Consider the following 56,255-nt stretch of genomic DNA (forward strand, 5'->3'; position numbering starts at 1 on the left):
AATTCCTCACCGAAACCGTCTATCTGGCCGCACCGAACGCGGAACCGCTGACCGCGCATCGCAATTCGCCCTGGATCGCCGGAACCCCCGGCACGCTGTGCAACACCATGACCCAACGTGCCTGCCAGGCATCAGGTTTCACTCCCCACATCCGCCACCACGCCGACGATTTCGGCACCGTCCTGGCCTTGGTCGCCGCCGGGCAGGGTGTCGCCTTCGTCCCCGAACTCGGCGTCCAGACCATCCCGCCGACCGTCCACCTCACCCCGCTACCCACCCGCCGCCGCACCCACCTCGCCTACCGCCGAGGCCACCGCGACCACCCCGTAATCGCCGCCGCGCGCGCCGCTCTGCATTCCGCCGCCAGAAGTCTGAACACCATCGCAGCCATGCCACCCGGCCTGAACCATCCGGTCCGGAAGTGACCGGATGGCCAAGTCACACTGACCCGATTCGCTCGCCGATCACGCAGCGTCGATCAATTCCCGGAGCTCGCCGATGTCCCAAAGCCCTCGAACCCCCGGTAGCCCGCCGAGGTAGGTATGAATCCGCTCGGCCGTCCACCCGTGCGATTCCCGCAGCCCGTCGGCCAACATCTTCAGATATCGCGGTGCGGGACGGCGCAATTCGACGCTCGCCGGATCCCAAGACGCGGTACAGGTCAGCATCGGATATCCAGCACGCTCCCCGAGATATACGACGGTCTCGTACCGCCCCTCCCCCAATCGAACAGCCCCGTCACGCACCACGGCATCCAGATCGATCCGCATCGCCCCAGGTTCCCGATACATCTCCTGCGCAACAAGATCCTCGAACTGCTCGAGCGTGAACAAATACCCCCGAGCCGCAACCTCCCGCGGCCAATCCTGCATCCCCCGAACCGAATAGAACGCAATCCCACCCGTCCACACCGGACTCTCCCACGCGAAATACACCGCCCCCGGCACCATCAACCCCCGGGTATCCCGAGGTGCCGTCCGATCCCGAAACCCCGGATAAGTCCGCGCACCCCCCACCGGCCGCCCACCCTCCCGATAACAATCGAACCGCGCCGGTAACAAATTCGACCCATACGCCGCATACCAAACCAACGTCACGTCAGCTCCACATCCGTTCCGGTGCTCGCCCCGCCGAACATTCGATGAAAACGCAACTGCGCGTTCGCTTCCGACAAGCACCTCGGCTCATTGCGGCAAGCTGAGCCGGGGATGATCGAGCGGTGCACGCCACGCCGCTTCCCATGGAAACTGCTCGCGCGCTGCGCCTCCCGACCTAGGCTCATGCGGCTCGTCCTGCGAAAGGACCGTCACACCCCACTGCCAGAGATTGCGGATGGCTTCGCCGATAGGCGGAAAACTCATCAGAGCCCGATTCGCGAACGGCACGGCCACGACCGGAAGCCTCAGCCCGAGACCTTCGATCAGCAACCCGAGCGGCAAGGTATCGGATATTCCGGCAGCCCATTTCGCGAGCGAGTTGGAGGTGATCGGCGCGACGATGATGCCGTCGGCCAGCCGGCGAGCTGATCACACATATTTCCCACCCATCGGCCTGAGCCAAGTCCACCAGCGCGCCGTCAGCGCAGGGCATCGGCGCAGTCACAGCGATGCACCCAACCAGGACGCGAACCCGAGCAAACTGAGCTGAAAGATCACCGAGTCTCCCGAAGCACTGCCTAAGCAGGCGCAAGCTCGCTTTCTCGGTACAGTCCGGCTACCGGCTCGTCGGTGCCGTCGATGTCGAGCGCGACATGAATGCGACCACCGTCCACGCTGGTCACGGTACCCTCGACGATGCGGTGGCCGAACGGTACACGGACGCGATCGCCCGGCCGCAACGTGTGGCGCTGTTTCTTGCGCATCGTTCACCCACCTTCCTACAGCGTTTCCCATCCGGCATCGGCCGTGCTCTGCAAGTATGCCTCGACTGCTCTATCCAGGCCAGATGCAGCACCATCGAGAGATCGTCGCCACTTTCGGAACGTGGCCAGGTTGAGCGGCTGTTTCTGCTTGACCACGGCCAGCTTGGCATCATCACTGTGGGCTACCGCGTTGCGAACCTCGTTCAAGTCCGTCATGGTTTCGCGCCACTTCGCTCCTCGAGACGTATACGCCGCATGAATATCGGGCCAGAACGTCATGCCCAATATCGCGAAGTCGTTACCGAGAGTCCCTGGATGCGCATTCCCTTTGTCGAGATTTCTATTGCGCACCAGCGCGTTTCGGATGACAGACATCCGTGGATCGTTGCCCAGGTCCAGACTGCTGACCAGAACAAAGGCCGCGTCGTCATGGAGGTTCCGACAGAAACCCTGAAACTCGGCGGCGAGGCGGACGAACAACGCAAGGTTGAGATGTTCGGTTGCGTATTGGCGGCCGCGCCGCTCACCCGTGACATGCCCATGAATCGCTTCGAGGCTGTCGAGAGCCTCGCAGCGACGAGTTTTCCAGACCTCCAGGGCATTTGAGTTGGCACGAGGCACGCGAAGACTCTATGACCGTTCCTCAGGTCGGGTCTAATTTGTCCGCCGTTGCAACTCGAACAGTAATCAGACGGATCGACGTCTACTGCCGATTCACACAACAACGAGTCGAATTGCACCGGCAAATGGCCTATTGGACGAATGAATCCACAGGTCAGCCCCTATCAGCTCAGCCCGGCGTATGAGTGCAGACTGCTCACCACGATGTTGATAGTGAACATGTTGAACAGCATCGCGACGAAACCCGCGAGGTTGATCCAGGCGACTTTGGTTTCGCGCCAACCCGAAGTCGATATCGTCATTACGCCCGCACCGAACCATCTGAACGCGATCACACTCAACGCGATCATGTCCGTGGTCAACGTCGAAACCGTCTGCCCCCGACTCACTTTCGCCCGCTGGGCAATTCCGTCAGGCCACATCGGGTGACGACCTACTGGGTGCATCTCGTCCCGAACCGATTCATGACCGTACGCAAGCCCTCGGCCTGCTGCTCGCGACCGGCATACCACTGGCGGTATTCCTGGCCGCAGTGTTCTGGCCCGAACCGAAAAGCCCACCGCGACCACGACGAAGGCTCCGCAGATCACGATCGATCGGAGGACAGCGGTTTGGCTGGATGAACGAGGTCGTAATCGCCTGCCCTGCTTCGCCGCACCTCGCTGTAGCCGAACCGCTTGTACAGGCGCAGATTCGCATGGCTTTTCTCACCGGTGAACAACCGCATCTCGGTGATCGTGCTCGGGACGAGGGTTTCGGCAGCGGTCAGCAGCGCGGAACCGAAACTGTTCCATTGATGGTCGGGGGCCACCACGAGCCGTCCCAGATGGCCGACCGAGCCCTCGATCATCACCCGAACAGCGGCGACCAAACGAGCATGGTCGCGAATGCCGAAGGCGAGCACCGCAGGAGAACCCAGTTCGTCCAGGAGTTGCGGAAGCGTCTGCGTCAGCGGCGGAAGAGTCAAGTCCGCGTGAGCCTGCGCCTCGCTGACGTAGGCGGCTCGTTGCAGCGTGAGGATCTCGCCGCCGTCGGCCCGGCTCAGCGGCACGACATTCGGCTCGTCGAGCATGGGTCGACCTTATCGATCGACGCAACCGAATTCCGGTACTGCGCCAAGCCCCCGCGAGAGGTGCCTTCTCAGTTCAGCCCGGCATACGAGTGCAGACCGCTCACCACGATGTTGATGATGAACAGGTTGAACAACATCGCGACGAAACCCGCGAGGTTGATCCAGGCAGCTTTGGTTTCGCGCCAACCCGAGGTTGCTCGGGCGTGCAGGTAGGCGGCGTAGATGACCCAGGCGATGAAGGAGACGGTTTCCTTGGGGTCCCAGCCCCAGAAGCGGCCCCAGGCGGATTCGGCCCAGATGGCGCCGAGGATGATGCCGGTGCCGAAGATCGGGAAGCCGATGATGGTGGTGCGGTAGGCCAGGCGGTCCAGGGCGCGGGCGTCGGGGAGGCGGCGGGCGATCGCGCCGAGGATGTTGTCGGATTCCTCGCCCGCGGGCTGGACCAGACGCAGCAGGAACAGCAGGCTCGACACGCCCGCGACCAGGAAGACGCCGCTGCCGATGCTGACGACCGTCACGTGGATGGGCAACCAGTAGGACTTGAGCGCCGGAACCACCGGGGCCGCGTCGGCATACAGCACCGTGCCGGCCAGGAACATCAGGATCAGCACCGGAACCAGCAGGAACGCCCACATCCCGCGATAGCGTTCGTGCCGCAGCAGTACCACGCCCAACGTGACGGCCGCACCGGTCGCCATCGTCACGAACTCGTACATGTTGCCGAGCGGGAAACGATGAGTTGCGAAGCCGCGCAACACGATCGAGATGATGTGCAAGCCGAGCGCGACGTACAGCACGGCGAAGGCCATATTGCCGATCCGCTCCGAGGCGGGTTTGCCCGCGGGCTCGGTGATCCGGCCCGGCCCCTGCGGCGTCGCGGGCGAATTCGCGCCCACCGCAACGAGTTCGCGCTGCTCGGCCTTACGGGTGTAGGCCATGGCGTACTGCACCAGCAGCATCACGAAGACCAGGACGTACACCACGATCGCCGACTTGAACGCGAGATCGCTGTAGGAGGCGATGTTCTCGTCGATCGGCATTGCTACTCTCCCGTACTCTCGGTCGGCGACCCGCCCAGCAGGCGAACACGCAGGCGGTCGAACTCACCGCCCCACCCGGCCTGGTCGGTACGGGCCAGACCGCCCATTTCTACTACGGTACGTCGTTTGTCGTCCGGAGTCTCCGCCGGGTCCCGTTCATCGGCCGGATATGCGCGCAACCAGATCCGGCGGCGCTTGACCAACAGCGAAACCAGCAGCCCGGCCATCATCGTGACGGCGCAGACCAGCACCCACTGCTGCGCGGGATCGTGCGAGACCTGCAGATTCGCCCACTGCTTCGCCCCGTCGAACCGCACCTTCGTCCCGTCCGACAACGTCGCGGATTCACCCGGCTTCAGATTGACCCGCGTCTGCTTGACCAGACGACCCTGTTTGATCATCTCCGGATCCAGCGAGAACACCGACTGACTGCGACCGGTGTCCAGACCCGTCTCACCGCGATAGATGTCCACGGCCACCGCCGGATCGGTCAAGGCCGGATACGACGAGCTCAGCAAGGTTCCGTGCATGAAAGCCGTCGGCGCGAACAGCCCCTCGATGGCGATCTGATTCTTGCGGTTGTCAGCATCCGAGGGATACATCCCGCCGGGCGGATCGAACCGCATCACGCCGCTGGACAGGAACGTCGCATCGCCGGTGGGCTCCCACTGCACCGACTGCGTGCGGGTCTGCCCGTTCGGATAGGTGACGGTGAACGTCGGCGCGTAACCGTGGCCCTGCACATACACCCGGTCACCCTCGACCCGCAGCGGATGATTCACCTGCACGGACGTATCGCGCCAGGTGTTGTCGGCCAGATTCTGCGCGGTCTGATACGAGACGTCCGCGGTGAACATCTGCGCCTCACCGTTGGGCAGATAGTCGGCCCGGAAATCCTTGACGCGTACGCACAGCGGGGTCAGCCCGGTGCCGTCGATGAGATTGCCCGCGCGGAAGGAATCGAACGCCGAAATCGAACTCGTGCAGAATCCGGGACCGCCGTCGGCGAGGACGATGACATTGCCCTCGTAGCCGAACATCTTGCCGACCGCGATCGCCACCAGCAGACCGACCAGCGCCAGATGGAACACCAGATTGCCGAATTCGCGGAAATACCCCTTCTCCGCCGACAGCGTGACCTGCGCGGAGTCGTCGGCGGACCGCTCGATCACCCGCCAGCCGCGAAGCTGCTTACGCGCCGCGGCGATCACCTCGGCCGGCGCCTGCTCGACGTTCGTCGAATAGTGGTGCGGCAACCGGGACAGCCGGCGCGGCGCGGCGACCGGCGGCGTGCGCAGCGCCTTGTAGTGGTCGAACACCCGCGGCACGATGCAGCCGATCAGCGAGATGAACAGCAGCGCGTAGATCGCGGTGAACCAGAAGCTGGAGAACACGTCGAACAGCTGCACCCGGTCCATCAGATGTCCGAGGGTGGGCCGGTCGGCGATGTATTTGTCGACCTTCTGCGCATTGAGGGAGCGTTGCGGCAGCAGCGCGCCCGGAATCGCCGCCAGCGCCAGCAGGAACAGCAGCATCAGCGCGGTGCGCATACTGGTCAGCCCGCGCCAGGTGTTGCGGACGACCGCGAGAATCCTGCGCAGCGGAGACTGGCGAGGGGGGCGGGCTGGGGCCTCGGGGGCCGACATGGTTGCAGTCATAGTCAGATCGGGAGAGTCACTCGGGAGACGAACATATTGCGGACCCACCCCACGAACTGGTCCCACATACCGGTCACCAGCGCGATACCGACGGCGACCAGCAGAATTCCGCCGATCACCTGAATGGTGCGCGAATGGCGACGCAGCCAGCCGACCCCGCGCAACGCGCTGGCCGACCCGAAGGCCAGGATCACGAACGGCAGACCCAGGCCCAGGCAGTAGGCCACGATCAGCACCACCCCGCGCACGGCGGTGGTCCCCTCGGTGCCCGCGGATACCGCCATCACCCCGGACAGCGTCGGGCCCAGGCACGGCGTCCAGCCGAGCGCGAACACCGCGCCCAGCAGCGGTGCGCCGACCAGACCGGTCAACCGTCGCGGATGCATCCGGGTGTCCCGCTGCAGCGCCGGGACCAGGCCCAGGAACACCAGCCCCATCAGCACGGTGACGACACCGCCGAGACGTTGCAGCAGTTCACGATTCACGTTCAAGGTCTGGATGAGGCCGAACACCGTCGCCGAGGCCAGTACGAACACGACGGTGAATCCCGCGACGAACAGACCCGCCGCCCCCGCCACGCGCATCCGCCCGGCCTTGTCGAGGGTCACGGTCTCCGGACGCTTGCTCTCCCGCGCCTGGGCCACGGTCACCGGCGGGGCTTCCGCACCCACCAGCCCGGCCAGATAGGACAGATACCCCGGCACCAGCGGCACCACGCACGGCGAGGCGAACGACACCAGCCCCGCGAGCAGACACGCGCCCAGCGCCAGCAGCAACGGCCCGGACGCCGCGGTCTGCTGGAACGAATCCCCTACCGAGGCAAGCACACTCACCTGCATGTCGACCGGCCTCGGGCACCGTGTCCGGAACGCCGCGAATGCTCAGCGCAGCCCATTCGGCTCACTTCGTCCCCTCCGCGGCGAGACGATCGACCACCGGCTGCAGATCGGTGGCCAGCAGCGAACGCAGGAAGACCGCCGCCACCCGATGCTGTCGATCCAGCACCAGCGTGGTGGGGATGACGCTGGTCGGGAACTTTCCGCCCAGGGCCAGCAGGCTACGGAATTCCGGATCGTAGATCGACGGATACTGGATGTGGTTGGTGCTGACGAAATCCTGCGCCTTGTCCTGCTCCGGATCACGCACATTGATCCCCAGGAACGCGACTCCGCGCGCCTTCGACTGCTCGTACACCTTCTCCAGTTCGGGGGCCTCGGCCCGGCAGGGCCCGCACCACTGCCCCCAGACATTCAGCACCACAACCTGATTCGGGAAATCGTCCACCGAAATGGTCTTGTTCGTCAGCAGATCCGGCCCCGACATCTTCCCGATGGTCCCGCGCTTCGCGGCCGGATCGTAGAAGATATCGGTCTTGCCCCCGGGCGACACGAACTGGAACGTCCCGCCCTGCGCCACCGCATCACTGCCGGTCGAACACCCGGCGAGCACCGCCACCAGCGCCGCGCACGCGAGCAGAACCGGCAGCACGATCCGCAACGACCTGCGTCCACCCGACGCGCGACTAACGCCGCCGGGCCGAGCCTCGTCGTACCCACCGGATCTGTCGTGTGCCGAGCCGTTCACGCTCCGGTCACCCGCGGATCCGATTCCCCCGCAGGTTCGGAGTAGACGATGTCGATCAACGTATCCCCTTGGTAGACAAGGGATGTCAGCGAGGCGAGGGAGCACTGGCGGTTGCGCGGGTCGTGCCACAGGCGCTTGCCCTCGAGGAAGCGCCGCAGCGTCCACACCGGAAGCTGATGGGAGACCACGACCGCCTCGTGACCGGCGGCCTCCACGCGAGCCTTGTTCACCGCGGCCAGCATGCGGTGCGCGATCTGCAGGTACGGCTCACCCCAGGACGGGGTGAACGGGTCGCGCAGCTTCCACCAGTGCCGGGGCTTGCGCAGTGCGCCGTCACCGACCGAGACGCGCAGCCCCTCGAAGGTGTTGCCCGCCTCGATCAGGTTGTCGTCGGTACGCACGATCAATTCGTGCAGTCCGGCGATCGCACCGGCGGTCTCCTGCGCGCGTTGCAGCGGGGAGGCCACCACCAGCGTGATGTCGTGATCGGCGAGCGCGCGGCCGACCGCCGCGGCCTGGGACCGGCCGGTCACCGACAGGCCGAAGCCGGGTAGGCGTCCGTAGAGGATGCCCTTCGGGTTGTGCACCTCACCGTGCCGCATCACGTGCACGATCGTCTCGGTGTCCGCGACGTCGTCGGGTAGTTTCACGTGCTCGTCGGAAGTGCGGTCCGCCGCCGCCTCGGACCTGATGTCCTGCGGTGTGTCGGATGTCGTCTCGTCGGCTGGCTCGGTGCGCTCGTTCACGCGTCGGATCCTTCGGGTGTGGCAGCCGCCGCGGCCGCGGCAGCGGCGGGCAGGGCGGCGGCGATGCGGTCGAATGCGTCCTCGTCGAGCGCGGCGGAGACGAACCACGTCTCGAATGCGCTCGGCGGGGCGTAGACGCCGCGATCGAGCAGAGCGTGGAAGAACGCCGGGAAACGCCAGGTCTGGCTGGCCTTCGCGGTGGCGTAGTCGGTAACCGGATGGTCGGCGAAGAACACGCTCACCATATTGCCCGCGAATTGCACCTGGTGGGTGACCCCCGCCGTGTCCAGCGCGCCACTCACCAGCGCGCCGAGTCGTTCGGCGTTGCGATCGAGTGCGGCGTAGACCTCCGCGTCGGCCGCGCGCAGCGAAGCTAGTCCGGCCGCCACCGCGACGGGGTTACCCGACAACGTCCCGGCCTGATAGACGGGCCCGATCGGCGCGAGCCGGTTCATCACCTCGGCGCGACCGCCGAACGCCGCCGCGGGCAGCCCGCCGCTCATCACCTTGCCGAAGGTGTACAGATCGCCCGCGACACCGTCGCGCCCGAACCATCCGGACCGGCTCACCCGGAATCCGGTCATCACCTCGTCCATGATCAGCAGCGCGCCGTGTTCGGCGGTCAGCCGCCGCAGGCCCGCGTTGTACCCGGGCTGCGGGGCGACGGTGCCCATGTTGCCCGCCGCGGCCTCGGTGATGACGCAGGCGATCTGGTCCGGATTCGCGGCGAACGCGGCGGCCACCGCGTCCAGATCGTTGTAGGGCAGCACGATCGTGTCGGCCGCCTGGGCACCGGTGACGCCGGGCGAGGTCGGCAGGCCGAGCGTCGCGACACCCGATCCCGCGTCGGCCAGCAGCGCGTCGACGTGCCCGTGATAGCACCCGGCGAATTTGATGATCTTGCTGCGACCGGTGAAACCGCGGGCCAGCCGCACCGCGCTCATGGTCGCCTCGGTACCGGAGTTGACCAGCCGCACCCGCTCCACGGGGTCGACCCGCGCGGCGATCTCCTCGGCCAGCTCGATCTCCGCCTGGGTCGGCGCACCGAAGGACAATCCGTCCACCGCGGCCCTGCGCACCGCTTCCACGACCGCCGGGTGTGCGTGACCGAGAATCATCGGTCCCCACGAGGACACCAGGTCCACATATTCGGCGCCGTCCGCGTCGGTGAGCGTGCACCCGCGCGCGGAAGTGATGAATCGCGGCGTACCGCCGACCGAATGGAACGCTCGCACAGGCGAATTCACGCCGCCGGGAATGATCGCAGCGGCGCGATCGAACAGGCGCGCGGAGGCCGGAGAAGAACTCACGGCCTCCAGTGTCTCAGCCCGGCCCGCACCGGTCGACGACAGGGTGTAGTGGGGTGAGCCACCCCACACCGGATGTCCGGATTCAGCACAACACGCCGGAGCGCCGATCCGGCCCGCTTCGGTCGCTCACCGATAGCTACTGCGTACCCTCTGTCCATCAACCGCAATCCGGCCGGGAGTAATTGATGCGAACCTTGATCATCGGCGCCACCCTGACCGCCCTCATGGGCACCGCACTGACCTGCGCCGCGACCGCGGCCTCGGCCGGAGCCCTCGTCGCACAGCCCGATCAGGGGCGGATCGGGATCAGCCTGTCGCACGCCGAGACCGCGGCGCTCGCGGACGGTCCGGTTCCGGCGCTGGTCACCAAGGTCGTCCCGCTGAATCGCATGGGTGCGGGGCTGCATCCGGGCAGCCGGATCCAACGCGATCAGCACGGCGGCGTGCACGCCTCACTGCGTGAGGTGCTGCTCGAATCGGCCGCACATCCGGACGGGAACGTGGTCGTCTTCCTGGACGCCCCCGGCACACACGGTCCGCGCGTGCTCGACATCTACGAGCACTGGAACTGACTCCTACCAGTGCGAGGGCTTCAGGCACGTCAGCGAGAATCCGGTCGTCACCAGGCAACTCATCGGGCCCGGAAGTCCGTCGACCAGACGTGAGCGGGTCACCGGTTCCGGAGCCGGACCGGCGTCCATCGCCGTGATCACGTCCAGGGTCACGGTGGCCAGCCCGATGACGCCGACGACCAGCATCACCACGACTCTGCGCTGCACGGGGTACGTGCGGGACATACCTTCAGTGTCCCCGGGAATCACCCGGTTACCCCCGATTGCCGAAAGTTGGCCCAGAACCTCTATCTGCGGCCGAACGGTCAGCGGCGAGGAGCCCGGTCCAGGCCGCGCGCGATCAGATCGATGAGGGCCAATCCGGCCACCGCGACCAGCAGTGCGGCCAGTCCGAGCCACAGCCCGTCGTAGCGGGTCGCATCGAAGGCGGGCAGATCCCCGGACGCGGCGAACGAGGTCGATTCGATACCGGCGTGCCAGGCCGGCACGACCCCGGCGAGGCAGAGGACCAGGACGAGCACGTCCAGCACCGGCCACAACCGATACATCATCGAGCGTCCTCCGTGCCGTCGCCGGTGTGCGAGCCGTCGTTCGCGGGGCGCCCCTCGACCGCCGCGGTGAGTTCCTCGCGCAGACGGCGATGATCGCGCGCCCACGCCTGCACCAGACTGCCGTCCCGCAATTTCAGTCCGATGCCCTTGCGCCGTCGCGGCACACCGGCCAGTTCCCCGAGCGCACGCGCGGACTGCCAGTCCTCGTCCTCCCAGGACTCCTCGTCGTGCTCGGGGAGGACGGTGGCGATCCGTTCCAGTTCCAGCGTCTCGGCGCCCTCGCGCAGCGAGGTTTCGGTGAGTTCCACACTGACGTGCCGCTTACCCGCGACAACCTGCAACGAGACGAATCCGGCGAGCAGTACCGCGCAGAAGAGCAGTCCGAACCAGTGCACCGGACCGTGGCCCAGCACCAGTTCCAGGATCAGCACGATCAGGCAGATCAGCGGGCCGTACGCGACGGCGCGCCAGCGCGCACCGGGCTCGGCGAACCGCACGTCGGCCGTGGCTCGGGTATCGGTCACGGAAACCTCCAGGCTGTCTCGCCCGTCCGTACTCCGAGAAGGGGCGAAGCGATTCAGCCGACCATACCGGGCAGCAACAGAACGGCCAGCGTGAGCAGACCGAGAACGAGGACCAGAGCCATCATCACGACATCACGCCGAAGGCTCTGCGGCTGCTGAATCACCACTCGCATCATTGCCTCCGCTTCTCCGGAACGCCTCGCGCGATCCGATGCGGAACGCACGACCCACGACATCCGGTTCCCAGGTCCTCTGTGACAACCCTCACGATACATGCCGCCGCACCGGTGACAAATTCACCGGGGCAACCGATTTCCGTTCACCTTGAAGTAGCCGTTGGATTCGGTTCGGCGACAAAGGAATACGGCTCCAGCGGCCACCACCGCCTGCAGTATGGCAGCGGCGCCGGCGAGCATCTCACCGGTGCCGGAGATCGCCCCGAGGCCGAACATCGAGTTCACCCCGCCGATCACCAGAACCACGGCCGCCACGTCCAACAGCGTGCGCGCCCAGGGTTTCCCGCGACGCAGCTGATGCACCACGGCCAGCGCCGCGGCGGCGAGCGCCAGCCCGAACACCACGCCCAGCACGATCAGCAGAGTGACCATCAGGTCGTAGGTCGCAATGGGAGTCTGCGGCTCCTGAGCGCGCAGCTGATCGTAGATGTTCCGGGCGATCGTGTGCCGATGCTCGAACCGCGTCCACATCCCGGCGAGCAGTCGTACCACGCCCAGAACGACCGCGCCCCACCACAATTGGGACGCGGTACGGACGTCATCGGGCATGGGCTGTTCGGGCACCGGCGGGACCGGCGGAGTCCACGGATTCACGACGGTCGGCGCCTCACGCCAGCCAATGCGCGACCTCGGCCGCCCAGTAGGTGAGCACGATATCCGCGCCCGCTCGCCGGATGCCCATCAGCGATTCCAGGATCGCGCCGCGGCGATCGATCCAGCCGTTCGCGGCGGCGGCGGTGATCATCGAGTACTCACCGGAGATCTGGTACGCGGCCACCGGCACGGTGGAACGGTCGGCAACATCGCGCAGGATGTCCAGGTAGGACATGGCGGGCTTGACCATGACGATGTCGGCGCCCTCGGCCAGATCCAGTTCCAGCTCCCGGATCGCCTCGCGGCGGTTGGCCGAATCCTGTTGGTAGGTGCGGCGATCGCCCTGCAGCGAGGAGGAGACCGCCTCACGGAACGGGCCGTAGAACGCGGAGGCGTACTTCGCGGCGTAGGCCAGGATGCCGGTGTCGATGCGCCCGGCCTCGTCCAGCGCGTCGCGGATCGCGCCGACCTGGCCGTCCATCATGCCGCTGGTGCCGAGCAGATCCGCGCCCGCCTCGGCCTGGGCCAGCGCCATGGCGACGTAGCGGTCCAGGGTCGCGTCGTTGTCGACCGCGCCGTCCGGGGACAGCACGCCGCAGTGGCCGTGATCGGTGAATTCGTCCAGGCAGGTGTCGGCCATGACCACCGTCGCGTCGCCGACCTCCTCGGACAGCGCGCGCAGGCCGCGGTTCAGGATGCCCTCGGGGTCGCTGGCGAGGCTGCCGACCGCGTCCTTGTCCTCCGGACGCGGCACCCCGAACAGCATCAGCCCGCCGACCCCGGCGGTGACCGCTTCGACCGCCGCCTTGCGCAGTGAATCCATCGAATGCTGCTGCACGCCCGGCATCGAGCCGATCTCGCGCGGTTCGTCCAGCCCGTCGGCGACGAACATGGGCAGCACCAAATGTCTTGGTTCCAGGGTGGTTTCGGCTACGAGACGCCGTAGAGCAGGGGTACGACGCAACCGCCGCGGGCGGTCCATTCCGGTCATGAATCGCACGATACGCCCCGGTCCACCCCTTTGCCGCACCGCCTCCGCACCCGTCCGCCGCCCCGCGCGAGCTTCCCGAAACAGCCCTCGCCGATCCCGTGACCAGGCATTCACCGGGCAAGAGCGGACATTCGAGCGACAACGGGACGGCCTCCCGGCCGATGCAGCCGAGGACATGCCCGCGTACCCGGGCGTCCCCGCGCGGCACACCTCCGCAACTATGACCAATCACACACGACCGCACCCGATCCGACCGCACACGGCAACCCTTGCCGGACAGTTCGACATCCGGCAGGAAACTGCCGACTCGATGTCCGGACAGATATGCACGAAGGGCAGTCGGACCCGCGCTCGACGCCCGATGCGGACGAGCGCCGCGCCGGGGCGTCACATCCGGTGCGCCGCCGACCGAGACCGATTGCGCCGATCGGCGTCAGCTGGGGCGGCGGCCTTCAGAGCGGCTTCGAGTGCGGTGGTGAGTGTTTCGAGGTAGGCGTCGTCGCTGTCGCCGGACAGGACGAGGATGCGGAAGCCGAGCGGGGCGATGAGCAGGTCCGAGGCCAGTTCGAGGTCGAGATCGGCGGGGAGTTCGCCGCGGTCGATCGCGGCGCGCAGAACCGTGTGGGCGTTGTCGCGGCGCGGGGCGGCGACGGTGGTGCGCATGACCTCGGCGAGGGATTCGTTGTGGTGGGCCTCGGCGAACAGGGCCGCGCCGATTTTCCGGACGGTCGAATTCGACAGCTGATCGCGGAACGTGTCCAGAAGTTGCCGCAGGTCGGTGCGCAGGGCTCCGGTGTCCGGAATCGGGGGCAGGGTGTCGCGGACGGCTTGGCGGATCAACTCGGTGAGCATCTCCTCCTTGGACGACCAGCGTCGGTACAGCGCGGCCTTGCCGACACCGGCGCGGCGCGCGATGGCCTCCATGGACAGGCGCGAATAGCCGGATTCGGCGAGTTCGGTGAAGGTCGCCTCGCTGATCGCGTCGGTGACGTGCTGCCGTAGAGCCGCACCGCCGGTAGCAGGCCGAGCCGCTGTCTGCTCCTTTGCCATGCAGCGAGAATAACCGAGACGGAACCGTTGCGTTCCGTTCGGATCCGGTGTTAGCGTCGAATCAAACGGAACGGAACCGTATCGTTCCTGAGGGAAAGGTGTCCGACCATGAAATTTCTCTACGACGACGAGTCCTTCTCCTTCGAGGCACTGCGCGCGGCGGGTTATGCGACGTACAGCGGCGCGGAACTCGGCGAAGTGCTGGTGACCTGTCGGCAGATCCCGGAGAGCGACGAGGCCGCCTGGTCGACGCAGTGGGCCGCGACCGCCGCGCGCGTCGAGCGCATCGGCCGGGACGCACTGGCCGCCGGGCATCGGGTCAGCGCGCGGGAGGCGCTGCTGCGGGCGTCGAACTACTACCGGACCGCCGACTTCTACCGGCGCGAGGATCCGGCGCACGACGCCGAGTCGGCCCGTCTGGCCCGAGCGTCGCAGCAGACCTTCGACGAGGCCGCCGCGCTGCTCGACACTCCCGCTCGCCGGGTGCGCATCCCCTACGAGGACACCACCCTGCCGGGCTATCTGTTCCTGGCCGACGATTCCGGCGAACGCCGTCCGACCGTGATCTACCACGGCGGATACGACTCCACACTGGAGGAGGACTACTTCGCGATCGCCGCGGGCGCGCTGCGGCGCGGCTATCACGTCCTGGCATTCGACGGGCCGGGCCAGGGCAGCACCGTGCGGGATCAGGGTCTGCACTTCCGGCCGGACTGGGAAGCCGCGGTCACACCCGTCGTGGATTTCGCGCTCGGCCTGCCCGAGGTGGACGCCGACCGAATCGCACTCGTCGGCACCAGTCTGGGCGGCTACCTCGCCGCGCGGGCCGCCGTCTTCGAGCACCGGATCGCCGCATGCATCCTGCACGACGGGGTCTTCGACTGCCACGGCCCGTTCACGACCATCGGCGAGATGTCGGCACAGCTGCCCGGCGGACTCGAGGAGCTGATGGCACAGAACACCCAGGCGCGCTGGGCAATTCGCAACGGCCTGTGGACGTTCGGAGTGTCCGGCCCCGAGGAATTGCTGAAGGCGATCGAGTCCTTCACGATGGCCGGCATCGCGGATCGGGTCATCTGCCCGACGCTGGTACTCGAGGCCGAGAACGACCAGTTCTTCGCCGGCCAACCGCAGCAGATCTTCGACGCGCTGAGCTGCCCGAAGGAATTCATCACCTTCCGCGAGGACGAGGGCGGCGGCGAACATTGCCACGAGGGCGCGACGGCCCTGTTCCACCAGCGCACATTCGACTGGTTGGACGGCGTACTGGGCCGCTGACCCGACCCACTACGAACCGCCGGTCGCACACCTCGCGACCGGCGGTTTCTGTCGGTGCCGAACGCTATGATCGAAGATGTGTTCGAGAGCGGTTCGCGCCCTCGATCATTCGTTTCCACCACAGCCGGGGAGGGTCTCGTGGCCACACATTCGCAGCTCATCATCGACCAGCCGTACGTCCCATTGCTCAAGCGTCCCTTGCCCGCGGGCCGCCCGCGCTCGTGGTACGTCATCCACAACCGCCGCCTCAAGGCGATGCGCCTGGCCATCGCCCTGCTGGACTCCGGCGTCTACCGAGCCGACCTCGCCGACAACGAAACGATCCGCCGCACAGCCGATCTCGTAGGCATCCGCCCACCCTCGGACAAAACCTGCCGCCTCGTCCGAGACCTCATGCGCACCCGCCGCTGAGCAGTCGGAACACCCCGTCCAAGCACCTTGGACAACGCCAGAACCGCCGGAGCGGAGCGGAGGCCGATCAGGCCCGCCCGCGGCGGCTCTTCTTTCGCGGCGGGGGCAGCAGGCCCTCGGCGCGGAGGTGGGCGGCGTGTTCGGCGAGGGCCTCGACCAACGGGCCGACCTGGGCGAGTTCGGGCTGCACGTCTACGCGCAGGCCGAATTCGATGGCGGTCTCGGCGGTCTTTGGGCCGATGCAGGCCACGATGGTGCGGGCGTGCGGTTTGCCCGCGATGCCGACCAGGTTCCGCACCGTGGAGGAGGAGGTGAACAGGACCGCGTCGAAACCACCGGTCTTGATCATCTCGCGGGTCTCCGCGGGCGGCGGCGAGGCGCGCACCGTGCGGTAGGCGGTGACATCGTCGATCTCCCAGCCGCGGTCGCGCAGACCTTCGGCGAGGGTTTCGGTCGCGATGTCCGCACGCGGCAGCAGCACCCGGTTGACCGGGTCGAAAACGTCGTCGTAGGGCGGGAAGTCGGCCAGCAGACCTTCCGAGGACTGCTCACCGCTGGGCACCAGTTCCGGATTGATGCCGAACGAACGCACCCGCTCCGCGGTGGCCTCGCCGACGCAGGCGATCTTCACCCCGGAGAACGCCCGCGCGTCCAGACCGAATTCGGCGAACTTCTCCCACACCGCGCGCACCGCATTCGTGGAGGTGAACACCACCCACTGATAACGACCGTCGACCAGTCCCTTGACCGCGCGTTCCATCTGCGCGGGACTGCGCGGCGGCTCGACCGCGATCGTCGGCACCTCCATCGGGATGGCGCCGTGCGTGACGAGCTTCTCGCTCATCTCACCGGCCTGCTCCTTGGTGCGCGGCACCAGAACCGTCCAGCCGTACAGCGAGCGCGACTCCCACCAGGACATCTTCGACCGCTTCTCGACCTCCTTGCCGACCGTGACCACCAGCGGTCCGACCAGCTCGGAAGCGGCGCTGTTCAACGTGGCCAGGGTGGCCTCGATGGTCCGCTGCTGCCGGGTCGTGCCACGCACGGTGACCGCGACCGGAGTCTGCGGCGCGAGGCCGTGCTCGGTCAGGGCGCTGGCCGTCTCGGCCAGATGTCCCGATGTCGCATGCAACACCAGCGGGCCGGGTGCGGCCGCGACGGAGGCCCAGTCCACCTCGCCACGCACGTCGACCTCGGTGTGGCTCGAGCCCAGCGCTATACCCGCGTAGGCGGGCACCGTCGCACCGGACGGCAGACCGGGCAGCACCTCGAACACCATGTGCGAGCGGGTGACCGCGTTGACCTCGGCGATCACCGAATCGGTGGTCAGCGGATCACCGGACACCAGTCGCACCACGTCGTGACCGTTGCGTGCCTCGGCGACCAGCGTCTTGGCGACCTCGGCAGGCTCACCCAGGGCCGGGCGCACGTCGACCGGGCTCTCCCCGTCCGGGTTGGGCTCCACCGCGATACCGATCAGGGCGAGCACACCCTTGTCCACATCGGGGTCGGTGAACGCCAGCGTCGCCCGGCCGAGCACCTCGCGGGCCCGAACGGTCAGCAACGCAGGGTCACCGGGGCCGGACCCGACAAAGAGAATCCGACCAGGATGCTTCTTAGTGGCTCGGCTCATTTATCGTTCTCCATTGGGCTGGGATGGGTCAAAGTCTGTGCCGCCCTCGCGGTTGGCGCCGAGCAGCTCACGCGCGCCCAGCTCCAGCAGCTCACGGGCCAGCGCGCGGCCGAGTTCCTCGGCCTCGTCGGGCGAACCGACCACCGATGCCCGGAGCACGTCCGAGCCGTCGATCGCCGCCACGCAACCGCGCAGCGACAGTTCCTCGACCACCCGCCCGTCGTCGTCGAGCGATTCGACGACCTCGGCCAATGCGCCGATCGGGGCGGTGCAACCGGCCTCGAGGTAGGCCAGCAACGCCCGTTCGGCTCCGATAGCGGCGCGAGTGCCCGCATCGTCCAGGGCGGACAGGATGGTCACGAGATCCGGGTCGTCGGTGCGGCATTCGACCGCGAGGGCACCCTGGGCCGGGGCGGGCAGCATCTGCACCGGCTCGAGCGATTCGGTGATCTCGTCGAGGCGGTCGATGCGGGCCACTCCGGCCCGCGCGATGACCACCGCGTCGAGTTCACCGTCGGCGACCTTACGAATTCTGGTGTCGATATTGCCGCGCAACGGCAGGATCTCGAGGCCGAGACCGAGCGCGCGCAACTGCGCGGCGCGGCGCGCGGCGGACGTGCCGATCCGCGAGCCCGCGGGCAGCTCGCCCAGGACCATGCCGTCGCGGGCGATCAGCGCATCGCGCGGATCCTCGCGCGGCGGGATGGCCGCGATGACGAAACGCGGGTCCGGCGCGGTGGGCAGATCCTTGTAGGAGTGCACGGCGATGTCGACGGTGCCGAGGGCGAGTTCGTTGCGCAGCGCGGCGGTGAACACCCCGACGCCGATCTTCTCCACCGGATCCGAGGATTTGTCCCCGGCGGTCTTCACCACGACGAGTTCGGCCTGCTGTCCGCCCGCGATCAACGCGTCACGGATGGTGCCGGCCTGGGTCAGCGCCAGCAGGCTGCCGCGGGTGCCGATCCGCCACGGCGCGTCGGCGGTACCGCGACGGGTCGTGTCGTTCTCGTGCACCATGGCGTCGGTGGCCGTCACACTGTGTCCTTTCGAGCATTAACGGGGCGCTCCGTGGTTACGCTCCGCTGCCGCCTGCGCGCCTGGCCGTTCATGCCGGCGTCCCTTCATTACCGGGGGTGAGGTCGTCACCGAGGGTGGCGACCTCCATCGGCGCCACAACCGCTTGTGCCGCACCGGGTTTGAGTTCGAACAGTTCACGCAGGGCTTCGGCGTAGGTGTCGCCGCCGGGTGCGGAAGCCAGCTGTTTGACCCGCACCGTCGGCGCGTGCAGCAGCTTGTCGACCACCCGACGCACCGTGCGGGCGACCTCGGCGCGCTCGGGATCGGCCAGGGTCGGCAGCCGCGACTCCAGCCGCATCAGCTCGGCCTCGACCACATCGGCCGCACGCTGCCGCAACGCCGCCACGGTCGGGGTGACCTCCGCAACGCGTTGGCTCGCAAGATATTTGGAAAGTTCTTCGGCGACGATGGTCCGCGCGGCGGAAGTGTCGTCGGCGGCCGCACCGGCCGCGGGATCGCGCTGCAGCGTCTCCATATCGATCACCGTGACGTCGGGCAGCCCGGCCACGGCCGGATCCACATCGCGCGGCAGTCCCAGATCGCAGACCACCATCCGATGCCCGGCCGGGGCGGAATTCAACGCCCGATGCGCATCGGCCAGCGTCACCACCGCACCGACCGCACCCGTACTGGTGATGACGATGTCGGCGGCGGCCAGCGCACCGACCAGATCGGTCAGATCCTGCGCGGTCGCCGCGACGCCGTGCATGCTCTCGGCGGTGTGCGCCAGGCGCTGCGCTCGTTCGAGGGTCCGGTTCACCACGATCAGGCGGCCGATCCCGGCGCGCGCCAGATGCGCCACCGACAGGCCGCCCATCGCGCCCGCGCCGACCACCACGCCCGTGCGGCCGGTCAGATCGCCCAGTTCGGCCCGCGCCCGATCCAACGCGACGGACACCACCGACGCGCCCGCGCGGTCGATCCCGGTCTCCGAATGCACCCGCTTGCCGACCCGCAACGCGTTCTGCGCCAGCTCGTGCAGGGTGCGCCCGGCAGCCTGCTGCGCGTCCGAGGCAGCATAGGCGGCGCGGATCTGGCTGAGCACCTGCTGCTCGCCGACCACCATCGAATCCAGGCCGCTGGCCACCGCGAACAGGTGCTCGGCCGCGGCCTCGCTGTATCGCACGTAGGCGTGCCTGGTCAGTTCGGGCAGCGGCAGATCCGCGTGAGTGGCCAGCAGATCGCCGATCTCGGCCAGACCGCCGTGGAAGGCGTCGACCACCGCGTAGACCTCCACGCGGTTGCAGGTGGAGACGATCATCGCCTCCGAGACGTGCTGAGACTTCAGCATCCGATCCATCAGCTTCGGACGATCGTCCTCGGTGACGGCAACCTTCTCGAGCACCGCGACCGGAGCGCTGCGATGCGAAATTCCGACTAGAAGGATGCTCATTGCGCGACCACCGATCCGTTACTCATTTGCGGTGTATCCGAGGATCCTGCGTGTTTGCGCAGGCTCCCGCCTCCGGACACACCGCGGCTGGTTGGCTCCATTGCCGAAACCACGACCCCCGCTGGGCGGATCGCGGACGCTGATGTGTGTATCGCCTCGGCGCTGCGCGCCCGTTCGAAGGAGAGCATCTGCATCTCCACGGCCAGATCGACCCGGCGCACCTCCACCGACGGCGGCGCGTCCAGCGCGATCGGGGAGAAACTCAGAATGCACTGCATCCCCGCGGCCACCAGCCGATCGCAGACCCCCTGCGCGGCCGGATCCGGGACGGTGATGACCGCGATGGTCGGTTCGAGTTCGATGACGGCGTCGTTCAGTTCGGCGACGTCGCGCACCGGCAGGCCGCTGACCGTCGCGCCGATGACCAACGGATCCCGGTCGAAGATGCCGACCATGGCGAATCCGCGTCGCCGGAAGCCGCCGTATCCGGCCAGCGCACGACCCAGATTTCCGGCCCCGACCAGGATCACCCGATGCCCTTCGGACAGTCCGAGAACATCCTCGATGCGGGCGCGCAACTTGGCCACGTCGTAGCCGACGCCGCGTACGCCGTTGGGTCCGAGGAAGGACAGGTCCTTGCGCAGCTTCGCCGAACCGACACCCGCCGCGACAGCGAGTTCCTCACTCGATACGATGAGCACGCCCTCGTCGGCCAGGATGGCGAGGACCCGGAGATAGGTCGCCAACCGCGTGACCGTAGCCTGCGGAATGTCCTTGGACGGTGCGTTCGACCGCAGAGCCCTGCCGGAGACGCCTTCGGGCGTCTCATGCTGCTCTGTCACGTCGTTCGGCTCCTCGTCCGGCCGGGGTCAGGTATCCGGTTTCTCTCCGCCGACGACACACCTGGGACCAGTGCCGCCTGGCGCGCGTCGGGGTTATTGGCTGCTTCCGCTGCCGGAAGCGAGCGGCTTGCGTGCCACCACCGTAACCGCTTGTGAAGCCCTGCACAAAGTCGGTGAATTCAGTCACTGTATTTTTGGCCTCCGCTTCGCTCCGGCGGGGTCGGGGCCCCCGAAGGGCCGATTCTTCCCTCCCTACGCTCCCCCGCTTCGCTCCTCCGCTCCGGTCAGTCCAGAATCGACCCGGGCCCCGACCTCGGGGTTAGCGTTATCGAAGGCGGGCGAAACCAGGTGCGTCCGGGGTAGGGCTTTCGTTTTTGCAGGATCCACCCGGCCCGACCTCGGGGTTAGCGTTGCCGAGGGTGGGCGAAACCAGGTGGGTCCGGGGTTGGGCTTTCGTCTTTGCAGGATCGGCCCGGGTCGCGCCTCGAAGTAGGGGCAGTTCGGGAGTGAAACGAACCGGGTGAACTGGTGGGTCAGTGTTCCATCACTTCAGGATCAACCTGGGCCACCGTCCTTGGTGTCGGCGTGTCCGGTGGGGCCGGGAACATACGTATCCACGACGGCTTTAATGAATGTATGGGTGATCGACATGCGGTGACGTTGCTGACCCGGGCAGGTTGCGGGCTGTGCATCGTCGCGTTGGACCAGTTGCGTTCGATTTGTGCGGATTTCGGGATCGAGCCCGGGACCGTGGATGTGGACGAGGCCGCGGCGACCGATCCGGGTTTGCGCGCCGAATACGGCGACCGGTTGCCGGTGGTGCTGCTCGACGGCCGGGAGCACAGCTATTTCGACGTCGACGAAACGCGACTGCGCGCCGACCTGAACCGCTGAGCGCCGGTGTGGGCAGCGCCTCGTCGTTCGTACGGCACCAGGTCACCCCACTCGGTTAATGTTGGGATGTTCGCGCGACGGGCGGAGGTTAGCGGTGCCGGAACGATCCAAAGATGCGAGGACAGGGTTCATCGCGGGCAGATTCGGCGAGTTCCCGGCGCGGTGGGGGCAGGGGTTGTCCGATCAGCTCACCCGCATCACGCGCAGCCCGTTCGGGCCCAGCGAGGAGGAATTGCGCGCCAATCTCGCCGGTGAGGCCAGCGCCGACGCGGCCCTCGCCCTGCACGATGCGGAACTCGCGGAATCGGTTGCGGTAGAAGAAGATTCGCAGATCCCCGAACGCGCTCGCCCGCCTCGCGACCTGACCGCGGCGGCCTTCTTCGACGTGGACAACACGATGGTGCAGGGCGCGTCGATCGTGCACTTCGCCCGCGGCCTGGCCGCGCGCAAGTACTTCAAGACCTCGGATCTGGCAGATATGGCCTGGAAGCAGGTCAAATTCCGGATCACCGGCAAGGAGAGCCAGGGCGATATGGCCAGCGGCAAGGAGAAGGCCCTGGCCTTCATCGCGGGCCGCTCCACCGCCGAACTGGCCGAACTGGGCGAGGAGATCTACGACGAGATCATCGCCGACAAGATCTGGCCCGGCACCCGCGCGCTGGCGCAGATGCACCTGGACGCGGGGCAGCAGGTCTGGCTGGTCACCGCGACTCCGGTCGAACTGGCCCAGGTCATCGCCAAGCGGCTGGGCCTGACCGGCGCGCTGGGCACCGTCGCGGAGAGCGAGGACGGTGTGTTCACCGGCCGGCTGGTCGGCGATATCCTGCACGGCCTGGGCAAGGCGCACGCGGTGCGCACCCTGGCCATCCGCGAGGGCCTGAATCTCAAGCGCTGCACCGCGTATTCCGACAGTCACAACGACGTCCCGATGCTCTCGCTCACCGGCACCGCGGTCGCCATCAACCCCGACTCGGACCTGCGCGAAGTGGCCAAGAACCGAGGCTGGGAGGTCCGCGATTTCCGCACCGGCCGCAAGGCCGCGAAGATCGGCGTACCCACGGCATTGGCGCTGGGCGCGGCCGGTGGCGCAGCCGCTGCGGTGCTGACCCGCAAGCGGGACGCCGCGAAGAACTGACAGTCGGGTCGGGTATCACCCCGACCCGACTTCTCACCCGCTGAAAGCGTTGCGGCGCTTGGCCAGTCGCTTGTACAGCGTCTGCTGGATGGTCTCCCGGACCTGGTCGGTGATATCGAACATGGTCATCGCGTCGTCCGCGGCCTCGGGCTCGTAGGCCCCGGTCCCGATGGGCTCACCGAATTCGATGTACCACTTGGAGGGCAGCGGCATCATGCCCAGCAGACCCAGATGCGGAAACAGCGGCGTCACAGGAAAATACGGCAATCCGAGCAATCGCGCCAGTGGCTTGAGATCGGCGAGCTTCGGGTAGATCTCCTCCGAACCCACGATCGAGCACGGAATGATCGGCACGCCGGTCCGCACCGCGGCCGAGACGAATCCCCCACGCCCGAACCGCTGCAACTTGTACCGATCCCCGTACGCCTTACCGAGTCCCTTGTAGCCCTCGGGGAATACCCCGGCCAGCTCACCGCCGCGCAACAACCGCTCGGCATCGGCCGGGCAGGCCAGCGTGTGTCCGGCCTTGCGGGCCAGCCCGCCCAGGACCGGCGTCTCGAAGACCAGATCGGCGGCCAACAAGCGCACCACGCGCTGCGCGGGATGCCGATCGTGCACGGCCACCTGCAACATCAACCCGTCCAGCGGCAGGACGCCCGCGTGATTGGACACGATCAGCGCGCCACCGGATTCGGGCAGATTCTCGATTCCGTTGACCTCCACGCGGAACCACTGTTCGGCCAGCGGCCGCAGCGCGGGCAGCAGCACCGACTCCAGCAGATGTTCGTCGAGGCCGAACTCGTCGACCTGGTAGTCGCCGGTGAGGCGGCGGCGGGCGAAATCGGCGGTGCCGCGGATGCCGTCGGCGACCGTATCGCGCACCAGATCGCCCAGCGAGCGCGGCGGCGGCGGAGTGGTCTCGGCCAGACGTTCGGTCAGCGAGGTCACCGGTTTCGCGGCGCTCTCCCCCGGCCAGCGCCGCGGTACGGGCCGTTGCCTGGCCTCGAAATCGACGTCGTGCAGTTGGATGACCTTGGCCACATCGTTCATCGGTGTGCTCCCTCTCCGGCCCCGACAAGGCCGAGAAGTCTCGTTTCAGCGGCGTCTATCCAGCGCGGATCGATGACGGGGCGCAACGCTGCGCCCCCGACGAAGTCATCGAAGGCCTGCATCGTGGTCCAGCGCGGCTCGAATCCGAGTTCGGCGCGCATTCGGGTGGTGTCCAGACCGCACCCGAAATAGAAGTAGTCGATCTGCTCGGACGTGAACTCCTGCATCACCGGACCCATGAAGCTGCGGCCCACGGTGCGGAACAGCGCGAACGGAATGGGCATCGGGACCCGGCCCGCTCGGCGAATCGCCTGGGACAAGGTCAACGAACCGTCCCCGGCGACGTTGAACGTCCCGCCCGGCGCGGCCAGTGCGGCATGCGTCAGCGCGGCGATCGAATCCTGCTCGTGCAACACCTGCATGCGCGGATCGCGGCCGAGAACCGTCGGCGTCACCGGCGACCGGAAATACTGCACGCCGCGGTCGGCCAGCCGAGATCCGACGATCGGCGGAAAACGCAGAATTGCCGTCGCGATATCCGGGCGACGTCGCGCCAGCCCGCGCACATAACCTTCCATTTCGATCATGTCCCGCGCGAAAGAACCGCTCGGCGGGGTTCGGGCGCTCATTTCCTCGGTGAATTTCGCCGGATCCTTCGCACTGCATCCATAGACCGCGGAGGAAGATCGCACCACCACTCGGCGCACGGTCGGGGATTTCTGGCAGACGGCCAGCAGTTGCATCGCGCCGAGTACGTTGAAATCCTTCATCGCCGCGCGCCCGCCACTGGATGGCGGCCGGGACAGTACCGCGGGGTGTACCACCGTATCCACCTCGTTGCCGTCGACGACCTTGCGTATCAACGGATTACGAATATCGGCCCGGACGAATTCCGCGCGGCCCATGCGATGCAGCAGCTCCCGACCGGGCTGGCGCGCATCCACCGCGATGATCCGCTCGACAGTGGGGTCGGCGGCGAGGGCGGCAACCACGTTGCCGCCGAAGAATCGACTGGCACCGGTGACCAGCACCACTTTCGGCCGGTGTCCGTCGCGCTCGTTCTGGCTCACGCCGAAAATCCCAACTGAACCCCTTTGCCGGCTTGTCCCCGCGCGGTCCAGGGTAGCGGGTCGCGCGCGTACCTGGAGAGGCTATTTACCAGGTTCTAACGAGGACTTTCGTCACCGGAAACGAAAGAACCCGCCATCAGTTGATGACGGGCCTTCGACGGCTACGGCCTACTTGCCGAGTTTGCGACGCTGCACACGGGTGCGGCGAAGCAGCTTGCGATGCTTCTTCTTCGACATCCGCTTACGGCGCTTCTTGATCACAGAACCCATAGGGTTGTTCCTCGCGTTCTCTCTCTACTCGGCGCGCACGCCGGTTCACGTACGCTCTGTTCCCCGGGTCGCCCGGCCCGCATGGCTACCCGGTTTCCGCGCTCCCAATGTTCGCGCGGCCGCCGCGGCGCTGAGAAGCACCGACTGGCGAACACGACGGTGGTTCATCGTACCGGGCCACTGCCGCGCGAATGAAACGGGGATCGCCCCGGCCGCTCGGGCCGGGGCATCGGATCCCGTTGGGGATCAGCCCGCGTCGAAGTACGAAGTCTGCAGATAATCGTGCACGGCCTTCGCGTGCACTCGGAACGATCTGCCGACTCGCACCGCGGGCAACTCGCCCGAGTGCACCAACCGATACACCGTCATCTTCGATACCCGCATCAGATTCGCCACCTCGGCGACGGTGAGGAACTGCGTCCCTCCACCGACCACGGGTCCCGTACTCGCAGAGCTGTTTCCAGACATCATTGCGTCACCGACCTCCGGCACGTCCGCGCCGCCGGCTTCCCCACCGGCGGAACAGACACGCACGTGCTCCTTGAAGCTTAGCGGGACCAGTGGGATTGCTGCGACGGGTGTGAGAAATCGGATTTGCCGGGCAGATAACCGGCCGGTCAGGCAACGGACGCGTGTCGTTCAATTACCTGCGCGAATCAGGGGTCACCGGTCGTGTGCCGCCGAGCGGTCCCGCGCCGCGTTGAGCCCCTCGATGAACGCCGAGCGCAACCCGGCACGTTCCATCTCGCGCACCGCCGCGGCCGTGGTGCCTGCGGGCGAGGTGACCGCGGCGCGCAGTTCGGCCGCATCCTGACCGGACTCGTCCAGCAGCGCCGCCGAGCCCAGCATCGTCTGCACCACCAGTTGGGTGGCCACGTCACGGCTCAGGCCCATCCCGACACCGGCCTCCACCATGGCCTCGACCACCAGGAAGAAATATGCGGGACCCGAACCCGACACCGCGGTCACCGCGTCCATCTTGGATTCGGTTACGGTGACCACCTTGCCGACCGCGGCCATCAGCTCGGACACCTGCTCGAGCTGCGCCGCGTCGGCGTGGCGGCCTCCCGCGATCGCGCTCATGCCCTGGCCGACCAGCATCGGGGTATTCGGCATGACCCGGACCACCGGGAATCCGGCGGGCAGTTTGGCCTCCAGGCGCGCGGTGGTCATCCCGGCGACCACGGAGACCAGCACGCGGTCGCGCGCGTCGTCCTGATCGACCTTGCTCACCTCGGCGAGCACGCCGTCCACATCGCCCGGCTTCACGGCGACGACCAGCAGATCCGCACCCGTCGCGGCATCGGTGACGTCGTCGGTGACGCGGATGCCCAGGCGCTCGCTCAGGAGTTCCGCACGCGCCGCCATCGTCTCGACGACGACCAGATCCTTGGTCGCCCACCCGGATTCGAGCAGTCCGGCGAGTAACGCCTCGCCGATCCGTCCGCCACCGATCACCGCAATTCTCGTCATAGCGTCCAAGGCTATCGGTGCCGCACGCACCGGTTCCGGGCGCGCCGCCGATCAGCGCGGGATGAGCGCGAGCTGACGTGATTGCGCCACGACCGCACCGGTGGCGTCCAGGACGAGCTGATCCTCGTCGAACATCCGCTCGCCGATCTCGTGCGCGGTGGCGATGACACGCAGCCAGCCCGGGGCCGGGCGGCGGCGCAGATAGGTGGTCATCTGCACGGTCGGGGCCCACCCGAAGCGGCCCAGATTCATCGGCACCGGCGGGCTCATATCACCCGCCATCATCGCGAAATAGGCCGCGACGTCCGGATCCTGCTGATCGCCCTCCCGCGCGCGGATCCACAGCCGCAGCCGCGGCTCGCCCTGCTCCCGCGCAAGGAATCGGGCCCATTCGCGATCCAGGGCCACTGTGGCGCCCTCGGCGACGTGCACGAAACTGCCCATCGTCGAGTCCGGGGCGTAGATCTCGGCGTCTGCCGGGGGTTCGGCGGGCATATCGGTATGGCTGTCCGCGGTGTAGACCGGGGCTTCGTCATCGAGATGACCGAAGGTGAACGCGGTGTGCACCAGCGTTCGCCCGCCCTGCACCAGACCGGCGTCGAGCAGGCAGATCTGCCGGCCGGTCTTGCGGATGCGGACCTCGTACTCGACCTCGCCCGGCTCCGGCGCGCCGAGGAAGTCGGTGCTGGCGGCGATCGGGAACATCTCGGACAGATCGGGTGCGGACGCGCGCAACCGGAGCATGGCGGCCGCGGCGCTGGCCGCGACCATGGTGCCGCCATGCAGCTTGTCCCCGATTGTCCAGATCGGCTCGATCGTGCCGCTGTAACGGCCGATCTCCGGGTCCGGGCCGGGCAGCTCGGTCAGTGCGCACACCCGGCCGAAGGGGGCGTCGTCCGGATCCGCCGCAGTTCCGCTGTCCGTTCGTTCCGCATCGATGGCCAATTCCGTCACCGCCACTCCTTCCCGCCGTCTGGCTCGTACACCGTATAAGTGTTACCGCAGAGGCCGCGATTCCCGAACTCGATGTGACCAACGCACCATCTCGGACTCGGTGTGCGCTAATTCCCCCGGACTCCGCTGGGCTCCGGGGACGACGCCGGTTCGCGGCGGTCCAGATGGGTGCGCGCGAAATCCAGTGCGCGCCGCAGCATGTCCGCGCGAGCCGCGGTCGTGCGCGCGTTCTGGGTATTCGCCTCGATCACCACCTGACCGCGGAACCCGTTGCGCGCCAAGGATTCGCACACCTCGGCACACGGCTGCGTACCCTCGCCCGGAATCAGGTGCTCGTCGTGCGCGGCACCGCGCCCGTCGGCCAGATGCAGATGGGTCAGCCCCTCGCCCATCCGCGCGGCCAGCTGCGTCGCATCCATGCCCGCGGTCGAGGTATGCGACAGATCGAGGGTGTAGTGCCGGAAACCGGTATCGGTCGGATCGTAGGACGGACTGAACGCCGTCACCGACAATCCGGGCCCGCCCCGGCGCTCGAGCCGCCGCGCCGATCCCTCGTGCCGCCCGAACAGGGTGTCCGCGCGCATCGGGAACATGTTCTCCACCGCCACGGCCACCGGACTGCTCTGCTCCAGCTCGGCGACCTGCACGGCGAATCCGTCCGCGTAGCGCCGCTGCCAGCGGAACGGCGGATGCACCACGACGGTCGCCGCGCCCAGCGCCTCCGCGGTACGCACGCTGCGCTCGAGTTTGGCGGCCGGGTCCGCACCCCAGACCCGTTGGGAGATCAGCAGACACGGCGCGTGCACGGCCAGCACCGGCATCGCATAACGTCGCGAATACGTCTGCACGGAGGCGATGCTCTGACTGGCCGGTTCGGCCCAGACCATCAATTCCACACCGTCGTAACCGATTTCGGCGGCATAGCGAAACGCCGCCTCGGTGTTCTCCGGATATACCGACGCGGTCGACAATCCGACCTTGATCTCCGAGCCGATCTTCCCCACGCGCTCGCTCCCGGATCAGTTCGTACTGAGCAGGAAGGCCAGTGGCCCGAGCGTCACGAAGATGCCCACCACGACCGCGATCACCGTGCTGTACATGTCGTCGGTGCGACGCAGCACCCGCACCAGGGCCACCAGTCCCAGGATCACCACCACCGCCAGCGCCAGTGCGACGAACGGCAGCAGATCCCACATCTTCTCGAAGCCCTTGAACAGCAGCATTCCGGCCACCGCCGCACCGACGACCTGACCGGCCAGCACCAGCCACTGCCGGCGACCGGACTCCTGGCCGCCGCCGAAACTCATCCACTGCGGCCGATCGCCCTGCAGCAGCGCCTTGGAGCGCGCGCTCAGCGAGGAGTCGCGCGAGGAACGTCCCGGCGCGCGACGGGTCCGGCGGGCCGGACGCTCGTCGAAATCGTCGTCCTCCTCGTCCTCGTCCTCGTCGAAGTCGAGCAGATCGTCCTCGTCGTCCTCGTCCTCGTCGTATTCGAGGTCGAGATCCTCCTCGGCGGGATCGAAGTCGGGACCGATCGCGGGATAGATCTCGGTGCGGCCGTGCACATCCACGGCCAGCAGATCGGTCACCGGCCGGACATCGCGCGGCACCAGCGGATCCGAGGGCAGCGGGCGCCCGCCGCGGCGGGGATCGAGATCCTCACGCGGATCACCGGCGGGTCCGGGGCCCGGCTTGCCCTGGTTGGCCAGGGACCACATCGCGGTCGGCGGGACCTCCTGGCCGTTGCGGGGCGGTTCGCCGTTGCGGTCCGGCGGCGGGAAGTCCGCCGGCGCACGCCGACGCGCCGACCAGGCCGGTAGGCCGCCGGGCGGGGGCGGGGGCGGGCCGTCGGCGCCGTTGCGCCGGGGCATCCGCGGGGGCAGGCCGGGTTCGCCGCGATCGCGCCCTTCGGGACCACGGCCCGGCTGCCCCATCGGCTCGGGACCGCGTGGCGGTCCCCACCCGGACGGACCGGCCGGATCCGGACCCGGGCCGAACGAATTGCCACCCGGGGCAGGGGCATTCGGGCCAGGGGCGAAAGCGTTGGCACCGCCCGGTCCGCGCGAGTCCGCACCGGGACCGAAGGAATTGCCGCCGGGCCGACGCGAGTCCGGCCCGGGGCCGAAGGAATTCGGACCCGGCGCACGGGGATCGGGCCCCGGCGCGAAGCCGTTCATGCCGCGAGAATCCGGGCCCGGCGCATAACCGTCCACACCCTGCGGCCCGCGGAACGGCTGCACCTCGGTCATCTGGTCGTCGGGTTCGCGGCGCCGCCTGCGGCCACCCCCGCCCGCCGGGGGCACTTCCGGCATGGGCGCCGAACCGAACGGATCGGCCGACGAATCATCTTGCGCGGCAAGCGATTCGGCGAGCTCACGACGGGCCCGGCGACCACCCGGCGTCGGCTGGACGCCGTTGGAACCGGCGAACGGATCGGCGGGCCGCCCGTTGGGCTCCGGCGCGCGATACGACCGGTCCGCCCCCGGCGATCCGAAATCCGCTGCGCCGTAACCCGATCCGAGATCAGGCGAACCGGAATCGTACCCGCCGGAACCGAAGGAGTCCGCCCCGAAACCGGACGAGGAGTACCCGGGCGACTCGCTCGGCGAGGACGTATCCGGCGCGAGCGGGTTGTAGTAGGCGATCGGCCCGGACAGCGGTGAATAGTCCGACTCCGGCGACGCGGAGTAGGCGAGCGCGGGATCCGGGGACGGCGGTGCGTCGTACCCGGCGGGCTCCTCGGGCGCGGCATGGGAGGACCCGCCCTCCCGGACCACGGGCATATCTCCGGTGAACTCGTTGACCGAGACACCGCGGCCGCTACGCCGCCGCCGACCGCCACCGCCGGACGCGGGCGCGCCCTGACCGTTGCGGGCCAGCAGCTCGGCGACCGAGAGCTGAGTCGAATCTTCACTCATCGCAAAACCGTTTCCGTCGGGCCCGGCACACCCGAGGACCGGCCGTTACCGGTCGACGGATCGCTGTCCAGGTCGGTATCTAGTTTGCGCAGGATCAATCCCTCCCGCAGCGCCCATGGGCAAATCTCGAGAGTATCCAGCGATAACGCACGCATACTCGCCTCCGCGACCAGTGCGCCGGCCACCAGTTGCTGTGACCGATCGGAGCTGACGCCCTCCAACTCTGCCCGGTCCGAGGCGGTCATTCTGGAGATGAACGCAATCAGCTGCCGCAGACCGGAGATGGTGAGAATACGCCGTTCCCGGGGTCCTGCGGCAGAGGGGGCCGCGCCGGTGAGGCGGGCCAGCGAGCGGAACGTCTTCGAGGTGCCCACCGCCAGGTCCGGACGACCCGGCTCGAGCAGCTGTTTCGCCGGAGCCACCATCTCGGCCTCGAGCCAGTCGCGCAGCACCGCGACGCGGCGCTTGCCCGGCGGGTCCTCGCGCAACCACTCCCGGGTCAGGCGGCCCGCGCCCAGTTGCAGCGACAGCGCCGCGTCCGGAGCCTCGTCCGCGCCGTTGCTCAATTCGAGCGAGCCGCCGCCGATGTCGAGGTTCAGGATGCGTCCGGCACTCCAGCCGTACCAGCGGCGCACCGCCAGGAATGTCAGCCGGGCCTCGTCGACTCCGGACAGCACCCGTAACTCGACGCCGGTCTCCCGGCGCACGCGCAGGAGCACCTCTTCGGAGTTGGTGGCCTCGCGCACCGCCGAGGTGGCGAACGGCATCAGCTGGATGCACCCGGAAGTCTTTGCGATGCTGGCGAATTCGGCCACCGTCGCGATCAGCCGATCTGCCCCGTCGCCGGTGATGCGACCGTTGTCGTCCATGTTCTCCGACATGCGCAATGTTGCCTTGGTCGAACTCATCGGCATCGGGTGCCCACCCCGATGCGCGTCCACCACGAGCAGGTGGACGGTATTACTTCCCACATCGAGCACACCGAGCCGCACAACAACACGGTACTGGGTGGCGCTGTGACGTGTCGGAATACGGTTGGTACTCGATGTACGGCCGGTCCACGCGCTTCCCCGCGGGAGCAATACACTCGGATGCGTGACGGCAGGAGCTTCCGCGAGCGCCCCGACGGGGCTGCGACCAGCGACGAAGATCGATCCCAGTCCCGAGGTCGGGCTCGATTTCCCGCGCGAGTGGATCGAATTCAACGACCCGGCGAACGACGAGCACACCATTGCGGCCGACCTCACCTGGTTGCTGTCCCGATGGACGTGCGTCTTCGGCACCCCTGCCTGCCAGGGCATCATCGAGGGTCGCCCGGACGACGGTTGCTGTTCGCACGGCGCATTCCTGTGCGACGACGACGATCGCAAGAAGCTCGCCAAGGCTGTGAAAAAGCTCACACCTCAGGACTGGCAGCTGATGGGCGAGGCGACCGACGCCGAGGGCAAGGTGCGCAAGAAGCTCTATCTGGAACAGGACGAACTGGACGACGAACCCGCGCTGCGGACCCGCCGCTACGAGGGCGCGTGCATCTTCCTCAATCGTCCGGGTTTCGAGGGCGGCATCGGCTGCGCCCTGCATTCGATGGCCCTGCGCACGGGACTGGAACCGCTGACGGTCAAGCCGGAAGTGTGCTGGCAGTTGCCGATTCGCCGCACCCAGGACTGGGTGGACCGCCCGGACGGCGTGCAGATCCTGCGCACCACGCTCACCGAATACGACCGTCGCGGTTGGGGTCCGGGCGGCGAGGACCTGAACTGGTACTGCTCCGGCTCCCCCGACGCCCATGTCGGCTCGCGCCCGGTGTGGCAGTCCTACGCTCCGGAACTGATCGAGCTGATCGGCAAGCCCGCCTACGACGAGTTGGCCCGGCACTGCAAACGTCGCGAGGGCCTGGGCCTGATCGCGGTGCATCCGGCCACCCGCGCGGCGGAGGAGCACGAAGCGAACGAGCGCAGCGCCTGAAAGCCGAGTACATAAGCGTCAGCGATCTTCCGGCAATATCATCGAGTTGAACGGACGATCAGCTGTTCCCGGCCGACGCGGGCAGGCGGATCAGGCGCGGAGCGAACCCTGCGCGACACCGTCTCGCCATGCGGACGTCACCTTTCAATGTTAGAAACCACCGCCATGATGAGGAAACTGATCACCACCGCTCTGCTCACCGTCGCCGGCGCCGCGATCGTCGCCCCCGCGGCCCACGCCGACGACACCCGCGACTACAACGACGCCACCTCGAACTTCGTGCTCTACACCGATCCGGCCGCGATCAACGCCAAGGCCAACGGCAAGCAGGTCGTCGCCAGCATCTACGGGACCACCCACCCGATCTACTGCAAGGGCGCGTCCCCCAAGGGCCCCTTCACCGACTGCATGCAGCACGACGACTTCGGCTGGTTCCACCTGAGCCAGACCCAGCTCCCCCAGATCGGCACCGTCTGGGTTCACCTCACCTAGGCCGCTGCCGGATCCACGACACCCGACGCTCCCGGTTATCCGGGAACGCCGGGTGTCTGCGTATCGCTGCGGCTCGAATCAGCGTTACCGACAACACATTCCATCATCGAACGAGGTCACGGACCATGGAACCGCCGTCTTGTAGCGATTGTGGTTCCGGGGTTCGATATATGGACTATGAGCACGTTGAAAAAGGCTTCCAGCACACTATTGTTCGCCACTTCAGCGATTATCGGACTGGGTGCGCTCACCGGTTGTGACAATTCCGGTCACGGATCCACGCCGGGCAGCACGACCACCGTGGCGCCGACGGCGGCTTCCTCGACATCTCCCACGAGCGCCACGGCGACCAGTGCGCCTGTGCCCCCGGCCTCCTCGGCCCCGGCCGTCGCGCCGCCACCCCAGGCGACGCAGCCTGAAGCGCCGCAGCCCCAGGCGCCCCAGCCCGAGGCCACGCAACCCCAAGCGCCGCAGACTCATCCGCAGACCGCCGCGCCGAAACCCGCACCGACACTGTCGGATCCCGGCTTCACTCCGCGAGCCGGCTACTGAGGGCGCCACGCACGATGCGAACGAATATCTTCACCGCGGCCCGAGGCCGCCTCGGCGGTGTCGTATTGGCCGCCTGCGCAACGTTGCTCGCCGTCGCCGTGAGCGGTCCGGCCCGAGCCGACTCGCCTGCCGACAGCTCCGCGTCCCATCCGTCGGGCAGTGAACTGGTCGTCATGGGCGACTCGTACACCGCGAACGGCATTCGCCTGGACGGTGATTCGAGGGACTGCAACCACGGACCCACCGCGTGGCCGATTCAGCTGAGCCGGCTGCTGGGGATCGCGGGCACGGCGGACTTCGAGGACGTCTCGTGTTCCGGGGCGTCACTGCAGAGCCACACCGCCTACGACATCGTGTCCGAGGCACGCATCGCCGCGGCCGCGGGCGCGTTCGGTCCGCGGACCAAGACGGTGGCCCTGCAGTTCGGCTTGAACGACACCTGGGGGACCAGCAAGACGATGCTGTGGACCTCGATGGAGTCGTGCATATTCAACTTCCGCGACGGCTGCGGACCCGAGGCCGCGGCGCAGGGCCGAATCGCCGACTTCCGAGCCATGACCGGGCAGGCGTACGCCGACCGGATCCGCGAGGTCGTCGACTACGTCCGCTATTACGCGCCGAACGCGCGCATCATCCTGGTCGGATATCCCGAACTGTTCCCGGCGCATTCGACGACCGTCTGCACCAGCGTCCTCGGTGTCGGCAACATCGTCCAGGACCGCGGCGCGGGCCTCGTGGATTACCTCGATCAGTTGCAGCAAGCCCAGATCGACGCCGCGAAGCTGATGGATCTCGAGTTCTTCGACGTCCGCGCGATCACCGCCGGGCACGGCCTGTGCTCGACGCAACCGTGGCTGAACGGGTTCTTCGACCCGCGGGCCGACTTCATCGGCATCCCGTTCCACCCCAGCGCTCAGGGGGATTCGGTGACGGCACAGGCACTGTACCGCCGGATCGCACAATGACCCAGGTGCAGTCACCGCCGGTGGACACCCCTGCGGCGGATCAGCGACGGCATTCGGGGCGTCTGCCGTCGCTGACCGCGGCGCGGTGGTGGGCCGCCTGTGCGGTGTTCGCGGCGCATGCGCTGATTCTGTTGCCCGCCTACCCCTTTCAGAAGACCGAACTGTTCCGGCGGATCCATCAGGACTTCGTGCCGATGCAGTTCGGCGCGGCCGGCGTGACGTTCTTCTTCGTGCTGTCCGGGTTCATCATCTACTGGTCGGCCGGACGCGGCGGTTCGGCGCTGGGTTTCTACCGCCGCCGGGTGCTCAAGATCTATCCGACGCACCTGATCGCGGCGGCGGTGTTCATCCTCGCGGCGAGCGTGCCGCTGCATCGCGTGGTGGTGTGGCTGCCGAACCTGCTGCTGGTGCACAACTGGGTGCCGAAGTGGAGCACGGTCGGCGGGCTCAACGTGCCGTCCTGGTCGCTGTGTTCGGAAATGCTGTTCTACCTGAGCTTTCCACTGCTGTTGCCGCTCGTGCGGCGGATTCCCGCGGCGCGGCTGCTGTGGTGGATCGCGGGTCTGCTGGTATTCGTCCTCGCGCTGCACGCGGCGTACCTGATCGCCTTCGACGGCCCGACCGCGATCGGCAACGTCTTCGCACCCCGGCTGGTCGACGGTGACGTGTCACCGCACGCCGAACTGCACGCGGCCCGCATCTGGTTCGAGCAGCCGGATATTCCGGTGCTGCGCTCGTACTGGTTCAGCTACAACTTCCCGCTCTCGCGGCTGCCGGAGTTCTACGTCGGCGTGCTGACCGCCCGAATGGTGATCGAAAACCGTTGGCGCAACACGAGATTGACGCTCCCGGTGCTCGCGGTCGCGCTGTCCTACCTGGCCACTTGGGTGGTTCCGGTGGACTTCAAGATGTCGGCGACCGAAGTCGGTCCGATGGCCGCGCTGATCGCCACGATGGCCGTCCGCGATCAACGCGGACCGTCCGCTCGCACCCCGTCCAGGCCGATGGTGTGGCTCGGCGAGATCTCCTACGCCTTCTACCTGATCCAGTTCCCGATCATGGTGCTGGTGACCAGATTCCTGATCGGCGGCCACCGATTCGGCCTGTGGGGCTGGTTGGGCTGCGCGGGGCTGTGCCTGCTCGGTTCGATCGTCGCGGCAGCAGCGATCTACCAGCTGGCCGATCTGCCCCTGATGCGCCGTTTCGCGCGGCCGCGCGCCAGGACTTCGGCCGGGTCCACCTGACCTGGACCCGCTGCCGGATCGATAACACCCGAGGATCCCGGTGATCCGGGAGCCTCAGGTGTTCGAGGGTCACGTCCTCCGGTCAGGCCTCGAGCTTGTACCCCAGGCCGCGCACGGTGACCAGATGTTCCGGTTTGGCCGGATCCATCTCGATCTTCGAACGCAGTCGTTTGACGTGCACGTCGAGGGTTTTGGTGTCGCCGACGTAATCCGCGCCCCATACCCGGTCGATGAGCTGCCCGCGGGTGAGCACGCGACCGGAATTGCGGAGCAGATACTCCAGCAGATCGAATTCCTTCAACGGCAGGGTCACCGGCTTGCCGTTGACCTGCACGGTGTGCCGATCCACATCCATGCGCACCGGGCCCGCCTCGAGTACGGCGTTCTCGCTGGTGCCGTCCATCTCCTCACCCGCACCGCGCCGCAGCACGGCACGGATCCGGGCGATCAGCTCCCGGGACGAATAGGGCTTGGTCACGTAGTCGTCCGCGCCCAGTTCGAGGCCGACCACCTTATCGATCTCGCTGTCCCGCGCGGTCACCATGATCACCGGCACGCTGCTGCGGATGCGCAGCTGCTTGCAGACGTCGGTGCCGCTCATTCCGGGCAGCATCAGGTCCAGCAGGACGATATCCGCACCGGAACGGTCGAACTCGGCCAGCGCGGAAGGTCCGTCGCCGACGACGGTGACCTCGAACCCCTCCTTGCGCAGCAGAAAGGCGAGCGGATCGGCCAGCGACTCCTCGTCCTCGACGATCAGCACACTCGTCATCGGGTTGCCTCCACACCGTTTGGTCTGGCTCGCCCCGCGGGGCGTGAGCCGGTTTCCTTCTTACCCGCCGGAGTTCCGGGGGGTGTTCTCTTGTCCGCGGCGGGGGCCGCACCGGCCCCGCCGCGGGCACTGTGATCCTCGGTCTCGACCGCGGGAATGCGCAGCGTGAACGTCGAACCCGTGCCCAGTTTGCTCCACAGGGTGATCTCGCCGTTGTGGTTGGCGGCCACGTGCTTGACGATAGCCAAGCCGAGTCCGGTGCCGCCCGTGGCGCGCGAGCGGGCCTTGTCCGCGCGGAAGAACCGCTCGAACACCCGTTCCTGATCCTCCTTGGCGATGCCGATACCGCGATCGGTGACCGCGATGTTGACATGACCGTTGCGCACCGCGCGGCTCACGGACACGTGCGAGCCGCGCGGGGAGTAGTTGATGGCGTTCTCCACCAGATTCGACAATGCCGTGACCAGCAGCGTCTCATCGCCCAGAATTTCCATCCCGCTGTTGGAATCGGTGCTGACGGTGATTCCGGCGGCCTCGGCGGCGGTGCGGGAACGTTCGATCGCGGCGTTCACCACGACGTCCACCTCCACGGCCTCGAGCTGCGGCAGCTTCTCCGCGCCCTGCAGGCGCGACAGGGCGATCAGCTCGGTCACCATCTTGCCCATCCGCCCGGATTCGGCCAGCAGCCGATTGCCGAAGTGCCGCACCGAATCCGGATCGTCGGCCGATTCCAGCAACGCCTCGGCGAGCAGGCTCATCGCACCGACCGGCGTTTTGAGTTCGTGGCTGACATTGGCCACGAAATCGCGGCGGGTGGCCTCCATGCGGGCGGTTTCGGAATCGTCGTCGGCGAACAGCACGACGAAATTGGATTCCCCGCGCGAGAGCGGCCGGGCCATTCCGCGCACGGCGATGCGGCCGCGGCCGGGCACCGGATTCTTCAGCGTCAGATCGAATTCCATGTCCTCGCCGGTGGCGATGACTTTCTCGACCGCCGCCCAGGCGCGCTCGTCCAGCAGCCGATTGCGGACCACGCCCAATTCCTCGGCGCGCGGATTGACCAGCACCACGTCGCGGTATTCGTCCACGACCGCGATACCGCTCTCGGAGGTGAGCACGATCAGGTCGAGGACCTGGGACATGGTCAGGCCGCTCTCGGCCTCGCGCCGCTGTGCCTGGCGAGCATTCACATACGGAATCAGCAGCCCGCCAACGGCCAGCCCGACGATGGCCGCGAGAACTGCCAGCAGCACGGCCTGGGGAACGCTCACACGTGAATCGTACGATCGCAGGCCGACACGGCGAGTGCCGGACGGCGAAGTTTCATGCAGGTCGCAGGGCATTACGACGGTGTTAGCCAGTCGTTCACGCGGTGTTTGTCGGCGGGTCGACAATCACCGGCCCGGCCGGGCCGCGCACCCCTTCGACGATGCCTCGGCCACATTGCGTTGCGGCACCGCACATCTGGAGAATGCGCGAAGCACGTGTGAACTCGTCCGCCACCCCGCCCGACGCTGTGATTGATTCGGCGGGGTGTACCGGTTGTGAGGTTTACCTCTTCTGCCGCGAATCGCGGATCACCCGGCGGTTCGGATCACCAACCGTCCGCACCGCGAACCGGGACGTTCACGAAACTCGGATTTCGCGGATCGAGCTGCACGTGCTCGGGCTTCAGGCCGGTGTCGATCAGCATCGGCATGATCGGCAGCCCCTTGGGGAAGTTCCCGGCGAACACGTCCACCCGCAGGCGGTGTCCGGGAGCCAGCACCGCGCGGGTGGCCGGCAGCGCGATATCGAGCGTGGTCGGCACACCCGGCACGGTCGGCTGACGCCGGTCCAGCGAGGTGTAGGCGCGCGGATCGGTGTAATCGCCATTCGCCGAACGCGAACTGTGTGCCTCGTCGACCTGTCGCAGCGAGGCCATCAACTGTCCGGAGGACAACACCGTCGACTGCCCGTCCGGGGCGACGTCGTTCAGCGTCGCCACCCAGTACCCGTCCGCGGCGTCCTGCACGGTCTCCAGATGGACCGCGACCGGACCGGAGATCGTCGTCGCACCCGGCACCGGCGCACTGGTGAAGGTCAGCGCACCGGTCTCGGCGATCCGGGCGTCCTGACCGCACGCGTCGATCACCGCCAGCACGCCCGCGGTGGCCTGCGCGGCATCGTTGGAGCACAGCGTCGTCAGGCCGGGCGCGACGGTCAGCCGAGTGGACTCACCGGTGGGCGTCCCGCTCAGCGATCCGTCGTACGCACTGGACGCGGTACCACTTCGCCTGGCGGACAAGTATATTCGACGATATTTCGCGGCCTCCTCGGCCGGGGCCGACGGACCGAAACCGCCCTGGGTGACCCAACCGCCGCCCTGTTCGCGCAACGTCACCGGGCCGTAGTGATCGATACCGTTGTCGATTCCCTTGAGCCACTTGTCGAACCACGCGCGCTGCAACACGTCCAGGCGCGGCGGCAGACCCGGCTTCCCGGATTCGCTACCGGAGTTCAGGTGATAGGTGTTGCCCATCAGCAACTGCTTGTGCCCCGGCGCGAGCGGAATCTCGTTGTAGATCTTGGATTCCGAATACGTGAACAGATCGTGCCAGCCGCCGGTGACGAAGGTCGGGATGGTGATCCGGCTCGGGTCACCCAGCCACGCTTGGCGTTCGGTGGACACGTCGGTCAGCATCTGGCGCACCCGCGGATCCAGATCCTGCATGCGCGTTCGGGTGTAGGCGCTGATCAACACGTCCATGTAGGTGAACGGATCATCGATGCGGTCGTCGAGCCACCTGGTGTCGAACTTGCCGGTCACCAGCGACTGCAGATCCGGAACCCATTTGAGGCCGTTGATCGCGCTGAGCCACAACGGAATGAAGTTGAATCCGAAGCCGCCGCCGGGCGCGAGCACGTCGTTCACCAGGTCACTGCCCGGCACCACGGGGAAGATCGCTTTCAGGGCGGGCGGATGTTGTTCCGCGGCCTGCACCTGGTTGATGCCCGAATAGGACAGGCCGTTCATCCCGACCTTGCCGTCGGACCAGGACTGGCGCGCGGCCCAATCGATCGTCTCGACGGTGTCCTGCTGCTCGCGCTGCCGCAGCATGTCCCAATCCCCTTGGGAGAAGCCGGTTCCGCGCACATCGACCACGACCTGCGTGTATCCGCTCTCCACCAGTTCGCGGTCCACCGCGAAGTTGCGCAGTTCACCGCCGCCGAACGCCTTGGTCAGATCCGTGATCCCGGACAGCGGGGTGCCGGACAGATCGATCTGCCGGAACAGATTCAGCAGCGCATCGGACAGTCCCGGAATCGAGCCCGCGTGATCGGCCAGATTCGACACCAGTTTGGTGTACGGAGTCATGTTGAGCACGACCGGCGTTCGCACATCGATCGGATGTCCGGCCGGATCGGCGGGACGGTACACGTTGCCTTTCAGCACCGTGCCGTCACTCATCGTGATCGGCACATCCCAATCGATGTGGATGTTCGGATACTGCTGCGGACCGTCCTGCGCAGCCGTCCAGGCGGCGCCCGCGGCGCCGCCGTCGGGCCCGGTCGATTCGGGCGCCGCCGAGGACGTTCCGGCGAAGAAGGGCAGGGCAAGGGTGGCTGCGGTCAACACGACTGCGGCACGGAACGCGTACTTCATCGGACGTGATCCACCTCTCGATCGAACGAAACGAGCGAGAGTTTACCTACCGGCGAGTAAGTTGCAAACCACCGGCTACTGTTACTTGTTGCCGCCCTGGCTCGCCACCGCCGCCGCACCCGCCGCGGCCGCCTCCGGATCCAGGTACTCGCCCGCACCGATCGGGCGCAGATTCTCGTCCAGCTCGTAGCGCAGCGGAATGCCGGTCGGGATGTTCAGCCCGGCGATGTCCTCGTCCGAGATGTCCTCCAGATGCTTGACCAGCGCGCGCAGCGAATTACCGTGCGCGGCAACGAGAACCGTCTTGCCGGTGCGCAGCCGCGGGGCGATGTCCGACTCCCAGTACGGCACCATCCGGGCCACGACGTCCTTCAGGCATTCGGTGGCCGGCGCCTCGATGCCGGCGTAGCGCGGATCGCCGTCCTGGCTGAATTCGCTGCCCGACTCGATCGGCGGCGGCGGCGTGTCGTAACTGCGCCGCCACAGCATGAACTGCTCGTCGCCGTACTTGTCCCGGATCTCGGCCTTGTTCTTGCCCTGCAACGCGCCGTAGTGCCGCTCGTTGAGCCGCCAGTCCCGGATCACCGGAATCCAGTGCCGATCCGCGGCGTCCAGCGCCAGATTCGCGGTGCCGATCGCCCGGCGCAGCAGCGAGGTGAACACGATGTCGGGCAGGATCCCCCGCTCGGCCAGCAGCTCCCCGGCCCGCCGCCCCTCGGCCACACCCTTCTCGGTCAGGTGCACATCCACCCAGCCGGTGAACAGATTCAGGGCATTCCATTCGCTCTCGCCGTGGCGCAGCAACACGAGGGTGTACGTCATGCGGCCCATCGTAGCGGTGGTGGTTTCCGGGCTCCTATGCCTGTTCGACCTCGTATTCGGTGGCCAGGACCGCCGCTCCGACCAGGGTTGCGCCGTGGTCTATCTGGGACGGGACGACGCGCAGGTCGTGCAGGAAGCCGAGGCGGGCGTGCTCGGCGATCGCCGCGCGCATCGGATTCCACAGCGGCTCACCGGATTCGGCGAAACCGCCGCCGATGACGACGCGATCGATGTCCAGCAGTGCCGCGGCGGACGAAATCGCCTGGCCCAGAGCGGTTCCGGCGCGTTCGAGAGCCGCGAGGGCGATCGCGTCACCGCCGTGCGCGGCCTGCGCGAGTTCGATGCCCGAGCGGCCGGTCCAGCCGTGGTCGCGGGCCCAGCGCACCGAGGACATACCGCTGGCGACGGCCTCGACGCAGCCGATACCGCCGCAGCCGCACCGTTCGCGGGAGCCGGGAACCACGATATGGCCGACGTGTCCCGCGTTGCCGGTGCGGCCGAGGGCGAGCTTCCCGTCGGAGATGATCCCGCCGCCGATGCCCGAGGACACCGTCATCGCCAGGCCGTCACGCACCCCGCGCAAGCCCCCGATGTGATGTTCGGCCAGCGCCAGGCAGGCGCCGTCGACCGCGAGCCGCACCCCGGCTCCCGGGAACAACTCGCGTACCGCGTCCACCAGCGCGAATCCCGAACTCCACTCCTGGATATTCAGCGGCGAGGTCGTCCCGGAGCGCACATCCACCGGGCCCGCGGCCCCGATCCCGACGGCGCCGACCCGCTCCTGGCCTGCCACCCCGAGCAGCAACTCCCGGCAGGCATCCCACACCCCCTGCTTCGGCACCGCGATCTGCCGCACGTCCCGAACCCGCTGCCCCGCATCCACGACCCCCGCGGCGAACTTCGTCGCCCCGATATCCAACGCCACACTGATCACAGCCCGAAATCCTCGCACCCCGGACCCGTCCGCGGCAGGGAAACCGCGTTGTGGATCAGGCGGTGAACCCCGGGCCGTCGAAACGGTCGAGGGTGGTGAAGTCCTCGACGGCCGCGCGGCGCAGTTTGGTCGGACGGCGCACGGGGTGCCCCAGGGCCAGCGCGGCGGCGACCGCGAATTCGTCAGGCACGCCGAGCAGAGCGCGGACCTGCGGCTCGTGGCGGGTGAGCATCGTGGTCATGACGCCGCCCAGACCGCGGTCGCGCGCGGCCAGCAGGATGTTCCAGGCGAAGGGGTAGATCGATGCGCCGCCGACCAGGGTGTACCGGTCCAGGTCGCGATCCGGGGCCGCGAGAGCCCGCAGATCGGCCAGCAGCACGATCAGGACGGGCACCTCGTGCAGTTGTTCGGCGAACCTGCCCCGCTTCGCCGCGCTGGCGGGCGCGTCCTGCAACGCCCGCGCCTCGGCCTCCCGATCGGTGACCGGAGCCCACGCCACCAGCCCGGCCCGCCCCATCGCCAGGTACTCGTCCCACCCCGGCAGATACAGATCCCGCAACCCGAGCCGCACCTGCGGATCGCGCACCACGATCGCCCGCCACCCCTGCCGGTTACCGCCACTGGGCGCGAAACGTGCGTCATCGAGAATCTCGTAGACCACACGATCCTCGACCGCCTCATCGGTGAACTCCCGAACCGCCCCCGTGGTCCGCATTGCATCGCTCAGTTCCATGCGCCCATTGTCGATCGCCGGTCCGCACAACCGACCAACCGCCCCGCGAACTCCCGCAGCAGCGCAGGCGTCGGACCTCAGGAATCCTCGGCGTCGACCAGGTGCTCGAAGGCACGCAGATTCTTCAGCGACTCCCCCCGCGACACCCGCCATTTCCATTCGCGCCGAATGGATTCCGCGAAACCGAGTTCGAGCAGAACGTTGAAGTCCGCGTCGACGGCCTCGAGGATCTGACCGAAGATACGGTCCAGTTCGTCCTCGGTGACCGCGTGGGTGGCGATGCGACCGACGAGGTAGATATCGCCCACCCGATCCAGGGTGTAGGCGACGCCGTAGAGCCGGCGGTTGCGGCGCAGCAGGAATTTGTAGACGCCCTCGAAGTTCTCGTCCGGTTTGCGGCAGACGAAGGATTCGGTGCGCACGCCGTGCTTGCCTACGGTCAGCATGACGGTGGTCTTCAGTTTGCGCTCACCGGGCAACACCACGACGAACGTCTGCTCCCCGTCGCGGGTGTACTCCACCTCGCGATCCCGCAGGGTCCGCTCGATCAGTTCCGCGGTCTCGGCGGCGCTCACCGGGCCGCCCCGCTCACCGCACGTCCACTCACCTGCGCACCACTCCCATCCGTCGCCGCCACAACGCCCGCGACCTGGTCTGACCACCGTCGCCCAGCACCGTACCCGCCAACCGCGAGCGCACCCCCCGATGACTCCACAGCGCCTCGGCATAACTGTCCAGCAGTCCCTCGGCGGTGTGCTCCCAGGAGAATTCGGTGGCGTGTTCGGCGGCCGCGACGCCCATCGCGCGCAGACGTCGCGGATCGTCCAGCATCGAGCGCAGCGACGCGGCCCACTCGTCGGTGCGGTGACCACCCACCAACAGCCCCGAAACCCCATCGCGCACAGCGGTTCCCAGTCCGCCGACGTGCGCGGCGAGCACCGGGGTACCGCTGGCCTGCGCCTCGATGGCGACCAGGCCGAACGATTCGTTGTAGCTGGGCACCGCGACGACGTCCGCGGCCCGGTACACCTGTACCAGCCGCTGCGGGGCCTGCGGCGGCAGGAAGGTCACCCGGTCCGCGATGCCCAGCGAGGCGGCGAGTTCGATCAACGCGTCGGGGCGTTCGAGTCCGGTGCCGGACGGGCCGCCCACGATCAACACCCGCAGCGCGCGGCCGGGTTGCTCGCGCAGCACCTGCGCGGCGGCGTGCACCAGCACGTCGGGGGCCTTGAGCGGCTGGATCCGGCCGACGAAGGCGACCACCTGCTCATCGGGAGAGATACCCAGCTCGGCACGGGCGGCGGCCTTGTCGCCGGGACGATAACGCGCCAGATCCGCACCGGGCAGCACCACATCGATGCGCTCGGGATCCGCCCCGTACAGCTCGACCAGCTGCCGGGCCTCCTCGGCGGTATTGGCGATCAGCCGATCGGTCTCCTCGACGAGCTGACGTTCGCCGATCTCCCGGGCCTTGGGTTCGGGCGCGTCACCCTCGGCGAGATAGGCGTTCTTCACCGCGGCGAGCGTGTGCGCGGTGTGCACCTGCGGCACCCGCCAGCGATCGCGGGCCAGCCAGCCGACCTGCCCGGACAACCAGTAGTGCGAGTGGATGAGGTCGTAGTGGCCGGGCAGCTGCCGGGCCTCCTGCCGCAGCACCTCGGCCGCGAACGGGCACAGTTGCGTGGGCAGATCGTGTTTGTCCAGGCCCTCGAACGGTCCCGCGACCACATTGCGCACCAGTACGCCCGGTGCGGCCTCGACCACCGGTTCGTCGCCCGAGGAGGTCGCGCGGGTGAAGATCTCCACCTCGACCCCGCGGCGCGCCAGCTGAATCGCGGTCTGCAGCACGTAGACGTTCATCCCACCCGCGTCGCCGGTACCCGGCTGCGCCAGCGGCGAGGTGTGCACCGATAACACGGCTATCCGATTCGGCCGTACATCCGCGCGTTGACTCACCACCTTTCCAGTGTGCACGTCCCGTGCCGCGCGCCGATGCGGCCTGGACCTCCAAGTGAGAGTCGTCACAATACGTTCGCCGACATACCGCGCGGCAGTGGATCTTTCAGTCGAGCGATTCGACGAAAGCGGTGACCTCGGTGACGAAACGGTCCGGGTCCTCGATGAACAGGCCGTGCTGCGCGCCGTCCCAGTAGGAGGTGCGCACGTCCGCGGCGGCCTCCGCGATGTAGCGGCCGTTATCGATGGGGACCACCGGATCGGCGGTGCCGTGCAGGACCAGGACCGGGACGTCCAGGGCGCGCAGCATCGCGGTGTTGTCGACGGTGCGGTAGAACAGCGCCTTGCGCACCCGCGGCGCCGTGGACAGACTGCCGCCGAACAGGCGCTGCGCATCGCCGCCCTTGTCCCGCGCGGTACCGGTGTTCGCACTGCCGAAGGCCGCGAATCCGCGCATCGCCTTACCCGCGCTCTCCTCGAACACGTCGGGAATCGCCTTCTGCATGGCCGGACCGGGTTCCGCGCCGGGCACCCCGCGCCCGATCCCGGCCTGCGAACCGCAGTACACCACCCCGGCCACCGCGCCCGTGCCGTTCACCGCGAGGTAGTCGCTGAGCACGATCCCGCCGTAGGACCAGCCCAGCAGCACCGCCCCGGTCTCGACGCCTTCCGCCGCCAGCACCGCCGCGACATCGGCTGCCCAGTTCTTCGGATCGTCGTATCCGCTCTCGGGCGCATCGGAATACCCGTGCCCGCGCAGATCGACCGCGATCACCCGGAACCGCCGGGCCAGCTCCTCGCCCGCGACACCCCAGTTCCGCAGATTCCCCGCCCACCCGTGCAACAGAACCAGCGGTCGCCCGCCCTCGGGCCCGCTCACCCGATAGACGATCCCGGCCCCGTCCGCACTGACAACTTCCCGAATACCCATGCCCGCGAGACTAGCCAGCCCGCCGCGACGCGAGCGGCGCCACCGCTGCGGGCCGGGCAGTCCACAATGGCCGGGATGCTGGGCAAACCCCGGGCACATAAGCTTCAGGTATGAGTACTCGTAGTGCTGTTGTTACCGGGGCCAGTTCGGGGATCGGCGAGGCTACCGCCCGTGAGCTGGCGAAACAGGGGTACCACGTGTACGTGGGGGCGCGGCGGGTGGACCGGCTGGAAAAGCTCGCGCAGGAGATCGGCGGGACGGCGCTGGCGTTGGACGTAACCGACGACGAGTCGGTGCGGGCGTTCTGCGACGCGGTCGAGCGGGTCGACGTACTGGTCAACAATGCGGGCGGGGCCAAGGGGCTGGCCACGGTGGCCGAGGCGGATCTGGACGACTGGCGGTGGATGTGGGAGACCAACGTGCTGGGCACGTTGCGGCTGACCAAGGCACTGCTGCCGAAGCTGATCGCCTCCGGTGACGGACTGATCGTCACCGTCACCTCGATCGCCGCCTTCGACACCTACGACAACGGCTCGGGCTACACCTCGGCCAAACACGCCCAGGGCGTCCTGCACCGCACGCTGCGCGGCGAACTGCTCGGCCAGCCGGTGCGGCTCACCGAAATCGCCCCGGGCGCAGTGGAAACCGAGTTCTCCCTGGTCCGCTTCGACGGCGATACCGACCGCGCCGCCAAGGTCTACGAGGGCATCGATCCGCTACTGGCCCAGGACATCGCCGAGATCATCGCGTTCGCCGCCAGCCGCCCGGCCCACGTCGACCTGGACACCATCGTCGTGAAGCCGCGCGACCAGGCCGGGCCGGGTCGCTTCGCGCGCCGGTCCTGAGCTGTACAGCGGCACAACAGAATTCACACACCTGCTCGGCCCGTGATCAACGTCGATTCCGGGCCGCACGCATGCCTCCAGGCGCGGCCCCGACAGGCATTCGCCATCCCGATCGAAGCCTGATCATCCGGCATATCGAATACCGTTGGCGTGCAACAACTATCGGCCGAGGGCATCAGCTGTCCGCAGTCGAGGTGATACGCCCCGGCCGTAACTCAGTTGCCTCCGGGCGGCCCCGGGGGGACCGGTGTCGCGGAGACGACGGGTGCGGGCTGCCCCTGCAACGCCGACATCGACTGCCACTTGTCCCAGGAGATCGTCCAGTCGTAGATGTCGCCGTCGGCGGCCGACAGGGCGATGGAGGTGCCGGTGACCTCGACCGGGTCGCCGTACAGGGCGGTCGGGAAGTACTTCTGGGCGTCGGCGGTGCTGAGGTTGATGCAGCCGTTGGTGACGTTCGAATTGCCTTGTGCGCCAGCGGACATCGGGTTCGCGTGGATGAACTCGCCGTTGTTCGAGATGCGCACGGCCCACCGCTCGCGGGCATTGGTGTAGAACGGCGGATTCGACATCGTGAAATCCTCGTACTTCTCGGTCACCACGTGGATGCCCGAGCGAGTCACGTTGCGCGTCTCATTGCCCTCGCCGTAGCTGCACGCGAAATCGAACAGCGTCGCACCGTCGCGGATCACCTGCACGCGGTGCGTCGAGGCGGCGCCCTTGACGATCTGGCTGCGGCCGATCTTGAACGAGGAGGTCAGATCCGAGTCGCCGAAGTTGCCGCCGCCCATGTTCAGCCCGTACAGCTTGGCCGCGAAATCGACCGTCGTCCCCGGGGCCCAGTACTCCTTGGGCCGCCAGTGCGCCCGCGACCCGCCGTTGTCGTCGGGCAGCCACGCCCAGCCGCCCTCGGTGGGCGGATTGGTGGTGACGGTGAACGACTTCTCGGTGGCCGCCTTGTCCGTCACATGACCTTTGAACTGCAACATGATCGGTGCGGCGATGCCGACTTCCTGGCCGTCGCCGACATTCACCGTCGCGGGCACGGTTTTCTTCGGCGACAACGTGGTGAACTTGCCGTCGATCGCGACGGGCTTACCGTCCGTGCCGACCGCGGTGCCGGACCAGCTGTAGGTCACGCCGTAGCCGAGCGGTTCGCCGATCTTGTAACTGGTCTTGTCGGGGGAGAGCATCCCGTCGACCTGCTTGCCGTCGGCATTGCTCAGCGCGATCTGCTTGATCGTGCCGTTGGCGACCTTGGCCGAGATCGGCGCGACCGGGCTCACGTCGGCGGCGCCCGCGCCCGGCTCGAAGGTCACCTTCGCGACCGGAGCCTTCTGCTGCGGCGAACTGCCCCCGCCGCCGTCGCTCGAACATCCCGCCACGAACGCGGCCGCCGCCAGCTGAGCCATCCCCGCGAGCGCGACGCGTCGGCTGGTAACTCTTCGAATGCTCACTTCCGCGAATCTACCGCGTAAGTTTTCCGGCTCCGACCGAGTTTCGGGTGGTTCGCGCCACGCTCTCAGAGTGTCGAGCCGACGATCACCGGCTCGGGTTCCAACCGGATCCCGAAGCGTTCCGCGACGCCGTCGCGCACGGCACGCGCCAGCTCCAGCAGGTCCGCGGCGCTCGCATCACCCCTGTTGGTCAGTGCCAACGTGTGTTTGGTGGACAACCGGGCGGGAGCTGGAGTACCCGGATATCCCTTACCGAAACCGGCCCTTTCGATCAACCAACCCGCGGAGAACTTCACCCCTGCTACCGACGGGTAGGCAGGCACTGTGACATCCCCCACATACCTCGCAATCGCGGCACGCACCTCGGCCTCCCGTTCCGGCGACACCACCGGATTGGTGAAGAACGACCCGGCGCTCCAGGTGTCGTGATCCGCGGCGTCGAGCACCATTCCCTTGCCCGCACGCAGCCGCAACACCGCCTCGCGCACCTGCTGCGCCGGACGGGTTTCCCCCTCGGCGGCATCCAGCGCGGCGGCCAGCTCGCGATAGTTCAGCGGCGCGCTGCGCCCGTCCGGATTCAAGGCGAACTCGACGGCCAGCACCACCGACCGATCACTGTGCTTGAGCACCGAGGTCCGATAGCCGAAACCGAGTTCCTGCGGTGCGGCCCAACGAATCTCGCCGGACCCACGATCCAGCAGCCGCACCCGCCGCAACAGCTGCGCCACCTCCACCCCGTACGCCCCGACGTTCTGCACCGGCGTCGCACCCGCCGACCCGGGAATCCCGGAAAGGCATTCCAGCCCGCCGAATCCGGCCGCGACGCTCGCCGCGACCACCTCGTCCCACACCGCGCCCGCCTCGGCCACCACCCCGTCATCGCCGAATTCGATTCCGCGCGTGGCGATCCGGACCACGACCCCGCCGAATCCGGCGTCGTCGATCAGCAGATTCGACCCGCCCGCCAGCAGCAGCACCGGAACTCCGGCCGCGTCCAGCGTGCGCACCGTCGCGACCAGGGCCTCGACGCTCTCGCAGTCCGCGACCGTGGCCGGGCCGCCGACCCGCAACGTGGTCAGCCCGGCCAGCGGGACCGAATTGCGCACCCGCGCACCGGTTGCGGCCAGCAGTTCGGTCACGTCCTCGAACGGCACCACCTGAGATGTACGCACAGTCACAGACGGTAGCCTGTTCGACCATGGCGACACCTCTGGCCTTCACCGCGAACTACCAATTCTCGACCGCGGCCGTACGCGCGGCGTTCGCGGACGAGCAGTACTGGAAGGACCGTCTCGCCGAGGTCGGCGGGCCGGACGCGCGCCTGGAATCCTTCGAGTACGACGGCGAGCAGTTGCGTGTGGCGATGGTGCAGTCGATCCCCGAGGCCGAGCTGCCCAGCGCGCTGACCTCGGTACGTCCCGGCAATCTGGTCATCCCGCGCACCGAGACCTACTCCGAATCCCAGGAGGCCGGTGTTTTCGAGGCCCATGTGGAGGGTGCGCCCGCGGAAGTGCGCGGCACGGTCACCCTCAGCGGTGACGACACGCAGGTGCGGGCGGTCGTCGAGGGCACGGTCGCGGTGAGCGTGCCGCTGTTCGGCAAGAAGATCGAGGCAGTGGTCGCTGAGAAGTTGCTGGAGCTGCTCGCGGCGGAGGCGGAGTTCACCAGTACCTGGATCGCGAACCGCTGAGCGACCAGTAACCTAACTCCCCATGCCCCGCCGACTCGCCTACTCAGCCCGTTATCCGCTGCACACCACCAAGGAGGTGTACGCGGCGCTGTCCGACCGCGCGTACTGGGATGCGCGGATGGCGAAGATGCGCGAGTACTCCCCCAACGAGGTGGTCTCGCTGGAGGCGGGCGACGGCGGTATCGAGGTGGTGCTCGAGCACGTCCTGCCCCGTCACATGCTGCCCGACCTGGCGCAGACGGTGATGCGCAAGGACATGATCATCGCCCGCACCGAGACGTACGGCCCGTACGGTCCCGAGGTCGACGGCGAGTTCGACGCGACGATTCCGTCCGCGCCCGGCACCCTCAACGGGAAGATGCACCTGTTCCCCACCGATACCGGCTGCACGCTGCGCACCACGCCGACGGCGCGGGTGAGCATCCCGCTGCTCGGGCCCAGGCTCGAACAGCTGATGCTGATCAACCTGATCGACCTGCTGCGCGCCGAGGCCGAATTCACGACGCAATGGCTGGAAGAGCAGAACCCGACGAGCTGAGGGGGCCGGGATCGGACAGCCCGCTCGCGCCCGGTGGCCCGGCCGACGCATCCCGCAGACCACTCGGCACGTCCGGCAGATCGGCCAACGCGTCCGGTAAGGCACCGCGCGCATCCGGTAAACCGCTCGGCGCGATCACCCGGGGCACGACCGGGATCAACCGGTTGCGGCGCAGCGATCGCTGGCTGATCCACGACGAACTGGTCCGCACCCGTGTCCGCGAGGCCGACGACCCCCTCGTGGTCGACCTCGGGTACGGCGCGAGTCCGGTGACGACCCTGGAGCTGGCCGCGCGGCTGCGCCGGGTACGCCACGACGTGCGGGTGGTCGGACTCGAGATCGATCCCGAACGCGTCGTGCCCGGCCGGGACGGGGTGCGCTTCGCCCGCGGCGGTTTCGAACTCGCGGGTCTGCGCCCGGTTCTGGTGCGCGCGTTCAACGTGCTGCGGCAGTATCCGGAGGAGGCCGTCGCCTCGGCGTGGGACACGATCCTGCGCGGCCTGGCGCCCGGCGGCCTGCTGCTCGAGGGCACCTGCGACGAACTCGGCCGCCGCTGCGCCTGGGTGCTGCTGGACCGTTCCGGCCCGCTCTCGCTCACCCTGGCCTGGGATCCGTTCACCGTCGAGCGTCCCTCGGACCTGGCCGAACGCCTCCCGAAGGCGCTGATCCACCGCAACGTCCCCGGCGAACCGATCCACACCCTGCTCACCGCCGCCGATCGCGCCTGGGCGCACGCCGCACCGCTCGCCCCCTACGGCCCGCGTACCCGCTGGCGACGGACCGCGGAAATCCTGCGCGAGAACGGATTTCCGGTCCGCCCCTACCGCCGCCGCATGCGCGACTGCGTACTCTCGGTGCCCTGGCACGTGGTCGCGCCCGCAAAGGCTTGAAGCACAACGATATTCACCCCGCAGGCCGGTGGCGCGCGGATGTATTCAGGCCCGATCCACCGAACGCCTGAGTCGTTCGGCGGCATGGGCGGGCAGAGCCCCTGCGGCAGTGTAGATCTCGTCGCCGTCGCAGCGGTGGATGGCGACCGCGTCGGCGACCACCTCGTCCAGCGCGATCTGGCCGATACCGGATTCGGCCAGATCCAGGATCGTGCGCAGCGGGGTGGTCAGCAGGAACGCACCCGCCGATTCGACGTCGTCGCGGCGCAGCGTGCGGCGCAGCACGACCAGTCCGGGTGAGCTGGGCAGTCGGCCTCCGCTGGCGGACATGTGCACGAATCGCGGGCGCAACCGGCCCAGGCCGTGCAGTTCGGCCGCACTGTGATGGGAGACCGCGGCCGCACCGTCGAACCAGGCCGACCACTTCGCATAGTCGTCCAGCGGACCGGGCGGCCAATCGCCCAGCCGCATCAAACCGACCCCGACCCGCAGCACCCGGCCCTCGTCCAGCGCCGCGCGGATCAACTCCTCGCACCCGGAACGGACCACCGTGCGGGTGGTGAAGTATCCGGCGTACCGGCCAGCGAGCCGCCGCAGCACCGACCACGCCTGTTCCGGATCGCGCCCCCGCCCGGCCACACTCGTCTGCCGACGTTCCCGGGGCCCGGCGTTGTTGCGCGGATTACGGCCTCCGGGCCCGCCGCTGGCGGCACCGGATTCCCTGGACATGCGATCCAGGCTACGCCCGGAGCGTGTGCGGTATGTCACAATCGGGCACGACTCGCAATCGATCCTTCAATCGTTCCACAGAACGAACTCAGAAAGTTCGGGAAGAATCGCAACCATGAGCCTTCCAGACCCCGCGACCGCCGCGCCGCGCCGCGGCCGGAACGTGCGCCGAATTGTGCTGATCGTCGGAATCGTGATCGTGCTGGCTGTGGTCGGCACCGCGGTCGGCTTCGAAACCTATGCCCGCAAACACTTTTCGCAATGTATCGCGACCCAGCTCGAAAAGAGCCTGGGCAGCAAGGTTTCGGTGAGCTTCGGCGCGAAACCCCTGTTGCTCACCTACCTCGACCACAAGGTCGGCTCGGTCACGGTGAACAGTGACGACGCGCAGTTCGGCCCGGCGGTCGGCATGAAGGTGCGCGCCACGCTCAACAACATCGCCATGAACGGGAACGACGCCACCGTCGCCAGCTCCAGCGCCGAGGCCAACTGGAGCGACGACGGGATCGCCCAGACACTGCAGGGCCTGGTCTCGGGCGTCACGTCGAATCCGAGTTCGGGCACGCTGGATGTGAAGGTGCTCGGCGGTCTGGCGGATCTGGAGCTGACCCCGCGCATCGTGAACGACAAGATCCAGGTCGACACCAACAAGGCCACGCTGCTCGGCGTGATCGGCATCCCCAACGATCTGGTCGACAACATCGTGCAGTCGATGACCAAGAGTCTGCAGAGCTATCCGCTCGACATGCATCCGAGTCAGTTGACCGTCACCGATTCGGGTATCGATGTGAAACTCGCCGGCGGCCCGAGCACCATGCAGGCCGACCCCAACACCCAGGTCAGCTGCTGAGCCGGTGGCCTATTCCGGGAACCCTTGCAGCACAGCGCGAGACGCGGACATACCGAGTCTGGTCGCCCCCGCGGCGATCAGCTCGGCCGCGAATTCCGCGGTGCGGATACCGCCGCTGGCCTTGACGCCCAACCGCCCGCCGACGGTATCGGCCATGATCCGGACCGCCCGCACGTCGGCTCCGCCCGCGGGATGAAATCCGGTGGAGGTCTTCACGAAGTCTGCGCCGGCCCGTTCGGCGGTACGGCACACCTCGGCGATCGTCGGATCGGGCAGCGCCGCGGATTCGATGATCACCTTCAGCACCGTGTCCCGGCCCACCGCCTCGCGCACCGTGACGATATCGGCCAGGACGGCGTTGTAGTCCTGCGCCAACACCACGCCGACGTCGATGACCATGTCGACCTCGGCCGCGCCCTGTTCCACCGCCAACCGCGCCTCACTGCCCTTGATCAGCGAATGATGTTTGCCCGAAGGGAATCCCGCGACGGTGGCGACGACGAGTCCGGGCGCGCGGACCGGCAGCATCGACGGCGACAGGCATACCGCGTAGACGCCCAGCTCCCGCGCCTCATCGATGGTGGCGGCGACGTCCGCGGCGGTGGCGCCCGGGGCGAGCAGGGTGTGGTCGATCATCGCGGCCACCTCCCGGCGGGTGAGCGCGCGATCTCCGGTCTGCGGCGAGGTATCGGCCATGGGCACAGAGTCTGGCACATCGGCCGCGACGCGCTCGGCCCGAGGACCTGCGCGCCTGCGGCGGAACGAATTTCGTTGCGTTCGGACCTGCTCGTCCCGCACACTCGTGAGGGCCGGTCGTGCGGGCAGCAGTCGTATCACCACGGATGCGACCGGGCGCAGTCGAAGGGGAGGAGACGGCACCGTGCTGATCCGTCGTGAACGGACCGGCGACATCCCCGCGATCGATGCGGTGCATCGAGCCGCGTTCGCCCGGTCCGGGGCAACAGCTGAACCTGCCGAAGTCGATCTGGTTCATCGCCTACGCGCCGATTCCGCCTGGATACCGACGTTGTCGCTGGTCGCGGAGAGCATCGATCAGGTGGTCGGGCACGTGTGCCTCACCCGCGCCGGAGTGGGCCCGTATCCGGTGCTGGCCCTGGGACCGATCGGCGTCCTGCCCGAACATCAGCGCGCCCGCGTCGGCTCGGCCCTGATGCATGCGGCCCTCGGCGCGGCCGACGCCCTGGACGAACCGTTGGTCGGTCTGCTCGGCAGCCCGGAGTACTACCCGCGCTTCGGTTTCCAGCCCGGCTCCCGCCTCGGCATCGTCCCGAACGAACCCGCCTGGACCTCCCATTTCCAGGTTCGCCCGCTCACCACCTACGAACCCGGCATCACCGGCGAATTCCACTACCCGGAGCCGTTCTACGCACTCTGAGCCAGAGGGGCCTTCGCCACCTGCGAGGATGGGGGCATGAGCGAGCGGATGGTGCGGGGATGAGCGCGGCGGATGAGGATCGGCGGTTCGTGCTGACGCTCGGCTGTCCGGACCGGCCGGGAATCATCGCCCGGATCACCTCGTTCATCGCCGGGTTCGGCGGATCGATCATGGAGGCCGGGTATCACTCGGACATCGACTCCGGGTGGTTCTTCACCCGGCAGGCGATCACCGCGTCGACGGTGCCGTTCGGGCTGGACGAGTTGCGGGCGCGGTTCGCCGAGGTCGCGGCGGAGTTCGGGCCCGAAACCGACTGGCAGCTGCTCGATTCGGGCGTGCGCCGGCGCGCGGTGCTGCTGGTCAGCCGGGATGCGCACTGCCTGCACGATCTGCTGGGCCGCGCCGCGAGCGGTGAGCTGCCCGCGACCATCGAGACGGTGATCGGCAACCATCCCGATCTCGCCGATGTGACCCGGGCGCACAACGTGGAATTCCACTACGTCCCGTTCCCGAAGGATCCGGCCGAACGCGGCCCGTCCTTCGCCCGGGTGCGCGAACTGGTCGACGCGCACGATCCGCATGCGGTGGTGCTGGCCCGATTCATGCAGGTGATGCCGCCGGATCTGTGCGAGCACTGGGCGGGCCGCGCGATCAACATCCACCACAGCTTCCTGCCCTCGTTCGTCGGCGCCCGCCCCTACCACCAGGCCTTCGCCCGCGGCGTCAAACTGATCGGCGCGACCTGCCACTACGTCACCGCCGAACTCGACGCGGGCCCGATCATCGAACAGGACGTCATCCGCATCGACCACGGCGACGAGGTCCGCGACATGGTCCGCCAGGGCCGCGACATCGAACGCGTCGTCCTGGCCCGCGGCCTGCGCTGGCACCTGGAAGGCCGAGTCCTGGTCCACGGCCGCCGCACAGTCGTATTCAGCTGATTTCCAGCGGCGAAGCGTCTCCGTCCGCCGGAACCCTCAGGCCAACAACGCCAACCCCCAAGGTTTTCCGCGCGGGCTCGTCGTTGCGCCGAAAACCCGCCGGAGCGAAGCGGAGGCCAAAAACACAGGGCCAAGACCGGGCGCCCTTGACCGGTCTTGGCTGGTGGCGGGACGAGGTCTCGCCACCGGCTTTTCCTGGGAGACCGCCGCTTTGGGCGGTGATTTCTAGCTGGCTACTGCGCTGCTGCGTCCAGCCACCTGGATCATGCGGCGGAGTTCGGCGTCGAATTCCGCGGCCGCCTCGATGTTGACCAGGTGGCCGGTGGGGAGGGTGAGGAGGCGGTCCAGGGCGCCGGTCTCGGCGAGGAGGTCGGCGATCTCGACCGAATGGACGGTGGGCAGGAGTTTGTCGTATTCACCGGCGATGACGCTGGTGGGGACGGTGATGTGGGATGCCGCGGCGCCGAGGTCCAACGCGGCCAGGTCGCGGGCCACCGCGCCGCGGATCGTGGGACGGCAGGACCGGACGATGGACAGCGCGAACTCGGCCAGTTCGGGATCGCAGTCGGAGGTCATGATGCGGGACGCCAGCAGTTTGCGAGCGATGGCGAATCCGGGCAGCGGCACGGGTGCGCCGAAGATGGTCTGCGCAACCCACACCGGGGTCGGCAGGTGTTCGCCGATGACCGGGATGATGGTGGCGCGGCCGGGAATCTGCCGCGCGGCGGTGGTGGCCAGCAGCACCGCCGCGGCCCGCTGGCCGACCTGCTGCGGATACCGCCCGGCCCAGGCCTGAATGGTCATACCGCCCATGCTGTGCCCGACGAGCACGGCCCGCTGACCGGGACGCAACACCGCGTCCAGCACCGCGGACAGATCGTCGGCGAGTTGTTCCCCACCGAACGGCCTTGTGCCCCAATCGCTCTCGCCGTGGCCGCGCTGATCGTAGGCGACGACCCGATACTCCCCGGCGAACGCGTTGATCTGCGGGTTCCAGTACTCGATACAGCAGGACCAGCCGTGGATGAACACGATCACATCGCCCTGTTCGGGACCGTAGGCGTGCACTCGCAGACGAGCGCCATCCTCGGTGACCAGC

At 67.8% G+C, this 56,255-nt stretch carries 62 protein-coding genes and 1 pseudogene (2 of these 63 cut by a window edge); 17 read left to right on the forward strand and 46 right to left on the reverse strand.

Annotated elements, in window-relative coordinates; genetic code table 11:
* On the forward strand, nt 1-425 hold the final stretch of the coding sequence (locus ON40_RS29560; protein ID WP_040828158.1) for a LysR family transcriptional regulator. It extends 493 nt beyond the left edge of the window; only the last 425 of its 918 coding nucleotides appear in the window; the start codon falls outside the window, past its left edge; its stop codon occupies nt 423-425.
* Between the two features lie 39 nt (nt 426-464).
* On the opposite strand, the gene ON40_RS29565 is transcribed toward ON40_RS29560, so the two are convergent.
* The 12 genes and pseudogenes from ON40_RS29565 to hemL all read right to left on the reverse strand — a co-directional run bounded on the left by ON40_RS29565 (nt 465) and on the right by hemL (nt 9,901).
* On the reverse strand, nt 465-872 hold the full coding sequence (locus ON40_RS29565) for a hypothetical protein (protein WP_245568047.1): 408 nt from the start codon (nt 870-872) through the stop codon (nt 465-467).
* 312 nt (nt 873-1,184) lie between these two features.
* Nucleotides 1,185-1,514 (reverse strand): flavoprotein, encoded by a 330-nt coding sequence (locus ON40_RS50210; protein WP_306305403.1) that lies wholly within the window; start codon nt 1,512-1,514, stop codon nt 1,185-1,187.
* A gap of 161 nt (nt 1,515-1,675) precedes the next feature.
* Entirely contained in the window at nt 1,676-1,861 is a 186-nt protein-coding gene (locus ON40_RS53335; RefSeq protein ID WP_040828160.1) for a hypothetical protein, read from the reverse strand.
* Between the two features lie 15 nt (nt 1,862-1,876).
* Entirely contained in the window at nt 1,877-2,482 is a 606-nt protein-coding gene (locus ON40_RS53340) for a hypothetical protein (RefSeq protein WP_169541919.1), read from the reverse strand.
* 164 nt (nt 2,483-2,646) lie between these two features.
* Nucleotides 2,647-2,775 (reverse strand): annotated as a pseudogene (locus ON40_RS29585) (c-type cytochrome biogenesis protein CcsB); the annotation flags it as partial.
* A 293-nt stretch (nt 2,776-3,068) separates the two neighbouring features.
* A complete protein-coding gene (locus ON40_RS29590) occupies nt 3,069-3,554 on the reverse strand; it encodes a GNAT family N-acetyltransferase (protein WP_040828163.1) in 486 nt (161 codons plus the stop codon).
* A 68-nt stretch (nt 3,555-3,622) separates the two neighbouring features.
* Nucleotides 3,623-4,594, reverse strand: a complete 972-nt coding sequence (gene ccsB, locus ON40_RS29595; RefSeq protein WP_040828164.1) for a c-type cytochrome biogenesis protein CcsB — start codon at nt 4,592-4,594, stop codon at nt 3,623-3,625.
* 2 nt (nt 4,595-4,596) lie between these two features.
* Entirely contained in the window at nt 4,597-6,252 is a 1,656-nt protein-coding gene (locus ON40_RS29600; RefSeq protein WP_373281993.1) for a cytochrome c biogenesis protein ResB, read from the reverse strand.
* A gap of 2 nt (nt 6,253-6,254) precedes the next feature.
* The gene (locus ON40_RS29605) at nt 6,255-7,091 is read right to left on the reverse strand and encodes a cytochrome c biogenesis CcdA family protein (protein WP_040828165.1); all 837 of its coding nucleotides are present in this window, start codon (nt 7,089-7,091) and stop codon (nt 6,255-6,257) included.
* Nucleotides 7,092-7,152: 61 nt separating this feature from the next.
* Entirely contained in the window at nt 7,153-7,749 is a 597-nt protein-coding gene (locus tag ON40_RS29610) for a TlpA disulfide reductase family protein (RefSeq protein WP_040828167.1), read from the reverse strand.
* A gap of 83 nt (nt 7,750-7,832) precedes the next feature.
* Nucleotides 7,833-8,438, reverse strand: a complete 606-nt coding sequence (locus tag ON40_RS29615) for a histidine phosphatase family protein (protein WP_051193759.1) — start codon at nt 8,436-8,438, stop codon at nt 7,833-7,835.
* 140 nt (nt 8,439-8,578) lie between these two features.
* Complete coding sequence (gene hemL / locus ON40_RS29620; RefSeq protein ID WP_085997827.1) at nt 8,579-9,901, reverse strand: glutamate-1-semialdehyde 2,1-aminomutase; 1,323 nt, start codon at nt 9,899-9,901, stop codon at nt 8,579-8,581.
* Nucleotides 9,902-10,077: 176 nt separating this feature from the next.
* Between hemL and ON40_RS29625 the strand changes: the two genes are divergently transcribed.
* Nucleotides 10,078-10,464 carry a hypothetical protein gene (locus ON40_RS29625; RefSeq protein ID WP_040828168.1) on the forward strand — a complete coding sequence of 129 codons (387 nt, stop codon included), beginning with the start codon at nt 10,078-10,080 and terminating at the stop codon, nt 10,462-10,464.
* Nucleotides 10,465-10,467: 3 nt separating this feature from the next.
* Here the strand turns inward: ON40_RS29625 and ON40_RS29630 are convergent, their stop codons facing one another.
* The 6 genes from ON40_RS29630 to ON40_RS29655 form a co-directional block, all read right to left on the reverse strand.
* Complete coding sequence (locus ON40_RS29630; RefSeq protein WP_040828170.1) at nt 10,468-10,689, reverse strand: hypothetical protein; 222 nt, start codon at nt 10,687-10,689, stop codon at nt 10,468-10,470.
* A gap of 80 nt (nt 10,690-10,769) precedes the next feature.
* Entirely contained in the window at nt 10,770-11,015 is a 246-nt protein-coding gene (locus ON40_RS29635) for a hypothetical protein (RefSeq protein ID WP_157186461.1), read from the reverse strand.
* Nucleotides 11,012-11,539 carry a transport-regulating membrane protein Mce1N gene (gene mce1N, locus ON40_RS29640; RefSeq protein ID WP_040828172.1) on the reverse strand — a complete coding sequence of 176 codons (528 nt, stop codon included), beginning with the start codon at nt 11,537-11,539 and terminating at the stop codon, nt 11,012-11,014. The genes ON40_RS29635 and mce1N overlap by 4 nt, the downstream gene beginning before the upstream one ends.
* 296 nt (nt 11,540-11,835) lie before the next feature.
* Entirely contained in the window at nt 11,836-12,369 is a 534-nt protein-coding gene (locus ON40_RS29645; protein WP_040828174.1) for a hypothetical protein, read from the reverse strand.
* A gap of 13 nt (nt 12,370-12,382) precedes the next feature.
* A complete protein-coding gene (hemB, locus tag ON40_RS29650) occupies nt 12,383-13,360 on the reverse strand; it encodes a porphobilinogen synthase (RefSeq protein ID WP_040828176.1) in 978 nt (325 codons plus the stop codon).
* A 387-nt stretch (nt 13,361-13,747) separates the two neighbouring features.
* Nucleotides 13,748-14,410: a TetR/AcrR family transcriptional regulator gene (locus ON40_RS29655; RefSeq protein WP_051193723.1), complete on the reverse strand. Its 663-nt coding sequence runs from the start codon at nt 14,408-14,410 to the stop codon at nt 13,748-13,750.
* A 108-nt stretch (nt 14,411-14,518) separates the two neighbouring features.
* Here ON40_RS29655 and ON40_RS29660 point away from each other — a divergent pair, with 108 nt between their 5' ends.
* Nucleotides 14,519-15,688, forward strand: coding sequence for an alpha/beta hydrolase family protein (locus ON40_RS29660; protein ID WP_040828178.1), 1,170 nt, complete (start codon nt 14,519-14,521; stop codon nt 15,686-15,688).
* A gap of 138 nt (nt 15,689-15,826) precedes the next feature.
* The gene (locus ON40_RS29665) at nt 15,827-16,099 is read left to right on the forward strand and encodes a hypothetical protein (RefSeq protein WP_040828435.1); all 273 of its coding nucleotides are present in this window, start codon (nt 15,827-15,829) and stop codon (nt 16,097-16,099) included.
* Between the two features lie 67 nt (nt 16,100-16,166).
* On the opposite strand, the gene ON40_RS29670 is transcribed toward ON40_RS29665, so the two are convergent.
* The 4 genes from ON40_RS29670 to ON40_RS29685 all read right to left on the reverse strand — a co-directional run bounded on the left by ON40_RS29670 (nt 16,167) and on the right by ON40_RS29685 (nt 21,044).
* Entirely contained in the window at nt 16,167-17,732 is a 1,566-nt protein-coding gene (locus tag ON40_RS29670; protein ID WP_040828179.1) for a bifunctional uroporphyrinogen-III C-methyltransferase/uroporphyrinogen-III synthase, read from the reverse strand.
* Complete coding sequence (gene hemC / locus ON40_RS29675; RefSeq protein ID WP_051193760.1) at nt 17,733-18,749, reverse strand: hydroxymethylbilane synthase; 1,017 nt, start codon at nt 18,747-18,749, stop codon at nt 17,733-17,735.
* 88 nt (nt 18,750-18,837) lie between these two features.
* Nucleotides 18,838-20,202, reverse strand: a complete 1,365-nt coding sequence (locus tag ON40_RS29680; RefSeq protein WP_040828180.1) for a glutamyl-tRNA reductase — start codon at nt 20,200-20,202, stop codon at nt 18,838-18,840.
* Nucleotides 20,199-21,044, reverse strand: coding sequence for a redox-sensing transcriptional repressor Rex (locus ON40_RS29685; protein WP_083896025.1), 846 nt, complete (start codon nt 21,042-21,044; stop codon nt 20,199-20,201). The genes ON40_RS29680 and ON40_RS29685 overlap by 4 nt, the downstream gene beginning before the upstream one ends.
* 636 nt (nt 21,045-21,680) lie before the next feature.
* Here ON40_RS29685 and ON40_RS29690 point away from each other — a divergent pair.
* Nucleotides 21,681-21,938 (forward strand): glutaredoxin family protein, encoded by a 258-nt coding sequence (locus ON40_RS29690; RefSeq protein ID WP_040828182.1) that lies wholly within the window; start codon nt 21,681-21,683, stop codon nt 21,936-21,938.
* 94 nt (nt 21,939-22,032) lie between these two features.
* Nucleotides 22,033-23,073, forward strand: coding sequence for an HAD family hydrolase (locus ON40_RS29695; protein WP_040828184.1), 1,041 nt, complete (start codon nt 22,033-22,035; stop codon nt 23,071-23,073).
* A 33-nt stretch (nt 23,074-23,106) separates the two neighbouring features.
* Here the strand turns inward: ON40_RS29695 and ON40_RS29700 are convergent, their stop codons facing one another.
* The 9 genes from ON40_RS29700 to ON40_RS29735 all read right to left on the reverse strand — a co-directional run bounded on the left by ON40_RS29700 (nt 23,107) and on the right by ON40_RS29735 (nt 31,800).
* Nucleotides 23,107-24,123, reverse strand: coding sequence for a lysophospholipid acyltransferase family protein (locus tag ON40_RS29700; RefSeq protein WP_040828185.1), 1,017 nt, complete (start codon nt 24,121-24,123; stop codon nt 23,107-23,109).
* On the reverse strand, nt 24,120-25,193 hold the full coding sequence (locus ON40_RS29705) for an NAD-dependent epimerase/dehydratase family protein (RefSeq protein WP_051193725.1): 1,074 nt from the start codon (nt 25,191-25,193) through the stop codon (nt 24,120-24,122). Before ON40_RS29705 ends, ON40_RS29700 begins: the two co-directional genes overlap by 4 nt.
* Before the next feature lie 168 nt (nt 25,194-25,361).
* Nucleotides 25,362-25,463 (reverse strand): 30S ribosomal protein bS22, encoded by a 102-nt coding sequence (locus ON40_RS50215; protein WP_003402602.1) that lies wholly within the window; start codon nt 25,461-25,463, stop codon nt 25,362-25,364.
* Between the two features lie 246 nt (nt 25,464-25,709).
* Nucleotides 25,710-25,898, reverse strand: coding sequence for a helix-turn-helix domain-containing protein (locus ON40_RS54870; RefSeq protein WP_040828187.1), 189 nt, complete (start codon nt 25,896-25,898; stop codon nt 25,710-25,712).
* Nucleotides 25,899-26,126: 228 nt separating this feature from the next.
* On the reverse strand, nt 26,127-26,936 hold the full coding sequence (gene proC, locus ON40_RS29715; protein WP_040828189.1) for a pyrroline-5-carboxylate reductase: 810 nt from the start codon (nt 26,934-26,936) through the stop codon (nt 26,127-26,129).
* 51 nt (nt 26,937-26,987) lie between these two features.
* Nucleotides 26,988-27,890 carry a thioesterase family protein gene (locus ON40_RS29720; protein ID WP_083896048.1) on the reverse strand — a complete coding sequence of 301 codons (903 nt, stop codon included), beginning with the start codon at nt 27,888-27,890 and terminating at the stop codon, nt 26,988-26,990.
* Nucleotides 27,891-27,997: 107 nt separating this feature from the next.
* Nucleotides 27,998-28,894 (reverse strand): sugar phosphate isomerase/epimerase family protein, encoded by an 897-nt coding sequence (locus tag ON40_RS29725; RefSeq protein ID WP_051193726.1) that lies wholly within the window; start codon nt 28,892-28,894, stop codon nt 27,998-28,000.
* Between the two features lie 15 nt (nt 28,895-28,909).
* Nucleotides 28,910-30,808, reverse strand: a complete 1,899-nt coding sequence (locus ON40_RS54875) for an Rv0497 family membrane protein (RefSeq protein WP_040828190.1) — start codon at nt 30,806-30,808, stop codon at nt 28,910-28,912.
* On the reverse strand, nt 30,805-31,800 hold the full coding sequence (locus ON40_RS29735; protein ID WP_051193727.1) for a Ppx/GppA family phosphatase: 996 nt from the start codon (nt 31,798-31,800) through the stop codon (nt 30,805-30,807). The genes ON40_RS54875 and ON40_RS29735 overlap by 4 nt, the downstream gene beginning before the upstream one ends.
* A gap of 103 nt (nt 31,801-31,903) precedes the next feature.
* Here ON40_RS29735 and ON40_RS29740 point away from each other — a divergent pair, with 103 nt between their 5' ends.
* Nucleotides 31,904-32,773, forward strand: a complete 870-nt coding sequence (locus tag ON40_RS29740; protein WP_245568048.1) for a DUF3109 family protein — start codon at nt 31,904-31,906, stop codon at nt 32,771-32,773.
* A 165-nt stretch (nt 32,774-32,938) separates the two neighbouring features.
* Nucleotides 32,939-33,265: a hypothetical protein gene (locus ON40_RS29745; protein WP_051193728.1), complete on the forward strand. Its 327-nt coding sequence runs from the start codon at nt 32,939-32,941 to the stop codon at nt 33,263-33,265.
* Between the two features lie 269 nt (nt 33,266-33,534).
* Here the strand turns inward: ON40_RS29745 and ON40_RS53345 are convergent, their stop codons facing one another.
* On the reverse strand, nt 33,535-33,720 hold the full coding sequence (locus tag ON40_RS53345) for a hypothetical protein (protein ID WP_040828191.1): 186 nt from the start codon (nt 33,718-33,720) through the stop codon (nt 33,535-33,537).
* 111 nt (nt 33,721-33,831) lie between these two features.
* Between ON40_RS53345 and ON40_RS29755 the strand changes: the two genes are divergently transcribed.
* The gene (locus tag ON40_RS29755; protein WP_051193729.1) at nt 33,832-34,782 is read left to right on the forward strand and encodes an SGNH/GDSL hydrolase family protein; all 951 of its coding nucleotides are present in this window, start codon (nt 33,832-33,834) and stop codon (nt 34,780-34,782) included.
* On the forward strand, nt 34,779-36,026 hold the full coding sequence (locus ON40_RS29760) for an acyltransferase family protein (RefSeq protein ID WP_040828193.1): 1,248 nt from the start codon (nt 34,779-34,781) through the stop codon (nt 36,024-36,026). Before ON40_RS29755 ends, ON40_RS29760 begins: the two co-directional genes overlap by 4 nt.
* 82 nt (nt 36,027-36,108) lie before the next feature.
* Here ON40_RS29760 and ON40_RS29765 read toward each other — a convergent pair whose 3' ends face one another.
* From ON40_RS29765 to ON40_RS29805, 9 genes are all read right to left on the reverse strand, one after another.
* Entirely contained in the window at nt 36,109-36,798 is a 690-nt protein-coding gene (locus ON40_RS29765) for a winged helix-turn-helix domain-containing protein (RefSeq protein ID WP_040828194.1), read from the reverse strand.
* Nucleotides 36,795-38,069, reverse strand: coding sequence for a sensor histidine kinase (locus ON40_RS29770; RefSeq protein ID WP_040828450.1), 1,275 nt, complete (start codon nt 38,067-38,069; stop codon nt 36,795-36,797). Before ON40_RS29770 ends, ON40_RS29765 begins: the two co-directional genes overlap by 4 nt.
* 323 nt (nt 38,070-38,392) lie before the next feature.
* Nucleotides 38,393-40,444 (reverse strand): CocE/NonD family hydrolase, encoded by a 2,052-nt coding sequence (locus ON40_RS29775; RefSeq protein WP_040828195.1) that lies wholly within the window; start codon nt 40,442-40,444, stop codon nt 38,393-38,395.
* Nucleotides 40,445-40,525: 81 nt separating this feature from the next.
* Nucleotides 40,526-41,266 (reverse strand): phosphoglyceromutase, encoded by a 741-nt coding sequence (locus ON40_RS29780; protein ID WP_040828451.1) that lies wholly within the window; start codon nt 41,264-41,266, stop codon nt 40,526-40,528.
* 34 nt (nt 41,267-41,300) lie between these two features.
* Nucleotides 41,301-42,200: an ROK family protein gene (locus ON40_RS29785; RefSeq protein WP_040828196.1), complete on the reverse strand. Its 900-nt coding sequence runs from the start codon at nt 42,198-42,200 to the stop codon at nt 41,301-41,303.
* Between the two features lie 55 nt (nt 42,201-42,255).
* On the reverse strand, nt 42,256-42,933 hold the full coding sequence (locus ON40_RS29790) for a nitroreductase family protein (RefSeq protein ID WP_040828197.1): 678 nt from the start codon (nt 42,931-42,933) through the stop codon (nt 42,256-42,258).
* A gap of 77 nt (nt 42,934-43,010) precedes the next feature.
* On the reverse strand, nt 43,011-43,508 hold the full coding sequence (locus ON40_RS29795; RefSeq protein WP_040828198.1) for a type III secretion system chaperone family protein: 498 nt from the start codon (nt 43,506-43,508) through the stop codon (nt 43,011-43,013).
* 28 nt (nt 43,509-43,536) lie between these two features.
* A complete protein-coding gene (gene mshA / locus ON40_RS29800) occupies nt 43,537-44,889 on the reverse strand; it encodes a D-inositol-3-phosphate glycosyltransferase (protein ID WP_373281997.1) in 1,353 nt (450 codons plus the stop codon).
* A 106-nt stretch (nt 44,890-44,995) separates the two neighbouring features.
* On the reverse strand, nt 44,996-45,820 hold the full coding sequence (locus ON40_RS29805) for an alpha/beta fold hydrolase (protein ID WP_040828200.1): 825 nt from the start codon (nt 45,818-45,820) through the stop codon (nt 44,996-44,998).
* A 110-nt stretch (nt 45,821-45,930) separates the two neighbouring features.
* Here ON40_RS29805 and ON40_RS29810 point away from each other — a divergent pair, with 110 nt between their 5' ends.
* A complete protein-coding gene (locus tag ON40_RS29810; RefSeq protein ID WP_040828201.1) occupies nt 45,931-46,665 on the forward strand; it encodes an SDR family NAD(P)-dependent oxidoreductase in 735 nt (244 codons plus the stop codon).
* A 215-nt stretch (nt 46,666-46,880) separates the two neighbouring features.
* Here ON40_RS29810 and ON40_RS29815 read toward each other — a convergent pair whose 3' ends face one another.
* Both ON40_RS29815 and ON40_RS29820 read right to left on the reverse strand, forming a co-directional pair.
* Nucleotides 46,881-48,077, reverse strand: coding sequence for a L,D-transpeptidase (locus tag ON40_RS29815; protein WP_051193730.1), 1,197 nt, complete (start codon nt 48,075-48,077; stop codon nt 46,881-46,883).
* A gap of 110 nt (nt 48,078-48,187) precedes the next feature.
* Entirely contained in the window at nt 48,188-49,279 is a 1,092-nt protein-coding gene (locus tag ON40_RS29820; protein ID WP_083896027.1) for a UDP-N-acetylmuramate dehydrogenase, read from the reverse strand.
* A gap of 41 nt (nt 49,280-49,320) precedes the next feature.
* On the opposite strand from ON40_RS29820, the gene ON40_RS29825 reads away from it, so the two are divergent.
* From ON40_RS29825 to ON40_RS29835, 3 genes are read left to right on the forward strand one after another with little or no spacing between them, the layout of a single operon-like run.
* Complete coding sequence (locus ON40_RS29825; RefSeq protein WP_040828203.1) at nt 49,321-49,812, forward strand: DUF2505 domain-containing protein; 492 nt, start codon at nt 49,321-49,323, stop codon at nt 49,810-49,812.
* 22 nt (nt 49,813-49,834) lie between these two features.
* Nucleotides 49,835-50,350 (forward strand): DUF2505 domain-containing protein, encoded by a 516-nt coding sequence (locus tag ON40_RS29830; protein ID WP_040828204.1) that lies wholly within the window; start codon nt 49,835-49,837, stop codon nt 50,348-50,350.
* Nucleotides 50,320-51,240, forward strand: coding sequence for a class I SAM-dependent methyltransferase (locus tag ON40_RS29835; RefSeq protein WP_306305400.1), 921 nt, complete (start codon nt 50,320-50,322; stop codon nt 51,238-51,240). The genes ON40_RS29830 and ON40_RS29835 overlap by 31 nt, the downstream gene beginning before the upstream one ends.
* Before the next feature lie 45 nt (nt 51,241-51,285).
* Here ON40_RS29835 and ON40_RS29840 read toward each other — a convergent pair whose 3' ends face one another.
* On the reverse strand, nt 51,286-51,969 hold the full coding sequence (locus ON40_RS29840; protein ID WP_245568049.1) for a type IV toxin-antitoxin system AbiEi family antitoxin: 684 nt from the start codon (nt 51,967-51,969) through the stop codon (nt 51,286-51,288).
* A 115-nt stretch (nt 51,970-52,084) separates the two neighbouring features.
* On the opposite strand from ON40_RS29840, the gene ON40_RS29845 reads away from it, so the two are divergent.
* A complete protein-coding gene (locus ON40_RS29845) occupies nt 52,085-52,819 on the forward strand; it encodes an LmeA family phospholipid-binding protein (RefSeq protein ID WP_051193731.1) in 735 nt (244 codons plus the stop codon).
* 9 nt (nt 52,820-52,828) lie between these two features.
* On the opposite strand, the gene deoC is transcribed toward ON40_RS29845, so the two are convergent.
* The gene (gene deoC / locus ON40_RS29850; RefSeq protein ID WP_040828205.1) at nt 52,829-53,515 is read right to left on the reverse strand and encodes a deoxyribose-phosphate aldolase; all 687 of its coding nucleotides are present in this window, start codon (nt 53,513-53,515) and stop codon (nt 52,829-52,831) included.
* Between the two features lie 184 nt (nt 53,516-53,699).
* On the opposite strand from deoC, the gene ON40_RS29855 reads away from it, so the two are divergent.
* Both ON40_RS29855 and purU read left to right on the forward strand, forming a co-directional pair.
* Nucleotides 53,700-54,215, forward strand: a complete 516-nt coding sequence (locus ON40_RS29855; protein WP_040828206.1) for a GNAT family N-acetyltransferase — start codon at nt 53,700-53,702, stop codon at nt 54,213-54,215.
* A gap of 59 nt (nt 54,216-54,274) precedes the next feature.
* The gene (gene purU / locus ON40_RS29860; RefSeq protein WP_040828207.1) at nt 54,275-55,156 is read left to right on the forward strand and encodes a formyltetrahydrofolate deformylase; all 882 of its coding nucleotides are present in this window, start codon (nt 54,275-54,277) and stop codon (nt 55,154-55,156) included.
* A gap of 225 nt (nt 55,157-55,381) precedes the next feature.
* Here the strand turns inward: purU and ON40_RS29865 are convergent, their stop codons facing one another.
* A protein-coding gene (locus ON40_RS29865) for an alpha/beta fold hydrolase (RefSeq protein ID WP_040828208.1) crosses the window boundary here: on the reverse strand, nt 55,382-56,255 show its 3' portion. Its footprint extends 140 nt past the window's final position; only the last 874 of its 1,014 coding nucleotides appear in the window; its start codon lies off the right edge, out of view — the gene reads right to left on this strand; the stop codon is at nt 55,382-55,384.

The sequence above is a fragment of the Nocardia jiangxiensis NBRC 101359 genome (assembly GCF_000308615.1).
Lineage (GTDB): Bacteria > Actinomycetota > Actinomycetes > Mycobacteriales > Mycobacteriaceae > Nocardia > Nocardia jiangxiensis.

Coding starts and splice junctions, on each gene's coding strand:
- ON40_RS29660 (WP_040828178.1), top strand. CDS start 14,519: ATGAAATTTCTCTACGACGACGAGTCCTTCTCCTTCGAGGCACTGCGC.
- ON40_RS29565 (WP_245568047.1), bottom strand. CDS start 872: ATGCAGGATTGGCCGCGGGAGGTTGCGGCTCGGGGGTATTTGTTCACG.
- ON40_RS29700 (WP_040828185.1), bottom strand. CDS start 24,123: ATGAACGATGTGGCCAAGGTCATCCAACTGCACGACGTCGATTTCGAG.
- ON40_RS29600 (WP_373281993.1), bottom strand. CDS start 6,252: ATGACTGCAACCATGTCGGCCCCCGAGGCCCCAGCCCGCCCCCCTCGC.
- ON40_RS29835 (WP_306305400.1), top strand. CDS start 50,320: ATGGCTGGAAGAGCAGAACCCGACGAGCTGAGGGGGCCGGGATCGGAC.
- ON40_RS29605 (WP_040828165.1), bottom strand. CDS start 7,091: ATGCAGGTGAGTGTGCTTGCCTCGGTAGGGGATTCGTTCCAGCAGACC.
- ON40_RS29830 (WP_040828204.1), top strand. CDS start 49,835: ATGCCCCGCCGACTCGCCTACTCAGCCCGTTATCCGCTGCACACCACC.
- ON40_RS29780 (WP_040828451.1), bottom strand. CDS start 41,266: ATGACGTACACCCTCGTGTTGCTGCGCCACGGCGAGAGCGAATGGAAT.
- purU (WP_040828207.1), top strand. CDS start 54,275: ATGAGCGCGGCGGATGAGGATCGGCGGTTCGTGCTGACGCTCGGCTGT.
- hemB (WP_040828176.1), bottom strand. CDS start 13,360: ATGACCGGAATGGACCGCCCGCGGCGGTTGCGTCGTACCCCTGCTCTA.
- ON40_RS29635 (WP_157186461.1), bottom strand. CDS start 11,015: ATGATGTATCGGTTGTGGCCGGTGCTGGACGTGCTCGTCCTGGTCCTC.
- hemC (WP_051193760.1), bottom strand. CDS start 18,749: ATGGTGCACGAGAACGACACGACCCGTCGCGGTACCGCCGACGCGCCG.
- ON40_RS29590 (WP_040828163.1), bottom strand. CDS start 3,554: ATGCTCGACGAGCCGAATGTCGTGCCGCTGAGCCGGGCCGACGGCGGC.
- ON40_RS29805 (WP_040828200.1), bottom strand. CDS start 45,820: ATGGGTATTCGGGAAGTTGTCAGTGCGGACGGGGCCGGGATCGTCTAT.
- ON40_RS29840 (WP_245568049.1), bottom strand. CDS start 51,969: ATGTCCAGGGAATCCGGTGCCGCCAGCGGCGGGCCCGGAGGCCGTAAT.
- ON40_RS29825 (WP_040828203.1), top strand. CDS start 49,321: ATGGCGACACCTCTGGCCTTCACCGCGAACTACCAATTCTCGACCGCG.
- deoC (WP_040828205.1), bottom strand. CDS start 53,515: ATGGCCGATACCTCGCCGCAGACCGGAGATCGCGCGCTCACCCGCCGG.
- ON40_RS29765 (WP_040828194.1), bottom strand. CDS start 36,798: ATGACGAGTGTGCTGATCGTCGAGGACGAGGAGTCGCTGGCCGATCCG.
- ON40_RS29760 (WP_040828193.1), top strand. CDS start 34,779: ATGACCCAGGTGCAGTCACCGCCGGTGGACACCCCTGCGGCGGATCAG.
- ON40_RS29755 (WP_051193729.1), top strand. CDS start 33,832: ATGCGAACGAATATCTTCACCGCGGCCCGAGGCCGCCTCGGCGGTGTC.
- ON40_RS29615 (WP_051193759.1), bottom strand. CDS start 8,438: ATGCGGCACGGTGAGGTGCACAACCCGAAGGGCATCCTCTACGGACGC.
- ON40_RS29815 (WP_051193730.1), bottom strand. CDS start 48,077: ATGGCTCAGCTGGCGGCGGCCGCGTTCGTGGCGGGATGTTCGAGCGAC.
- ON40_RS29790 (WP_040828197.1), bottom strand. CDS start 42,933: ATGGAACTGAGCGATGCAATGCGGACCACGGGGGCGGTTCGGGAGTTC.
- ON40_RS29680 (WP_040828180.1), bottom strand. CDS start 20,202: ATGAGCATCCTTCTAGTCGGAATTTCGCATCGCAGCGCTCCGGTCGCG.
- ON40_RS50215 (WP_003402602.1), bottom strand. CDS start 25,463: ATGGGTTCTGTGATCAAGAAGCGCCGTAAGCGGATGTCGAAGAAGAAG.
- ON40_RS29745 (WP_051193728.1), top strand. CDS start 32,939: ATGATGAGGAAACTGATCACCACCGCTCTGCTCACCGTCGCCGGCGCC.
- ON40_RS54875 (WP_040828190.1), bottom strand. CDS start 30,808: ATGAGTGAAGATTCGACTCAGCTCTCGGTCGCCGAGCTGCTGGCCCGC.
- ON40_RS29625 (WP_040828168.1), top strand. CDS start 10,078: ATGCGAACCTTGATCATCGGCGCCACCCTGACCGCCCTCATGGGCACC.
- ON40_RS29655 (WP_051193723.1), bottom strand. CDS start 14,410: ATGGCAAAGGAGCAGACAGCGGCTCGGCCTGCTACCGGCGGTGCGGCT.
- ON40_RS29775 (WP_040828195.1), bottom strand. CDS start 40,444: ATGAAGTACGCGTTCCGTGCCGCAGTCGTGTTGACCGCAGCCACCCTT.
- ON40_RS29845 (WP_051193731.1), top strand. CDS start 52,085: ATGAGCCTTCCAGACCCCGCGACCGCCGCGCCGCGCCGCGGCCGGAAC.
- ccsB (WP_040828164.1), bottom strand. CDS start 4,594: ATGCCGATCGACGAGAACATCGCCTCCTACAGCGATCTCGCGTTCAAG.
- proC (WP_040828189.1), bottom strand. CDS start 26,936: ATGACGAGAATTGCGGTGATCGGTGGCGGACGGATCGGCGAGGCGTTA.
- ON40_RS29670 (WP_040828179.1), bottom strand. CDS start 17,732: ATGAGCCGAGCCACTAAGAAGCATCCTGGTCGGATTCTCTTTGTCGGG.
- ON40_RS29630 (WP_040828170.1), bottom strand. CDS start 10,689: ATGTCCCGCACGTACCCCGTGCAGCGCAGAGTCGTGGTGATGCTGGTC.
- ON40_RS29690 (WP_040828182.1), top strand. CDS start 21,681: ATGGGTGATCGACATGCGGTGACGTTGCTGACCCGGGCAGGTTGCGGG.
- ON40_RS29810 (WP_040828201.1), top strand. CDS start 45,931: ATGAGTACTCGTAGTGCTGTTGTTACCGGGGCCAGTTCGGGGATCGGC.
- ON40_RS53335 (WP_040828160.1), bottom strand. CDS start 1,861: ATGCGCAAGAAACAGCGCCACACGTTGCGGCCGGGCGATCGCGTCCGT.